General features: G+C 72.5%; 53 protein-coding genes and 1 tRNA gene (1 of these 54 cut by a window edge). 22 read left to right on the forward strand and 32 right to left on the reverse strand.

Translation table 11 applies throughout. The annotated features are described in order from the left end of the window. From CLV63_RS14810 to CLV63_RS14820, 3 genes are all read left to right on the forward strand, one after another. The coding region (locus CLV63_RS14810) for an SDR family NAD(P)-dependent oxidoreductase (RefSeq protein WP_146165567.1) at positions 1-4031 on the forward strand (4031 nt) is incomplete at its 5' end. Between the two features lie 109 nt (positions 4032-4140). Next, positions 4141-5430: an ATP-grasp domain-containing protein gene (locus CLV63_RS14815; RefSeq protein ID WP_106583611.1), complete on the forward strand. Its 1290-nt coding sequence runs from the start codon at positions 4141-4143 to the stop codon at positions 5428-5430. A 64-nt stretch (positions 5431-5494) separates the two neighbouring features. Then, the gene (locus CLV63_RS14820; protein WP_106583612.1) at positions 5495-7522 is read left to right on the forward strand and encodes a CocE/NonD family hydrolase; all 2028 of its coding nucleotides are present in this window, start codon (positions 5495-5497) and stop codon (positions 7520-7522) included. A gap of 21 nt (positions 7523-7543) precedes the next feature. Here the strand turns inward: CLV63_RS14820 and CLV63_RS14825 are convergent, their stop codons facing one another. The 5 genes from CLV63_RS14825 to CLV63_RS14845 all read right to left on the reverse strand — a co-directional run bounded on the left by CLV63_RS14825 (position 7544) and on the right by CLV63_RS14845 (position 10419). Beyond that, the gene (locus CLV63_RS14825) at positions 7544-8545 is read right to left on the reverse strand and encodes a hypothetical protein (protein ID WP_146165568.1); all 1002 of its coding nucleotides are present in this window, start codon (positions 8543-8545) and stop codon (positions 7544-7546) included. 73 nt (positions 8546-8618) lie between these two features. Then, positions 8619-8692 (reverse strand) — tRNA-Val (locus CLV63_RS14830). Between the two features lie 26 nt (positions 8693-8718). Further along, on the reverse strand, positions 8719-9060 hold the full coding sequence (locus CLV63_RS14835; RefSeq protein WP_106583614.1) for a hypothetical protein: 342 nt from the start codon (positions 9058-9060) through the stop codon (positions 8719-8721). Positions 9061-9403: 343 nt separating this feature from the next. Continuing rightward, entirely contained in the window at positions 9404-9835 is a 432-nt protein-coding gene (locus CLV63_RS14840) for a DUF3052 domain-containing protein (protein WP_106583615.1), read from the reverse strand. Positions 9836-9999: 164 nt separating this feature from the next. Beyond that, positions 10000-10419, reverse strand: a complete 420-nt coding sequence (locus tag CLV63_RS14845; RefSeq protein ID WP_106583616.1) for a secondary thiamine-phosphate synthase enzyme YjbQ — start codon at positions 10417-10419, stop codon at positions 10000-10002. A gap of 195 nt (positions 10420-10614) precedes the next feature. Between CLV63_RS14845 and CLV63_RS14850 the strand changes: the two genes are divergently transcribed. Next, positions 10615-12384, forward strand: a complete 1770-nt coding sequence (locus CLV63_RS14850) for an alkaline phosphatase D family protein (protein WP_106583617.1) — start codon at positions 10615-10617, stop codon at positions 12382-12384. Between the two features lie 2 nt (positions 12385-12386). Here CLV63_RS14850 and CLV63_RS14855 read toward each other — a convergent pair whose 3' ends face one another. The 5 genes from CLV63_RS14855 to CLV63_RS14875 all read right to left on the reverse strand — a co-directional run bounded on the left by CLV63_RS14855 (position 12387) and on the right by CLV63_RS14875 (position 17007). Next, on the reverse strand, positions 12387-13187 hold the full coding sequence (locus CLV63_RS14855; RefSeq protein ID WP_106583618.1) for a putative hydro-lyase: 801 nt from the start codon (positions 13185-13187) through the stop codon (positions 12387-12389). Beyond that, positions 13184-14137, reverse strand: coding sequence for a 5-oxoprolinase subunit C family protein (locus CLV63_RS14860; RefSeq protein WP_106583786.1), 954 nt, complete (start codon positions 14135-14137; stop codon positions 13184-13186). Before CLV63_RS14860 ends, CLV63_RS14855 begins: the two co-directional genes overlap by 4 nt. A gap of 32 nt (positions 14138-14169) precedes the next feature. Then, a complete protein-coding gene (locus CLV63_RS14865; protein WP_106583619.1) occupies positions 14170-14781 on the reverse strand; it encodes a 5-oxoprolinase subunit B family protein in 612 nt (203 codons plus the stop codon). Between the two features lie 173 nt (positions 14782-14954). Then, on the reverse strand, positions 14955-15728 hold the full coding sequence (locus CLV63_RS14870; protein ID WP_245928831.1) for a LamB/YcsF family protein: 774 nt from the start codon (positions 15726-15728) through the stop codon (positions 14955-14957). 52 nt (positions 15729-15780) lie between these two features. Beyond that, complete coding sequence (locus tag CLV63_RS14875; protein ID WP_106583620.1) at positions 15781-17007, reverse strand: NRAMP family divalent metal transporter; 1227 nt, start codon at positions 17005-17007, stop codon at positions 15781-15783. Between the two features lie 266 nt (positions 17008-17273). Between CLV63_RS14875 and CLV63_RS14880 the strand changes: the two genes are divergently transcribed. Then, complete coding sequence (locus tag CLV63_RS14880; RefSeq protein WP_106583788.1) at positions 17274-17927, forward strand: GntR family transcriptional regulator; 654 nt, start codon at positions 17274-17276, stop codon at positions 17925-17927. Between the two features lie 106 nt (positions 17928-18033). Here the strand turns inward: CLV63_RS14880 and CLV63_RS14885 are convergent, their stop codons facing one another. Both CLV63_RS14885 and CLV63_RS14890 read right to left on the reverse strand, forming a co-directional pair. After that, positions 18034-18765, reverse strand: a complete 732-nt coding sequence (locus CLV63_RS14885) for a hypothetical protein (protein ID WP_146165569.1) — start codon at positions 18763-18765, stop codon at positions 18034-18036. 547 nt (positions 18766-19312) lie between these two features. Then, entirely contained in the window at positions 19313-20524 is a 1212-nt protein-coding gene (locus CLV63_RS14890) for a PucR family transcriptional regulator (RefSeq protein ID WP_106583622.1), read from the reverse strand. 326 nt (positions 20525-20850) lie between these two features. On the opposite strand from CLV63_RS14890, the gene CLV63_RS14895 reads away from it, so the two are divergent. The 5 genes from CLV63_RS14895 to CLV63_RS14915 all read left to right on the forward strand — a co-directional run bounded on the left by CLV63_RS14895 (position 20851) and on the right by CLV63_RS14915 (position 25836). Further along, complete coding sequence (locus CLV63_RS14895; protein WP_106583789.1) at positions 20851-21744, forward strand: ACP S-malonyltransferase; 894 nt, start codon at positions 20851-20853, stop codon at positions 21742-21744. Beyond that, positions 21741-22694 (forward strand): beta-ketoacyl-ACP synthase III, encoded by a 954-nt coding sequence (locus CLV63_RS14900; RefSeq protein ID WP_106583623.1) that lies wholly within the window; start codon positions 21741-21743, stop codon positions 22692-22694. Before CLV63_RS14895 ends, CLV63_RS14900 begins: the two co-directional genes overlap by 4 nt. Positions 22695-22808: 114 nt before the next feature. Continuing rightward, positions 22809-23048: an acyl carrier protein gene (locus tag CLV63_RS14905; RefSeq protein ID WP_106583624.1), complete on the forward strand. Its 240-nt coding sequence runs from the start codon at positions 22809-22811 to the stop codon at positions 23046-23048. 139 nt (positions 23049-23187) lie between these two features. Then, positions 23188-24426, forward strand: coding sequence for a beta-ketoacyl-ACP synthase II (fabF, locus tag CLV63_RS14910; protein ID WP_106583625.1), 1239 nt, complete (start codon positions 23188-23190; stop codon positions 24424-24426). Between the two features lie 234 nt (positions 24427-24660). Next, the gene (locus CLV63_RS14915) at positions 24661-25836 is read left to right on the forward strand and encodes an EAL domain-containing protein (RefSeq protein WP_245928832.1); all 1176 of its coding nucleotides are present in this window, start codon (positions 24661-24663) and stop codon (positions 25834-25836) included. Positions 25837-25869: 33 nt separating this feature from the next. On the opposite strand, the gene CLV63_RS14920 is transcribed toward CLV63_RS14915, so the two are convergent. Then, the gene (locus CLV63_RS14920; protein WP_106583626.1) at positions 25870-26712 is read right to left on the reverse strand and encodes an SGNH/GDSL hydrolase family protein; all 843 of its coding nucleotides are present in this window, start codon (positions 26710-26712) and stop codon (positions 25870-25872) included. Positions 26713-26964: 252 nt separating this feature from the next. Here CLV63_RS14920 and CLV63_RS14925 point away from each other — a divergent pair, with 252 nt between their 5' ends. Together CLV63_RS14925 and CLV63_RS14930 are read left to right on the forward strand one after the other, a co-directional pair. Beyond that, positions 26965-27441 carry an SseB family protein gene (locus tag CLV63_RS14925; protein WP_106583627.1) on the forward strand — a complete coding sequence of 159 codons (477 nt, stop codon included), beginning with the start codon at positions 26965-26967 and terminating at the stop codon, positions 27439-27441. A gap of 382 nt (positions 27442-27823) precedes the next feature. Beyond that, complete coding sequence (locus tag CLV63_RS14930) at positions 27824-29986, forward strand: hypothetical protein (RefSeq protein ID WP_106583628.1); 2163 nt, start codon at positions 27824-27826, stop codon at positions 29984-29986. A gap of 105 nt (positions 29987-30091) precedes the next feature. Here the strand turns inward: CLV63_RS14930 and CLV63_RS14935 are convergent, their stop codons facing one another. The 8 genes from CLV63_RS14935 to CLV63_RS14970 all read right to left on the reverse strand — a co-directional run bounded on the left by CLV63_RS14935 (position 30092) and on the right by CLV63_RS14970 (position 36763). After that, positions 30092-30439 carry a metal-sulfur cluster assembly factor gene (locus tag CLV63_RS14935; RefSeq protein WP_106583629.1) on the reverse strand — a complete coding sequence of 116 codons (348 nt, stop codon included), beginning with the start codon at positions 30437-30439 and terminating at the stop codon, positions 30092-30094. Next, complete coding sequence (sufU, locus tag CLV63_RS14940; RefSeq protein ID WP_106583630.1) at positions 30436-30915, reverse strand: Fe-S cluster assembly sulfur transfer protein SufU; 480 nt, start codon at positions 30913-30915, stop codon at positions 30436-30438. Before sufU ends, CLV63_RS14935 begins: the two co-directional genes overlap by 4 nt. Continuing rightward, a complete protein-coding gene (locus CLV63_RS14945) occupies positions 30912-32216 on the reverse strand; it encodes a cysteine desulfurase (protein ID WP_106583631.1) in 1305 nt (434 codons plus the stop codon). The genes sufU and CLV63_RS14945 overlap by 4 nt, the downstream gene beginning before the upstream one ends. After that, entirely contained in the window at positions 32213-32980 is a 768-nt protein-coding gene (sufC, locus tag CLV63_RS14950; RefSeq protein WP_106583632.1) for a Fe-S cluster assembly ATPase SufC, read from the reverse strand. Before sufC ends, CLV63_RS14945 begins: the two co-directional genes overlap by 4 nt. Before the next feature lie 14 nt (positions 32981-32994). Then, complete coding sequence (locus CLV63_RS14955) at positions 32995-33324, reverse strand: non-heme iron oxygenase ferredoxin subunit (RefSeq protein ID WP_211301319.1); 330 nt, start codon at positions 33322-33324, stop codon at positions 32995-32997. Next, the gene (gene sufD, locus CLV63_RS14960; RefSeq protein ID WP_106583633.1) at positions 33324-34508 is read right to left on the reverse strand and encodes a Fe-S cluster assembly protein SufD; all 1185 of its coding nucleotides are present in this window, start codon (positions 34506-34508) and stop codon (positions 33324-33326) included. The genes CLV63_RS14955 and sufD overlap by 1 nt, the downstream gene beginning before the upstream one ends. Positions 34509-34510: 2 nt before the next feature. Beyond that, positions 34511-35923: a Fe-S cluster assembly protein SufB gene (gene sufB / locus CLV63_RS14965; protein WP_106583634.1), complete on the reverse strand. Its 1413-nt coding sequence runs from the start codon at positions 35921-35923 to the stop codon at positions 34511-34513. An 81-nt stretch (positions 35924-36004) separates the two neighbouring features. Next, positions 36005-36763, reverse strand: coding sequence for a helix-turn-helix transcriptional regulator (locus CLV63_RS14970; protein WP_106583635.1), 759 nt, complete (start codon positions 36761-36763; stop codon positions 36005-36007). 339 nt (positions 36764-37102) lie between these two features. Here CLV63_RS14970 and CLV63_RS14975 point away from each other — a divergent pair, with 339 nt between their 5' ends. The 6 genes from CLV63_RS14975 to CLV63_RS15000 are packed head-to-tail and all read left to right on the forward strand — an operon-like array spanning position 37103 to position 40310. After that, entirely contained in the window at positions 37103-38050 is a 948-nt protein-coding gene (locus CLV63_RS14975) for an ABC transporter ATP-binding protein (RefSeq protein ID WP_106583636.1), read from the forward strand. Further along, positions 38047-38838: an ABC transporter permease gene (locus tag CLV63_RS14980; RefSeq protein WP_106583637.1), complete on the forward strand. Its 792-nt coding sequence runs from the start codon at positions 38047-38049 to the stop codon at positions 38836-38838. The genes CLV63_RS14975 and CLV63_RS14980 overlap by 4 nt, the downstream gene beginning before the upstream one ends. A 55-nt stretch (positions 38839-38893) precedes the next feature. Beyond that, entirely contained in the window at positions 38894-39082 is a 189-nt protein-coding gene (locus CLV63_RS14985) for a type II toxin-antitoxin system HicA family toxin (protein ID WP_106583638.1), read from the forward strand. A 14-nt stretch (positions 39083-39096) separates the two neighbouring features. Further along, positions 39097-39312, forward strand: a complete 216-nt coding sequence (locus CLV63_RS14990) for a type II toxin-antitoxin system HicB family antitoxin (RefSeq protein WP_106583792.1) — start codon at positions 39097-39099, stop codon at positions 39310-39312. A 24-nt stretch (positions 39313-39336) separates the two neighbouring features. Next, complete coding sequence (locus CLV63_RS14995) at positions 39337-39693, forward strand: hypothetical protein (protein ID WP_106583639.1); 357 nt, start codon at positions 39337-39339, stop codon at positions 39691-39693. Next, positions 39690-40310, forward strand: coding sequence for a hypothetical protein (locus CLV63_RS15000; RefSeq protein ID WP_106583640.1), 621 nt, complete (start codon positions 39690-39692; stop codon positions 40308-40310). The genes CLV63_RS14995 and CLV63_RS15000 overlap by 4 nt, the downstream gene beginning before the upstream one ends. A gap of 25 nt (positions 40311-40335) precedes the next feature. On the opposite strand, the gene CLV63_RS15005 is transcribed toward CLV63_RS15000, so the two are convergent. The 6 genes from CLV63_RS15005 to CLV63_RS15030 form a co-directional block, all read right to left on the reverse strand. Next, the gene (locus tag CLV63_RS15005) at positions 40336-41301 is read right to left on the reverse strand and encodes a universal stress protein (protein ID WP_106583641.1); all 966 of its coding nucleotides are present in this window, start codon (positions 41299-41301) and stop codon (positions 40336-40338) included. Continuing rightward, positions 41301-42773, reverse strand: coding sequence for an amino acid permease (locus tag CLV63_RS15010; protein ID WP_106583642.1), 1473 nt, complete (start codon positions 42771-42773; stop codon positions 41301-41303). The genes CLV63_RS15005 and CLV63_RS15010 overlap by 1 nt, the downstream gene beginning before the upstream one ends. Positions 42774-42879: 106 nt before the next feature. Then, positions 42880-43869 (reverse strand): carbamate kinase, encoded by a 990-nt coding sequence (gene arcC / locus CLV63_RS15015; protein ID WP_106583643.1) that lies wholly within the window; start codon positions 43867-43869, stop codon positions 42880-42882. A 5-nt stretch (positions 43870-43874) separates the two neighbouring features. After that, the gene (gene argF / locus CLV63_RS15020) at positions 43875-44879 is read right to left on the reverse strand and encodes an ornithine carbamoyltransferase (RefSeq protein WP_106583644.1); all 1005 of its coding nucleotides are present in this window, start codon (positions 44877-44879) and stop codon (positions 43875-43877) included. Between the two features lie 94 nt (positions 44880-44973). Continuing rightward, positions 44974-46194 (reverse strand): arginine deiminase, encoded by a 1221-nt coding sequence (locus CLV63_RS15025; RefSeq protein WP_106583645.1) that lies wholly within the window; start codon positions 46192-46194, stop codon positions 44974-44976. 73 nt (positions 46195-46267) lie between these two features. After that, positions 46268-47689 carry an amino acid permease gene (locus CLV63_RS15030; protein ID WP_245928833.1) on the reverse strand — a complete coding sequence of 474 codons (1422 nt, stop codon included), beginning with the start codon at positions 47687-47689 and terminating at the stop codon, positions 46268-46270. A 269-nt stretch (positions 47690-47958) separates the two neighbouring features. Here CLV63_RS15030 and CLV63_RS15035 point away from each other — a divergent pair, with 269 nt between their 5' ends. After that, positions 47959-48936 carry an EamA family transporter gene (locus CLV63_RS15035; protein WP_394339778.1) on the forward strand — a complete coding sequence of 326 codons (978 nt, stop codon included), beginning with the start codon at positions 47959-47961 and terminating at the stop codon, positions 48934-48936. Positions 48937-49134: 198 nt separating this feature from the next. Further along, positions 49135-50205 (forward strand): COX15/CtaA family protein, encoded by a 1071-nt coding sequence (locus CLV63_RS15040; RefSeq protein WP_106583648.1) that lies wholly within the window; start codon positions 49135-49137, stop codon positions 50203-50205. On the opposite strand, the gene CLV63_RS15045 is transcribed toward CLV63_RS15040, so the two are convergent. Continuing rightward, positions 50192-51694 (reverse strand): PrsW family intramembrane metalloprotease, encoded by a 1503-nt coding sequence (locus CLV63_RS15045; protein ID WP_106583649.1) that lies wholly within the window; start codon positions 51692-51694, stop codon positions 50192-50194. The two genes, CLV63_RS15040 and CLV63_RS15045, sit on opposite strands and share 14 nt — an antisense overlap. 327 nt (positions 51695-52021) lie before the next feature. Between CLV63_RS15045 and CLV63_RS15050 the strand changes: the two genes are divergently transcribed. Beyond that, the gene (locus CLV63_RS15050) at positions 52022-52411 is read left to right on the forward strand and encodes a hypothetical protein (RefSeq protein ID WP_106583650.1); all 390 of its coding nucleotides are present in this window, start codon (positions 52022-52024) and stop codon (positions 52409-52411) included. Positions 52412-52863: 452 nt separating this feature from the next. On the opposite strand, the gene CLV63_RS15055 is transcribed toward CLV63_RS15050, so the two are convergent. Further along, positions 52864-53484: a TetR/AcrR family transcriptional regulator gene (locus CLV63_RS15055; RefSeq protein ID WP_106583651.1), complete on the reverse strand. Its 621-nt coding sequence runs from the start codon at positions 53482-53484 to the stop codon at positions 52864-52866. A 246-nt stretch (positions 53485-53730) separates the two neighbouring features. Here CLV63_RS15055 and CLV63_RS15060 point away from each other — a divergent pair, with 246 nt between their 5' ends. Continuing rightward, positions 53731-54444 carry an SDR family oxidoreductase gene (locus CLV63_RS15060; RefSeq protein WP_106583652.1) on the forward strand — a complete coding sequence of 238 codons (714 nt, stop codon included), beginning with the start codon at positions 53731-53733 and terminating at the stop codon, positions 54442-54444. 90 nt (positions 54445-54534) lie between these two features. On the opposite strand, the gene CLV63_RS15065 is transcribed toward CLV63_RS15060, so the two are convergent. From CLV63_RS15065 to CLV63_RS15075, 3 genes are all read right to left on the reverse strand, one after another. Then, positions 54535-54969: an alpha/beta fold hydrolase gene (locus CLV63_RS15065; RefSeq protein WP_211301320.1), complete on the reverse strand. Its 435-nt coding sequence runs from the start codon at positions 54967-54969 to the stop codon at positions 54535-54537. 76 nt (positions 54970-55045) lie between these two features. Continuing rightward, positions 55046-56041, reverse strand: coding sequence for an NADP-dependent oxidoreductase (locus CLV63_RS15070; RefSeq protein ID WP_106583653.1), 996 nt, complete (start codon positions 56039-56041; stop codon positions 55046-55048). Positions 56042-56400: 359 nt separating this feature from the next. Further along, positions 56401-56578, reverse strand: the end of a protein-coding gene (locus CLV63_RS15075; protein ID WP_146165570.1) for a hypothetical protein. It continues 1943 nt past the right edge of the window; only the last 178 of its 2121 coding nucleotides appear in the window; the start codon falls outside the window, past its right edge; it ends in the stop codon at positions 56401-56403.

Raw genomic sequence — 56578 nt, forward strand, 5'->3', positions numbered from 1 at the left:
CCCGCACCGTCCCCGTCGACTACGCCTCCCACTCCCCCCACGTCGAGCCGCTCGGCGCGGAGCTGCGCTCCGCCCTCGCCGGCATCGCCCCCCGCACCGCCGACATCCCGTTCTACTCCACCGTGCACGGCCGCACCCTCGACGGCAGCGCCCTCACACCCGAGTACTGGTACGCAAACCTGCGGCAGCCCGTCCTCTTCGCCGAGGCGACCCGCGCGCTCATCGACAGCGGCTGCACCACGTTCATCGAGGTCAGCCCGCACCCGGTCCTGACCTATGCCATCGAGCAGACCGCTGAGGCCGCCTCCGCCACTGCCGTGGCCCTGCCCACTCTGCGCCGCGACGACGCCGGCCCGTCCCGGTTCGCCGCCTCTCTCGCCCAGGCGCACCTCAACGGCGCGCCGCTCGACTGGGACTCCCTTGTCCCCGACGCCCGGCCGGTCGACCTGCCCACGTACGCCTTCGAGCACCACCGCTACTGGCTCGGCACGCCCGAGTCCGGCGATGCCGCCGCCGCAGGGCTCGCCCCGGCCGGCCACCCCCTCCTGGAAGCCGCGATCCCGCCGGTCGAAGGGGAGGGCCACCGGTTCTCCGGCCGGGTCTCGACGCGCGACCTGCCGTGGCTGGCCGACCATGCCATCACCGGCACCCCCCTGCTCCCCGGGACCGCGTTCTTGGAGCTGGCGTTGCACGCGGGCGAACTGGCGGGCTGCCCGCGCGTCGCGGAACTCACCCTGAACGCACCGCTGGCGCTCCCGGACGACGGCAGGGTCCAGGTCCGCGTCACCGTCGAACCCCCCGACGGCGCGGGCGAACGCGCGCTGCACATCCACTCCCGCCCCGAACCCGACGACGACGCGGCCGACCCCCAGTGGACCCGCAACGCCGAGGGCGCCATGGCCCCCGCCATTGCGCAGGAACGGACCGGCCCCGCACCGTGGCCGCCGCCCGGCGCCGAGCCCGTCCCCACCGACGGCGCCTACGCGCACCTGGCAGAGCGCGGCTACGACTACGGGCCCGCGTTCCAAGGGCTGCGGGCCGCGTGGCTGGTGGGCGACGACATCTGCGCCGAAGTGCGCCTGCCCGCCGACCAGCGGGGCGACGCCGACGCGTACGGCATCCATCCGGCCCTTCTCGACGCCGCGCAGCACGCCCTCGTTGCGCAGCCCGGAACCGGGGAGGGCGCCTCCGCCGAGCCGCTCCGCCTGCCCTTCTCCTACAGCGGCGTCACCCTGCACGCCACCGGGGCCACCGACCTGCGGGTCCGCGTGTCCCCCACGGGGGCGGGCACCGTGTCGCTGCACGCCACCGACCCCGCTGGGGCGCCGGTCCTCACGGTGGCGTCGCTGACCCTGCGGGCGGCGGCAGGGGACCACCTGGCGAGCGCGGCGCGGCCCGGCAAGGACGACCTGTTCACCATCGAGTGGGCGGAGCTCCCCGCGCCAGCCGGGGATGCGGTTCAGGCCGACACCTGGGCCGTCCTCGGCCCCGACGCACTCGGGCTGGCGGCGACGCTCGACAAGGCGGGACTTGAGGTCGACGCCTATCCCGAACCCGGCGCACTGGCGGCCGCGCTGGCCGACGGCGCGCCGGTCCCTGCCACCGTGCTGCTGCCCTGCGTCCGCATGTCCCCGGACGAACCGGTGGAAGCGATCCACACGGCCACCCACGGCATCCTCGCCCTCCTCCAGCAGTGGCTGGCCGACGACCGGTTCGCGGCGACCCGGCTGGCCGTCGTCACCCACGGTGCCGTCGCGACCCGCACCGGGGAGGACGTCCCGGACCTCGTCCACTCCCCCCTGTGGGGACTGGTCCGCGCCGCCCAGTCGGAGAACCCCGACCGGCTCGTCCTCGTCGACATCGACGAACCGCACATCGCGCCGTCGCGCCTGACCGGCGCACTGGCGAGCGGGGAACCGCAGGTCGCCGTGCGTTCGGGCGTCCTGCGCGCGCCCAGGATCGCGCGGGCACGCGCACAGCGGCCCACTGCTGCGCAGGAGGGCGGCGCGACGGTCGGCGACGGCACGGTCCTCGTCACCGGTGCCACCGGGACACTGGGCCGGCACGTGGCGCGGCACCTCGCCGCCCGGTACGGGGCGCGGCACCTGCTCCTCGTGAGCCGCCGCGGGGCGGCGGGGGAAGGGACCGCCGAGTTCGAGGCCGAGCTGACCGGCCTCGGCGCCGGGGTGACCTTCGCGGCGTGCGACGCCGCCGACCGCGGCGCGTTGAAACGCGTCATCGACGCGGTCCCGGCAGACCGCCCGGTGACCGCTGTCGCGCACATCGCCGGCGTGCTCGACGACGGCATCCTGTCGGCCCTGACACCCGAGCGGTTCGACCGGGTCATGCGCCCGAAGATCGACGCAGCACTCAACCTGCACGAACTCACGTCCGACCTCTCGGCGTTCCTGCTGTTCTCCTCCGCCGCGGGCACGGTCGGCGGCCCGGGGCAGGCCAACTACGCCGCGGCGAACACCTTCCTCGACGCGCTGGCGCACCACCGGATCGCCTGCGGCGAGCCGGCCGTCTCCTTGGCCTGGGGGCTGTGGGCGCAGTCCAGCGGGATGACCGGGCACCTCGGCGATGCCGACCTCAACCGTATGGCGCGGATGGGCATGGCGCGGCCGCTGACCGCGGAAGAAGGGCTGTCGCTGCTCGACACCGCGATCGGTTCCGGCGCCGCGCACCTCCTGCCGCTGCCGCTTGACCTCTCCGCGGTGCGGGCGGACGCGGCCAAGAGCGGGACCGTACCGTCCCTGCTGCGCGGACTCGTACGCGCCCCCAGGCGGCGGGCTGCCGACACCGCCGACGGCCCCGCCCTCGCGCAGCGCCTCGCCGGGCTGCCCGCCACAGAGGCCGAGCAGGTCCTGGTCGACGTGGTGCGCGAGCACGCGGCCGACGTCCTCGGCCACGCGTCCGGCAGCGGGATCGACCCCGGGCGCGAATTCCTGGAACTCGGATTCGACTCGCTCACCGCTGTGGAGTTCCGCAACCGCCTCAACAGCGTCACCGGGCTGCGGCTGCCCGCCGCCCTCGTCTTCGACCACCCCTCGCCGACCGCGCTCGCCCGGTACCTGCGGACCGTGGTCGTCCCACCGTCCACCGGGACCGAACCCGCGCCAGGGGGCGACGCGCCGCCGGCGCCCGCCGGAGGTGCGCGGCCGGATGCGGGGACAGGCTCCGGTGAGAGCGGCAGCATCGTCGACCTGTTCCGCGAGTCGTGCCGCCAAGGCCGGATCGACGGCGGCATCCGGCTGGTCCAGGCGGCCGCCGACCTGCGGCCCACGTTCGCGACGGCGGCGGAGTTCGGCCCGCCGGCGTCGCCGCTCCAGCTCAGCAGGGGTCCCGCCCGGCCGGCTCTCATCGCCTTCCCGTCGCTGGTGATGGTCTCCGGTGCGCAGGAGTACGCGCGGTTCGCCGCCGGCCTGCGCGAACTGCGCGACCTCACCGTGCTGCTCGAACCGGGCTTCGCCCCGGGCGAGAGCCTGCCCGCCGAGGCCGAGGCGGTGATCGCGCTCCAGGCCGACGCCGTCCGGCGCACCTCGGGCGACGACCCGTTCGTCCTCGTCGGCCGCTCTTCCGGCGGCTGGATCGCGCACGCGGTCGCCGAGCGCCTCGAACGCCTCGGCGCCGGCCCGCGCGCCGTGGCCCTCATCGACACCCCGATGCCCGATGACGCGACCACGCTGCCGATCATCGAAACAGGGGTGGTCGACCGCGAGTCGGAGTTCGCGCTGATGACCCCCTCCCGTGTCACAGCGATGGGCGCCTACTTCCGGCTCTTCGCGCAGTGGCGTCCAGGGCCCCTTGCCGCGCCCACTGTCCTGGTGCGCCCCTCGGAGCGGTTCCGCACGGGCACCGGGACCACGGGTGCCGAGTCCGACGACACCGGCGACTGGCGGTTCGCGTGGGCGGCCCCGCACGTCGCGGTGGAGGTCCCGGGCGACCACCTGACCATGATGGAGGAGCACGCCGAGGCCACGGCCCGCGCACTGCACGAGTGGCTCGCGGTGAACACGCCCGAGGAGTAGGAGGGGGCTCGCGGGGCTCCTCTGCGGGACGGGGCCCTTCGGGATGATTGGCGGGGGTGATCACGGGTTAGCCGGAGGGAGTACCCGACGGACACTTTGGAGCCCCCTTGTGAGCGAGAACGTCTTCATCCTCGGCCTGGACGAGCACAACCGCGAGACCCTTGAGTCGATCCCCCATCTGCGCGACTACCGCTTCCACCCGCTGCTGGACGTGCAGGACATGCAGGACCGGGCCGAGCTCGACATGACGGCGCTGCTCGACCGTGCCCGGGCCCAACTCGACGCCTTCCCCGGCTCCGTCGACGCGATCATCGGCTACTGGGACTTCCCCGTGAGCTCCATGGTGCCGATCCTGTGCGCCGAGCGCGGGCTGCCCGCCGCGCCGCTGGAGTCGGTCGTCGCGTGCGAGCACAAGTACTGGAGCCGGTTGGCGCAGCAGGAGGTCATCGACGAGTACCCCCGCTTCGCCGAGGTCGATTTCGACACCACGGCGAAGCCGCCCGGCCTGTCCTACCCGCTGTGGCTGAAGCCCGTGAAGGCGTTCTCGTCCGAACTGGCGTTCCGGGTCACCGACGACGCCGGGTTCCGCGACGCCCTCGCCCGGATCAAGGACGGCGCGGGCCGCATCGGTGAACCGTTCGAATTCGTCATGGACCGGGTCGCGCTGCCGGACCGGGTCGCGGCGGCGGGCGGCACGGCCTGCCTCGCGGAGGAGGAGGCAAAGGGCGACCAGGTGACCCTGGAAGGCTACGTGCACGCCGGTGAGGTGTACGTCTACGGGGTCATCGACGCGGAGTGCTACCCGGACACGTCCAGTTTCCTGCGCTACCGGTACCCGACCCGTCAGCCCGCCGACGTCGTGGAGCGGTTGACCGGCATCACCCGCCGGGTGATCAAGCGCCTGGGCCTGAACTGGGTGACGTTCAACGTCGAGTTCTTCGTCGACGCCGAGCGCGGCACCGTCGTCCTCTTGGAGATCAACCCCCGGCACTCCCAGTCGCACGCCAAGCTGTTCGAGTACGTCGAGGGGCTCCCCAACCACGAGTGCGTGGTGCGGCTGGCGCTGGGCCGCGAGCCGGAACTCATGCAGAGCAAAGGCGCCTACCAGGTCGCGGCGAAGTGGTTCCTGCGCCGGTTCGAGGACGGCGTGGTCCGCCGTGCGCCCAGCGCTGACGACGTGGCCCGGTTGGAGGAGGCGGTCCCGGGTAGCACGGTCAAGCTCATCGCCGGTCAGGGCGACCGGCTTTCGGACCTGCCCGCGCAGGACAGCTACAGCTACGAACTCGCCCAGATCTTCGTCGGCGCCGACGATGAGGCCGGCCTCACCGAGAAGTACCGCACCTGCGCCGAGTCGCTGGACTTCGAGATCGCCGACACGGAGGAGGCCGTCGGCCCCTGAGCGACCGAAGGCACCGACCACGCCACCGAACGACAGGCCACCGAACGACAGGAGGCGCCATTCCATGCGCACCGTCACGTCCCTACCGAACGCGGTCCGCGAGGACGCCGCCGTACGGATCCCCATGTCGGACGGGACCCGGCTGGCGGCGCACATCTGGCGGCCGACGGCGTCCGACGACCACCCGGTGCCCGCGGTGCTGGAGTTCATCCCCTACCGCCAGCGCGACCTGACCGCGCAGCGCGACTCCATCCACCACCCGTACATGGCCGGCCACGGCTACGCGTGCGCGCGGGTCGACCTGCGCGGCAGCGGGGACTCCGAGGGGGTGCTCACCGACGAGTACCTGGAGCAGGAGCTGGCCGACGCCGAGGAGGTCCTCGCGTGGCTGGCCGAGCAGCCGTGGTGCGACGGCGGGACCGCGATGATGGGGATCTCCTGGGGCGGTTTCAACGCGCTCCAGGTCGCGGCGCGCAAACCGGCGAGCCTGCGCGCGATCGTCACCGCGTCCTCCACCGACGACCGCTACGCCGACGACGTGCACTACATGGGCGGCTGCCTGCTCGGCGACAACCTCTCCTGGGCCGCCACGATGTTCGCGTACACGTCCTGCCCGCCCGACCCCGCCGTCGTCGGGGAGCGCTGGCGGGAGATGTGGCGCGAGCGCCTGGACGGCAGCGGGATGTGGCTCGACACCTGGCTGCGGCACCAGCGCCGCGACGACTACTGGAAGCACGGCTCGGTGTGCGAGGACCTGACCGCGATCCAGGTGCCCGTGATGGCGGTGAGCGGCTGGGCCGACGGCTACTCCAACTCGGTGTTCCGGCTGCTGGAGGGGTTGGACGTGCCGCGGCTCGGGCTGGTCGGCCCGTGGTCGCACAAGTACCCGCACCTGGGGCAGCCCGGCCCCGCCATCGGCTTCCTCCAGGAGATGGTGCGGTGGTGGGACCGCTGGCTCAAGGACGACGACAACGGCGTCATGGACGCCCCGATGCTGCGGAGCTGGATGCAGGAGAGCGTCCCGCCGTCGACCGCCTATGAGGACCGGCCCGGCCGCTGGGTCGGCGAGGCGTCCTGGCCCCCGCCGCACATCCGCCGCGACCGGTTCGGGCTCGCGCCCGGCCGGGTCGCCGCCGCCGGCGAGGAGCCGCCCGAGCGGGAGATCGGCCTCCAGTCGCCGCTGTCGGTCGGCCAGTTCGCCGGCAAGTGGTGCTCGTACAACGCGCCGCCCGACCTGCCCTACGACCAGCGCGAGGAGGACGGCGGGTCCATGGTCTTCGACAGCGACCCGCTCACCGAGCGCTGCGAGATCCTGGGCGCCCCGGTGGTCGACCTGGAGCTGTCGGCGGACCGGCCCGTCGCCATGGTGGCGGTGCGGCTGTCCGACGTCGCCCCCGACGGCATGGCCACCCGGGTGACCTACGGGCTGCTCAACCTCACCCACGCCGAGAGCAACGAGTCGCCGGCGGAGCTGGAGCCGGGGCGCCGCTACCGGGTGTCGGTGCGGCTCAACGGGGTCGCGCAGGCGTTCCCGCCCGGGCACCGGATCCGGGTGTCGGTGTCGACGTCCTACTGGCCGCTGGCGTGGCCGCCGCCGCGCCCCGTACTGCTCACGGTGTACACGGGCGAGTACAGCGGACTGCACCTACCGGTGCGGCCGCAGGAGGCCGACGACGCCGTTCCCGTCGCGCCGTTCGAGGACCCCGAGGGCACCGAGCCCATCGCCACGACCCAGATCGCGCCGGGCGAGCAGCGGTGGGACGTCACGCGCGACCTCGTGGCGTACCGCTCAGCGCTGGAGGTGGTCAAGGACCTGGGGACGGTCCGCTTCGACGCCATCGGGCTCGACGTGACCCGCAGGGCGCGGGAGCGCTACAGCTGGGTCGGCGACGACTTCGACTCCCCGCGGGGCGAGACGGAGTGGACGATGCGGTTCGCGCGCGGCGACTGGGAGGCGACCACCCGCACCCGGACGGTGCTCACCGCCACCCCCGACGCGTTCCACCTGCACGCCACCCTCGACGCCCACGAGGGCGAGGAGCGCCTGGTCTCCCACGAGTTCACCGCCTCGATCCCACGCGACCACGTCTGAGGCTCAGCGTCCCGGTGCCGCTCAGGAGCCTGCGGTCACCGGGAACGTGTCCCAGACCGCCTTCGACAGGGCCTCCTCGCGCAGTGCCGCCCGTTCGCCGCGGGTGGGTGCCCGCAGGTGGGCGGCCGCGTCGAGGAGGTCGGCGGTGCGCGCGTCGGGCAGCCAGGTGGGCGCCGCGACCACGGTGTAGGAGTCCCCACCGCGGGCGGCGATCAGCTGCGGCCCGGAGTCCATCGTCCTGACGGTGTACCGGCCCTTCCGTTCGCACGTGACCTCGGCGTCGTAGCCGCCGCAGGGGTCGTCGAGGCCCTCGGCCGCCGCGCCCTCACCCGTCTCCAGCGCCAGCACCCGGTCGGAGTCGCGGGCGTGCCGGTAGGTGACGGTGAGCTCGTCGCCACCGCCCGTTGCGACGCTCATCCTGCGCCACTCTGGATCGTCGAGGACGGCGACCGCCCCGAGCGCCTCGAAGTCCGCCCGCGCCTCGGCCCGGTTCTCCACCGCCGCCGTCGCGGGCACCCAGACGAGGGAGGCCGCGAGCACCAGACCGCTGACCGCGGCGACTGCCCGCAGCCGCCCGCCCAGCGCGGCGCGGATGACCACGCCGCAGAACGCGGCGGCGCAGGCCAGGGGCAGCAGCACCAGGACCAGCACCGGTTCGAGCACCTGGCGCAGCCCGAAGGGCACGAGGCCCATGAGGACGAAGCCCGCGGTGCCGACCGCCGACCCGGCCAGCGGGAGCCCGGCCGCCGCGACCGCCCACGGGCGGCGCACACCCAGCCGCCGCAGCGGCCACACCGCCGCGAGCATCAAGGGGGCCGCGAGGACGAGCACGCCGGCCACGACCATCGACACGTCGCCGATCTCCCGCACATACGGCCGGTCGAGCAGCCAGACGAGCCCCATATGACCCAGGGAGGGCACCACAACCCAGAGCGCACCGACGACGGCGAGCGCCACCATGGCCCCATAGCGCGGCGCCCGCCCGGACCCCGCCGCACCGCCCACACGCTCATACACCGTCATCGGCCGCTCCCGGAGGAAAAAGCGTATGGGCCCCCTCCCCGGCGGAAGGGGGCCCATACGCGGTGGTCCCGGGTGGGCGCGAGAGGACTCGAACCTCCGACCGCTCGGTTGTAAGCCGAGTGCTCTGACCAACTGAGCTACACGCCCCGGACGAGGAGAATGGTACCGGTTCGTCAGTGCGCGCGGGCGGCGCCGAGGCGGCCGGGGCCGCCGAGGACCCGCTCCAGCGCGCGCTCGACCTCGTCGGTGAGGGCGGGGTCGGCGGCAAGGTGCTCGGTGCGGTGCGCGGTGTGTGTGCGGACCGCGCCGCAGGTGTGGCACTCGACCTCGCCGAGCCGCGACAGCAGGAAGGTGGAGCGGCAGCGGCCGCACCGGTCGAGGTCGGCCTTCCACTCGCGAGTGAGTTGGCACTCGGCGCACACGAGAACCTGGCGCTCGCTGCGCACGCCGCGCTTCCACTGGCCGTCGCCGACGGCGGGGTCGGGCTGGCGCGCCCCGCACAGGTAGCAGGGCATGGGACTCCTTACACCTCGGGCCCGCGCACAGGCGTGCGCGACCGCGCGCTCGACGGGGCGGGTGGACGTCGCGCCCGCGCGCATGCGCGTGCGACCGCACGGGTCGCCGGTGCCGCGGTTGGGCGCACCCCAACAATAGGCGGTACCCGGCGGATCCGCCCGGGTACCGGGCCGCCGCCGGGTGAACGGGATGGCGCGCGACGGCTCCGGGCCGCGGCACTGCGGATGGCGTTCCCGCCCGCGAACGGCGTGGCGCGCGGCGGGGCCGGGCCGACGTGGTGCGGTGGGCGGCGTTCCCGCTCGGGGCTGGGCCGCCCACCCGGTGGGGGTGGGCGGCCGGTGCTCAGCGCTGGCCCTTGGGGATCACCAGGCGTGTGCCGGACCAGTCGGCCCCCACACTCACCGCGCTGGTCTGCGAAAGCCCGGCGGTCGTCGCGGCTTCGGAGACCTCACTCGGAGCGACGTGGCCGTCGCGCCCGGGCTTGGGAGTCAGGACAAGGAGGACGCCGCCGCCCTCGATCGTGGCTGAGACGTCGACAAGGACGTCGGTCAGATCGTCCTCCTCGTCGTCGCGCCACCACAGCAGCGCCGCGTCGACGACGTCGCCGAAGTCCTCGTCGACCAGCTCGTTGCCGGTGCATTCGCCGATCGACGTGCGGAGCTGCTCGTCAACGTCATCGTCGAAGCCGAACTCCTGCACCACCTGACCCGGTTTGAACCCGAGTCGATCGGCCAGGCCACGTTCGCTCTGGGCCTGGCCCGCGGTCGCGCTCACGAAAGTCCTCCTCCATAATCCGGTTTCGCCGGTGCCGTCCGCAGGTCGTGGACGGCTCGGCCTCTCTCAGCCCGGGTGTCCGGGCGATCCCGCTGGCTAAGTTCACACGCTGCGGGGCTGATCCGTCAACGCGTCGCCGTCGGGTGGTGCTGCGGTTACCATCCTTACCCGTATGACGGGTCCGTCAAGAACGACAGCCGCACCTGACGGTCCGGATTGTCAACATTGACGTCCACAATGGCGATAGATTGCCATGTCCCCAGCTCCACGCGCCCGGAAACGACCGGGACGACCATGGACGGCGCGATGAACGCCGGCATGACGTGGGAGCGGCCGTGCCCGGGCGAGCCGTGCCGGTGCCGCCACCGGTCGTCGGCGGGGAGCAGGTCGCCGAGCGCCGCGAGCAGGTCGTCGTCGGAGCCGGCGCCCAGTTCGATGATCGCGACCCCGGCCGTGGCGTGCGGAACGAAGACGTTCAGCAGGCCGTCGCCGCCGGTCTCGGCGACGAAGTCGGCGCACGGGCGGGTGATGTCGGTGATGCTCTCGGACCCGCCGGTGTGCAGGTCGAGAAGTTTTGTCCGCATACGCCAACGGGTACCCAGCCGGGGCCTGCTTTCAACCACCCCGGCCCCGCGGCATCGCAGCGGAGCGCGGCGGCGACGGGGTCCTCTCGCTCCCGGGGCCCGATGGCGCCATACTCGAAGCGCCGTCCGCCGGGCGGGCCCCCTGCCCGGCGCGCGGGCGGGACGGCACGCCCTCCGATCCCAGCAGGAGAGAATGTGAGCGCCAGACTCCGCCTCGGCCCCATGCTTCGACACGTCAGCGACACCACCGCGACCGTGTGGGTCGAGACCGGTGCGCCCGGGCGGGTCGAGGTGATCGCCGGTGAGCAGACCGCGTGGTCCGACACGTTCACCGTGCACGGGCACCACTACGCGCTGTGCGACGTGACGGGCCTCGCCCCCGGTTCGGCGGTGGCGTACGAGGTGCGGCTCGACGGCGAGGTGGTGTGGCCGGAGCCGTCGTCGCCGTACCCGCCGAGCCTCCTGTGCACCGTCGACCACGAGGCCCCGGCGCGGATCGTGTTCGGCTCCTGCCACACGCCCACCGACCACTCCCCCTCCGCTGTTCTGCACTACGGCGTGGACATGCTGCGCGCCTTCGCGCTGCGGCTGGTCGACGACCGCCGCTCCCCCGGCTCCCGCGCGGCCGGCGACGACGGCGCCGGGGTCCAGCGCACCGGCGGCGACCTCGGCGGCGGCGAGCCCGACCTGCTGCTGATGGTCGGCGACCAGGTGTACGCCGACGAACTCCAGCCGGCCATGCGCGCCTTCGTGCAGGCCCGGCGCGAGGAGGCCGGCGACGGCGACGCCGGCCCGCCGCCCGACGAGGTGGTGTTCTACGACGAGTACGCCGAGCTGTACCGGCAGGCGTGGTCCGACCCCGACATCCGCTGGCTGATGTCGACCGTCCCGACCTTGATGATCTTCGACGACCACGACATCCGCGACGACTGGAACACCTCCGGCGCCTGGCAGCGGATGATGGCCGAGCGCCCGTGGTGGGGGCCGCGTGTCACGTCGGGGCTCGGCGCGTACTGGGTGTACCAGCACCTGGGCAACCTGTCGCCGGCCGCGCGCGCCGCCGACCCGGTGCTGGCCGAGATCCGCGCGCACGGCGGCGACGCCGCGGAGCTCGTGGACGCGTTCGCGTGGCGGACGCACACCCGCCCCGCGAGCTACCGGTGGAACTACCGCTACGACATCGGCCGCAACCGCATCGTGGTCATGGACACCCGGTGCAGCCGCGACGTCGCCGACGACTCGATGCGCTCCATCCTCGGCGGCGACGGCTACGCGTGGCTCGACGAGCAGTTGACGGGTGACGTCGACCACCTCGTGATCGCGAGCACGCTGCCGTTCCTGATGCCGATGGGCGTGCACTACATGGAGGCGTGGAACGAGGCGGTGTGCGCGGGTGCGTGGGGCAGGCTGGCCCGCCGGCCGGCGGAGCGGCTGCGCCAGCGCATCGACCTGGAGCACTGGCCGGCGTTCCAGCGGTCGTTCAAGGCCGTGGGCGACTCCGTGCTGTCGGTCGCCTCCGGCGAGCGAGGCGCGGCACCGGCGACCATCCTGTTCCTCGGCGGCGATGTGCACTTCTCCTACCTGACGCGCGCCCTGCCCGTCGACTCCGAGGTGCGCCGCCTCGCGGCCCGCACCCGCATCGTGCAGCTGGTGTGCTCCCCCACGTGCAACTGGATGCAGCCCACGCTGCGCCGGTTGATGTGGGTGTCGGTGCGCAGCGTGACCGGGCTGGTGTTCCGCCTGATCGCGCGCAGCGCCGGTGTGCGGCCGCCGGCGCTGCGCTGGGCGGTCGACGACGGCCCGTGGTACGACAACGCCCTGGCGACGGTGACCCTCGACGGCCGCGACGCCGAGGTGCAGTGGGAGCACTCGCCGATCATGAAGCGCACCCTGGAGGAGCTGGGGCCCGGGCAGGCGGTGCGGCCCAAGATCCGCCGGCTCACCAAGTTCCGGTTGACGGGGTGAGGTCACGGCGCCTGGTAGCGGGTGTCGGCGACGTCGGTGACCGCCATGTGGCCGGGCGCGTGCGCGATGGCGAACGGCGGGGCCGACGCCATGACCGCGGCCTGCGGGGTGACCCCGCAGGCCCAGAACAGCGGGACCTCTCCGGGCCGCACGTCGACCGGGTCGCCGAAGTCGGGTTCGGCGAGGTCGCCGATTCCGAGCGCAGCGGGGTCGCCCACGTGCACGGGCGCGCCGTGGACGGACGGATACCGGGCGGTGACGCGCACGGCGTCGGCCACCTGGTCGGCCGGGACGGGCCGCATGGACACCACCAGCGGGCCGCTGAACCGGCCGGCCGGGCGGCACGGGCGGTTCGTCGTGTACATCGGGACGTTGCGCCCCTGCTCGATGTGGCGCACCGGGACGCCGGCGCGCAGCAGCGGCGCCTCGAAGGTGAAGCTGCACCCGATGAGGAACGCCACCAGGTCGGGCCGCCACACGTCGCTGACGTCGGCGGGCGCGTCGACCTGCGCGCCGTCTCGGTACACCCGGTACTCGGGCAGGTCGGTGCGCAGGTCGCCGGCGAAGATCGAGGCGTCGACCGCGCCGGGGTCGGTGACGTCGAGGACGGGGCACGACCTGGGGTTGCGCTGCGCGAACAGCAGGAAGTCGAAGGCCAAATCGCGCGGTAGCGCGAGGAGGTTCGCCTGGGTGTACCCGGCGCTGTAGCCGGCCGTGGGCGCCCGCAGCCCGGCGCGGAACAGGGCGCGGGCTTCGCCGGGCGTGAGCGCGGCGGGGTCGGCGGGGGATGCGGGCTCGTTCATGGGCGCTCCTGTCCGTTGTCGCGTGCCGCGGCGCGCCGGGCGCCGCTGCCGGGGCCGCGGTGCCGGAACCGCAGCCGGGTGCCCGGCCGCGCCTGGGCGGCCGCGGGGAGGTCGGCCGACGCCACCACGGCGATGACGGGGTAGCCGCCGGTGACCGGGTGGTCGGCGAGGAACAGGACGGGTTCGCCCTCGGGCGGGACCTGCACGGATCCCGGCACCATGCCCTCGCTGGGCAGTTCGCCGCTGCGCCGCCGCCGCAGCGGCGGCCCGGAGAGCCGCGCGCCGACCCGGTCGGTCCGCGGTGTCACCTCGAACGCACTGGTCAGCAGGGTTTCCATTGCTTCGGGGGTGAACCAGTCGTCGCGGGGGCCGGGCAGCACGCGCAGGTGCACCTCCGCCCCGGGCGGCGCCGGGGCCGGGGCGAGGTCGAGCACGGGGAACACGGCGGGCGCCGGGCCCGCGGCGAGCACGTCGCCCGCGCGCAGGACCGGCGGGCCGAGCCCGGAGAGGGTGTCGGTGCTGCGGGACCCGAGGACCGGGTCGGCGGCGATCCCGCCGCGCACGGCGAGGTAGCTGCGCAGGCCGGTGGGCGGGGTGCCGAGTCGCAGTTCGGCGCCGTCTGGCAGGGTCAGGACGCTGTCGCACGCCCCGCCGCGCCCGTCGACCAGCACCGGGCAGGGCGCGCCGGTGACGGCGACGGTGAGGGTGCCGCGCGCGCGGACCCGCAGGCCGCCCAGTGTGACCTCCAGCGCGGCGGCGCCGGGGGCGTTGGCGACCAGCCGGTTGGCGAAGGCGTAGGAGCGCCGGTCCGCGGCCCCTGAGGCGCCGATTCCCAGCGCAGCGTAGCCCCAGCGCCCGGAGTCCTGGACGGTCGCCAGCGGCCCGGTGGCCAGCACGTCGACGCCGTGCCGGGTCTCGGCCGCGCGGTGGTCGGGCACGCGGTTCCCCATCCGTACGTTCGCGATCTGTACGTTCACGCTGCTCACACCTGTTCGAACCGTACTCGCACGCCCGGTCTGAGCAGGCCGGGCGGTTCCCTGTCGAGGTCCCAGACGGCGGCGTCGGTGTGGCCGATGAGCTGCCAGCCGCCCGGGGAGCTGCGCGGGTACACCCCGGTGAACTCCCCGGCGAGCCCGACGGCGCCGGCGGGGACCCGGGTGCGGGACTCCTCGCGGCGCGGCACGCGCAGCCGGGGGTCGCCGCCCGCGAGGTAGCCGAATCCGGGCATGAACCCGCAGAACGCGACGGTCCACGGCGTCGCGGTGTGCGCGGCGACGACCTCGCGTTCGGTGAGCCCGGTGTGCCGGGCGACGGCGCCGAGGTCGGCTCCGTTGTAGGACACCGCCAGCCGCAGCTCTTCGGCCTCGGCGCGCCGCCCGGCGCGCGCGGGCAGGGCCCGGACGGCGGCCGCCGCAGCGGCGGCGGCGCCGGCGCGGCGGGGGTCGAGCCGCAGCAGGACCGTGCGCGCGGCGGGCACCGCGGCGATCACGCCGGGGACGGGGTCGGCGTCGAGGGCCGCCTGGAGGTCGAGTACCTGGTCGAGGCCGTCGACCTCGACCAGGATGGCGGCGTCGCCGCACTCACGGATGCGCATGGCCCTCCCTCTGCCCCGTTGGTCGCCCCGGAGTCGCGCGCCGGGCGGCCCGGTACCGCGGCCCGGTGCGCGCCCCAGGGAAGTCCGGTGGCGGGAGTGCGGGCCGGGCCCCCGGTGAGCCGGCCCGCACGCCCGCGGGGGCCGGGGCGGCGGCGGGGCCCCGGGTGTGCCGCTCAGCCAACGAAGGCCCCCAGCCGGATCCCGGCGCCGCGCAGCCGCTCGGCCACCGCCGCGGCCATGCGCACCGCGCCGGGGCTGTCGCCGTGGACGCAGATGGACTCGGCGCGCACCGCGACCGTGCTGCCGTCGATCGCGGTCACCCCTTCGCCCCGCGCCATGCTCAGGCAGCGCCGGGCCACGTCGTCGGGGTCGTGCAGCACCGCTCCGGGTTCCCGGCGCGACACGAGGGTGCCCTCGGGTGTGTAGGCGCGGTCGGCGAACGCCTCGCCGACCGTGGTGAGCCCCGCGTCGGCGGCCCGCCGCAGCCAGGCCGACCCGGGCAGGCCGAGGACGGGCAGCGCGGGGTCGTAGCGCAGCACCGCCTCGACGACGGCCGCCGCCTGCTCCTCGTGGGTCACGATCGCGTTGTACAGCGCGCCGTGCGGTTTGAGGTAGCGGACCCGGTCGCCGGCGACGCGCGCGAACGCGTCGAGCGCGCCGATCTGGTATATGACGTCGTTGGTCAGGTCCTCGGGCGGGACGTCGATGAAGCGCCGCCCGAAGCCCGCGAGGTCGCGGTAGCCGACCTGGGCGCCGATGGCGACGCCGTGCCGCACCGCGGCCTCGCAGGTGGTGCGCAGCACCGTCGGGTCGCCCGCGTGGAACCCGCAGGCGACGTTGGCGCTGGTGACGATGGACAGCAGCGCGTCGTCGTCGCCGAGCGTCCAGCGCCCGAAGCTCTCCCCCAGGTCGGAGTTGAGGTCGATGCCCGCCGTTTCGCTGTGCACGTGTGCCTCCTGGTGTGCCGTTGTCCCGCGTGGTCGTGGTGCCCCTACCCGGTCAGCCCCACAGGTCCTGGATGCCCGACATGGCCTGCACGGCGATGAAGATGCTGACCAGCCACCCCGCGACGCCGATGGCGAGCAGCCACTTCGGGTACCGGTAGCCGTTCAGCAGGTCGCGCCAGCGCACGGCCGCGACCCACAGCATGATGCCGACGCCGACCGGCAGAATGACGCCGTTGAGCGCCCCCGCGAGCACGAGGAGTGTGGCCGGGGGCTGGTCGATGAGCAGGTAGATCGCCGCCGACAGGGCGATGAACCCCGCGACGAGCCAGTTGCGGTTGCGGTTCAGCCACGGGGAGAACGTCGCGATGAACGAGATGGAGGTGTAGGACGCGCCGATCACGGAGCTGATGGCGGCGGCCCACATGACCACGCCGAAGAGCCGCAGGCCGACCTCTCCCGCCGCGGCCTGGAACGCGGCGGCGGGCGGGTTGTCGGAGGCCATGACGTCGACCCCGCCGGTGACGACGCCCAGGACGGCGAGGAAGAGCAGGACCCGCATGACACCGGTGACGATGACCCCGGTGACGGAGGCGCGGGAGATCTCGCGTACGCGCTCGGGCCCCTTGACCCCGGCGTCGACCAGGCGGTGCGCCCCGGCGTAGGTGATGTAGCCGCCGACGGTGCCGCCGATGATGGTGACGATCGCGACGAACCCGTCGGAGCCGACCCGGTCGGGCACCACCGACTGGCGCAGCGCCTCGCCGACCGGCGGCCCGGACACGATGGCGACGTAGCAGGTGAGGGCGATCATCAGCATGCCGAGGACGACGAGGATGCGGTCCATCGCCACGCCGGCCCGCCGGATCAGGAAGATCGCGACGGCGAGCGCCGCGGACACCGCCCCGCCGATCTTGACGTCGACGCCCGCCATCGCGTCGAGGCCCAGGCCGGTCCCCGCGACGTTGCCGACGTTGAAGACGAGCCCGCCGAAGACGATGAGCGCAGCCAGCACGTACCCGGCGCCGGGCAAGACGTGGTTGGCGAGGGTCTGGGCGCGGACCCCGGCGACGCCGATGACCCGCCACAGGTTCAGCTGCACGGCGACGTCGACGAGGATCGAGATCAGGATCGCGAAGGCGAACGCGGCCCCGAGCTGGGCGGTGAAGGTCGTGGTCTGGGTGATGAAGCCGGGGCCGATGGCGCTGGTCGCCATCAGGAACATGGCGCCGAGGAGGACGCCTCTGGCGCGCGGCCGGGTGGTGGTCGGAGCGTCGGTCATGGTGGTCCTCGCTTCGCGGAGGGGTCAGAGACCAGCATCACAGCTAATTGTTCAACAATCTGACAAGGTGTCAATAGGACATGACCACAATCGGACGCCGATGACGCCGGCCCTTCCGGGATCGGACACAATGAGGTGATGGGGACAGTGCGGTCCAAGAGCCCCCAGAACCGGCGGGAAACGGGGCTGAACCGGGCGTGACGCAAGACACCGAGGAGTGGGTCGACAGGCTCGCGAAGGCCCGCGCGACCGGCGAGCGGTCGAGCATGATCGAGTGGGTCGCCGACGTGCTCCGCGGCCAGATCTTCGAGGGCACGTTCGAGCCGGGGCAGCGCCTGCGCGAGGAGAAGATCGGCGAGATCCTGGAGGTCTCCCGCAACACACTGCGCGAGGCGTTCCGGCTACTCGGCCACGAGCGCCTGGTCGTCCACCAGTTCCACCGCGGCGTGTTCGTCGCCCAGCCCTCCGCCGACGACGTCGCCGACCTCTACCGGGTGCGCAGGGCGCTGGAGCTGTCGGCGGTCCGCGGCGCCTCCGGCGCCCCCCGCTCCGGCATCGACGCCGTCGCCGCCGCGGTGACCGAGGGCGAGCAGGCCCTCGGCGGCGAGGACTGGTGGGGCATCGGCACGGCGAACATGCGCTTCCACGAGGCCATCACGGCGCTCGCGGGCAGCAGGCGCGCCGACGAGATCATGCGCCAGCTCCTCGCGGAGATGCGGCTGGTCTTCCACATCATGAAGGCGCCGCGCGAGTTCCACGCGCCCTACCTGACCTCCAACCGCCGCATCAGCGACCTTCTCAGCGCCGGCCGGACCGAGGACGCCGAGGCGGCGCTGGCCGCGTACTTCGACATCGCCGAGCGCCAGCTCCTCGAGGCCTACGACCGCGGCGGCCCCGCCGGACCGGACGCGCCCGGGTGAGCGCGGCCCCCCGCTGAAACGGCCGTGCTCCCCGCCCTGTCGCAAGGCGCGGGGAGCACGGATCGGTACCGGCCGGTGCTGCCGGTCCTGCCGGTTTTCTTCCCTGCTAGTTCTTCGCCTTCGACCGGCGGTTGGCCGGGCGCGGCTGGCGCGGGCCGGGGCGCGCCGGGCCGCGCTGGCGGACCAACGGGCGGGCCGAGCGCGGCGACGACGGGAATCCGGGGATGAGACCGTCGGGGTGCAGCTTGGCCTCGGTACCGGCGACCGCCCAGCGGTCGGGCAGGTCGTAGGCCGGGCGCGCGGGCGCGGCGTCGTCCTGCTCGCCGCTCTCGGCGGTGGCGGCTGCGGGCGCCTCGGCCGCGGCGGCGGCACGCTGCTTGCGGGCGCGGTAGTAGGCGGCGGCGCGGGTGATGATGGGCCACTCGACCGGGGCGGGCTGCGACAGCCCCGCCCACAGGTAGGCGTTGGTGCCCCACGCCTCCATTGCGCGGCGCGCCTTGGTCACCGAACGGAAGGTCGGCAGCGCGAGCAGGACCTGCGGCCAGGCCAGCACCATGGCGCCGAGCAGCGGGAAGAGGCCGCCGCCGGCGATGGAGGCCCCGAACCCGACGGCGAGCGCGGTGATGGCCAGCCACAGGCGCAGGCTGGTGAACTGCCGGAACCGGTGCAGCGACCGCCGCACCGACGCCTCGGCCGACAGGCCCTCGGGCAGCGGGGTGGGCTGCACGATGAGCGCCAGCAGCAGGGTGCCCACCGCCACGGATCCGGAGACCACGATGAGCCACCCGGGCGCGGCCAGTCCACCCCCGGTGAACAGCGCCGCCGCGCCGAGCAGCACCAGCGGCAAGGGTAGGCAGAACAGGGCCCGGCGTCGCAACTGACCAGCCTCCGTAGGCTGATTCGTCGCGTCAGCCAGTCGCTGGAACAGTGTCTTCTTCGTCTCGCCGGTCACTGTCTCGGCACCCCCTACCCTCTGCGCTGCACGCGCCTCCGCGATGGCCCCGGAGCCGCCCTCCGGGTCCTGTCAATCCGCTCAATCCGCTGCAACCGACCGTTCCCCGTATATCGGAACAGAACCGGACGAACACGTTTCGTGATGGATCGGTCACAAAGATCGTACCGGTAATGCGATACACCGACTTCGCCGGTTTTTTCAACTCCCTACCCGGCTCGACGCTCAGGATTCGCGCCGGGTTCACACAATTCGCGTCCGGTGGGCTATCCCACATGCCCGCCTGGCCGTGGTTTTCGGCAATGCCCTGCTGCGGCCGATTCCACCGAACGCACCACCCACCGGCAGAACGCGCCCGGGCCGCCGCGAGTTCCCGAGTGACCCCTGGATCGGCCGCCACGCTGCGCGGATGCCGGTCCCCTCCCCCTGCCTACTATTCCACCATCCCCGGGTCGCGCTCCCCCAGCCGCCCCAGGGTCACGGCCACCCGGAGGACGAACGCCCCGCGCCCGTCGGACGGGGCGAACCCGGTCAGCTCGGCGACCCGGCTGAGGCGGTACCGGACGGTGTTGGGGTGCACGAACAGCATCCGCGCGGTGGCTTCGAGTGAGGACGCGTGCTCCAGATACACCGTCAGGGTGTCGAGCAGCGGCGAGCCCGAGCCCCGCAGCGGCCGGTAGACGTCCTCGACGAGGCGGGCGCGGGCGTCGGCGTCGCCGTCGAGGGCGCGCTCGGGCAGCAGGTCCTCGGCGAGCACCGGCCGGGGCGCGTCGGGCCAGGCCGTTGCCGCGCGCAGCCCGTTCACCGCCGCGCGCACCGAGTCGCCGGCCCCGCGCAGGTCGGCCACTGCCGGGCCGACGACCACCGGGCCCGGCCCGAGCAGCCCGGCGAGCGGGGCGGCCGCGGCCAGCGGGTCGTCCGACGCGGCCGACGCCCCGCCGACGCCGATCACCACGACGACCCGCTCGCCCTGCACCCCGGCGAGGACGTCGTGGCCGGCGCGGCGCGCCCGCGCCCGCACGTCGTCCAGGACGCCCTGCTCGCCGGGGTCCGGCAGGGTCCCGGCGAGGGCGATGACGGGGGTGCCCGACCAGCTCAGCGCGGACCCCCAGGTGGGCAGGCCCTCCTCGCGGTCGCCGTGCAGCAGCGCGTCGACGATCAGCGCCTCCAGCCGGGCGTCCCACGAACCGCGCGCCTCGGCGGCCCGGGCGTAGACCTTCGCGGAGGAGAACGCGACCTCGCGGGTGTAGCGCAGCACCGCCTCGCGCAGCTGCTGGACGCCGCCGGGCGCGGCGAGCTCCTCGACCTGGTTCTCCACGACGTCGATGACGACCCTGATCATCTCGACGGTCTGCTGGAGGGTGACCGACCGGGTGAGCTCGCGCGGGGCCGTGCCGAAGACCTCGACCGTGATGGCGGGCCGCCCGCGGTCGGGGTTCTTGAACCACTCGACGAACGCCGCGACGCCGGACTGGGCGACCAGCCCGACCCAGGAGCGGTCCTCGGCGGACATGGCGCGGAACCACGACAGGCTGCTCTCCATGCGGGTCACCGCCGCCGTGCCGAGGGTGCCCATGGACCGCTCCAGCCGCAGGGCCGTCTCCGCGCGCACCGCGCCTTCGTCGGGCGCCTGTGGGATGCTCATGGGCGCGCCGCGTGCCGGCGGGCGGCGGTCCGGTTGCTGTTGGTCATGCCTCTGGTCATGCCTCCAAGGGTGGCACCTCCGCGGGCTGCGGACACGCGCCGAACTGCGGAGGAGACGCCGAAAAGTGACGGGCACCACGCCGTACGGTGACGTTTCGGCGCCGGTTTGTGGAGTTCCCACAAAGGGCCCGCCGATAAGTTCGTGACTGTCCCCATGAAGCTGCTGATGTCCTACAAGGCAAGGTGGGTTCTGTGCTTGTAATCGTCGCGCCCGGACAAGGCGCCCAAGTCCCCGGGTTCCTCGCCCCATGGCTCGAACTGCCCGGCCTGCCCGAGCGCTTCGACACCTGGTCGGAGGTCGCCGGGCTGGATCTCGTGCGCTACGGCACCACGGCCGACGCCGATGAGATCCGCGACACGGCGATCGCCCAGCCCCTGCTGGTCGCGGCGGGGTTCGCCGCCGCCACCGCGCTGTTCGACGGCGTCGGCGACGCCCCCGGGTCGATCGACGCCGCCGCCGGCCACAGCGTCGGCGAGTTCACCGCCGCGGGCATCGCCGGGGTCCTCACCCCTGAGGACGCTCTGCGGCTGGTCGCCGAGCGGGGCCGGGGCATGGCCGCTGCCGCCGCCCTCGCCGACACCGGCATGACCGCCGTCCTGGGCGGCGACCGCGAACAGGTGCTCGCCGCGATCGACGCCGCCGGCCTGACCCCCGCCAATGACAACGGCGGCGGCCAGATCGTCGCCGCCGGGACCGCTGCGCAGCTCGCGGCGTTCGCCGAGGCGCCGCCCGAGCGCGCCCGGCTGCGCCCGCTCTCGGTCGCGGGGGCGTTCCACACCGTGCACATGGCGCCGGCGCTGGAGCGCGTCCGCCGCCTCGCCGAGTCCACCCCCGCGGCCGACCCCCGCACGCTGCTGCTGTCGAACCGCGACGGTTCCGCGGTGGCCGGCGGCCGCGACTACCTCGACCGGATGGTCGCCCAGATCACCTCGCCGGTGCGCTGGGACGCCTGCACCGCGACCCTTGCCGACCTCGGTGTCACCGCCCTGATCGAGCTGCCCCCCGCCGGCACCCTCACCGGGCTGGCAAAGCGCGCGCTGCGCGGCGTCGAACTGCTCGCGTTCAAGAGCCCCGAGGACCTCGACCGCGCCCGGCAGCTCGTCAAAGAGCACGCGGGGGCGCCCCCCGCCTCCGCCACCGCAGAAGGGTCCCCGTCATGAACCTGCCCCCGTCGCCCCCCGGCGCCCGCATCGTCGCCTTCGGCGAGCACCAGCCCAGCGGTGTCGTCACCAACGCCGACCTCGCCGAGCGGGTCGACACCAGCGACGAGTGGATCCAGAGCCGCGTCGGCATCAAGGAGCGGCGCATCGCGGGGCCCGACGAGTCGGTCCTCGACATGGCCGTCGCTGCGGGCGGCAAGGCGCTCGCTGCGAGCGGCCTGGCCGCCGACGACATCAGCCTGGTGATCGTCGCCACCTGCACCGGCCTCGACCAGATCCCGAACGTGTCGGCGAGCGCCGCGGCCCGGCTCGGCATCACCGCCCCCGGCGCGTTCGACGTCAACGCCGCGTGCGCCGGGTTCTGCTACGCGCTCGGCATCGCCAACGACGCCGTGCGCGGCGGCTCCGCCGGCCACGTGCTCGTCATCGGCGCCGAGAAGCTGTCCGACTGGATCGACTGGACCGACCGCTCCACCTGCGTGATCTTCGCCGACGGAGCCGGTGCCGCGGTGGTCGGGCCGAGCGAGGCCCCGCAGATCGGGCCGGTCGTCTGGGGCAGCTCCGGCGAGCGCGCCGACAAGATCTACCTGCGCGAGCACAAGTACCTCCACCAGGAGGGCCAGGCGGTGTTCCGGTGGACCACCACGGAGCTGTCGGCCGTGGCGCTGACGGCGCTGGAGCGCGCCGGTGTGGCGCCAGAGGAGCTCACCGCGTTCGTCCCCCACCAGGCGAACCTGCGCATCGTCGAGGCGATCGCCCGCAAGGTCGGTGCGCCGCAGGCGCTCATCGCCCGCGATATCGTCACGGCGGGCAACACCTCCTCCGCGTCGATCCCGCTCGCGCTGTCGCGCATGGTGGGACGCGGGGAGCTGCCCTCTGGGAGCACCGTTCTCACTCTGGGCTACGGCGCCGGGCTCACCTACGCGGCCCAGGTGCTGCGCGTCCCATGAGACATCGCCGGGAGGCGCGCCTCCCGGTGAGAACCCCAAAACGCCGGGGCGGGTCCGCACGGACCGGCACCGCCCCGGCAAGACCGTCCACGTTTCACGAAGGAGTAACCCCACATGGCTCACTCGGAGCAGGAGATCCTGGCCGGTCTCGGCGAGATCGTCGACGAGATCGCGGGAGTCCCCGCCGACCAGGTCACCCCTGAGAAGAGCTTTGTCGACGACCTCGACATCGACTCCCTGTCCATGGTCGAGATCGCCGTCGCCGCGCAGGACAAGTTCGGCGTCGAGATCCCCGACGACCAGCTCAAGGACCTGAAGACGGTCCAGGACGTCATCACCTTCATCCAGAAGTAGGGCGCGGGCGGCCCGCCGGTGCGGCGGGCCGCCTCGCACCCGGTTCGACAGCTACCACTCACCCCGTCCTTGGACCGCGCGATCCCACCGGATCAGGTCGGCGAGGACCGATTCACGAGACGTGAAGGGCGATCGGCCAATGAGTACTACCGAAGTCGTCGTCACCGGCCTCGGCGCCACCACTCCGCTGGGAGGTGACGTCCCGACCACTTGGTCAGCGATGCTCGACGGCCGGTCCGGAATCACGACCATCACCGAGGACTGGGTCGACACCGTCCCGGCGCGCATCGCCGGTATCGCCGCGGAGGACCCCTCGGCCAGCCTGCCCCGGCACCGGCTGCGCCGCCTCGACCGCACCCAGCAGTTCTCGCTGATCGCGGCGCAGGAGGCGTGGAACGACGCCGGTGCGCCCGATGTCGACCCGATCCGCCTGGGCGCCGTGGTCTCCAGCGGCATCGGCGGCATCCTCACCATCCTCGAGCAGTACGACACCTTCCGCGAGAAGGGCTGGAAGCGCGTCTCGCCGTTCACGGTGCCGATGCTCATGCCCAACGCCCCGGCCGCTGCCGTCGCGCTGGAGTTCTCCGCCCGCGCCGGGGCGCACGCCCCGGTGAGCGCGTGCGCGTCCAGCGCCGAGGCCATCGCCGACGCCATCGACATGATCCGCAGCGGCCGCGCCGACATCGTGATCGCGGGCGGCACCGAGGCCGCCATCCACCCGCTGAACATCGCGTCGTTCGCGGCCATGCGCGCGCTGTCGACGCGCAACGACGACCCGCAGCGGGCGTCGCGGCCCTTCGACACCGGCCGCGACGGCTTCGTCATGAGCGAGGGCGCCGGGATCGTGGTGCTGGAGTCGGCCGAGCACGCCGCACAGCGCGGCGCGCGGGTGTACGCGGTCGCCGCCGGCGCCGGGTACTCCTGCGACGCCACCGACATCGTCCTGCCCGACCCCGAGGGCGGGGGCCAGTCCCGCGCCATCGTCGACGCGCTGGCGGACGCCGGCCTGCGGCCCGAAGAGGTCACGCACGTCAACGCGCACGCCACGTCGACCCCCGCCGGCGACGTCGGCGAGACCCTCGCCATCCGCAAGGCCCTCGGCGACTCCGCGGCCGACCGGGTCAGCGTCACCTCCACCAAGTCCATGACCGGCCACCTGCTGGGCGGCGCCGGGGCGGTGGAGTCGATCGCGTCGATCCTGGCCCTGCACAACCGCCAGATCCCGCCGACCATCAACATCGAGGAGCTCGACCCCGGGGTCGTGGTCGACATCGTGCGCGACAAGCCCCGCGACCTGCCCGCTGGGCCCACCGCGGCGCTGAACCAGTCCTTCGGGTTCGGCGGCCACAACATCGCGCTGGCGTTCCGCACGCCGTGAGTCCGCGCCGCCCGCCGGGGCGGCGACCCGGGCGCGGCCGCCCTTGCCGGGCGGCCGCGCCCGACGCGTTCGCGGGGTCCGGCCCGCCCGGTGCGGACGCTGCGTGGCGCCGGGCCAACGGTGCGGAACCGGATGCCGCACGGCCGTGAACACGGTACGGCGCAGCGGGGAAGCCTGCGCGAACGTCGCGCCAAAGCCCGGCCGATGCGGGCCCCGCGGGGCCACGATGGTGGGGTGCGCCTTTCATCCGACCCCGCTGACACGCCCGCCGGTGCCGCGCCCCCGAGACCCGGCGGCGAGCCGAGCGCACCCCCGCCCGCGGACGCCGCCGAGGGCGTGGCGTTCCACCCCGTGGTCGACCTGGAATCCGGCGCCGTCCTCGCCGTCGAGGCCGTGCCCGAAGCGGGGGCCGACCCGGACCGGCTCGACGGCGCGGCCCGCGCCGAGGCGCTGCGCCGCAGCGTCCGCGGCGCCGCCGCCCTGGAGTCGCTGCTCCCGCTGGTCATCACGGTGCCCGCCGCGGTGCTGTCGCCGTCCGACGACGCGCTGCCGCTGCTGGAGCGGGAGCTGCGCCGCTCCGGCCGGCGGCCGCGCGACGTCACCCTCATGCTCGGCCCCGGACTCGCCGGGGTCGCCGGACGGACCGTCCTCGACGGCGTGCACCGGCTGCGCGGTCTCGGGTTCCGCTGCGGGTTCGGCACGGCGGCCGTGCCGCCGCCGACACTGAGCGAGGCGGCGCCGTTCCTGGTCCGCCTCGACTCCGAGCACGTCGCGGGCGTCCCGCACGACGAGGCGCGCACCGCACTGATCGAGGGCGTTGCGCGCATCGCCCTCGGGGCCGGGACGTTCCCGCTGGCGGCGGGCGTCCACTCGCTGCACCAGGTGGTGCCGCTGCGGCGGCTCGGGGTGCGGCTCGCGCAGGGGCCGCTGTTCAGCCCGGACGGCTGGCAGCCCGGCGACCGGGTGCGGCCGCTGCCCGACTCGGTGATGCTGCCGACGGAGCCCGCGACCGGCCAGGGGCCGCGCGTCGCCGAGTTCATGGGCCCCGCGGCGACCATGGGCGAGGACGCCACCGCTGAGGAGGTGCTGGGGGTGTTCACCGGCGACACCGCCCGCAACAGCGTGATCCTGCTGGACAAGTGGGAGCGCCCGGTGGCGTCGCTGGACCGGGTCCGGTTCCTGCTCGCGATCTCGGGGCCGTACGGGCACGCGCTGCACGCCCGGCGCCCGGCGGTGCGGCTCGCCGACGCCCCCCGGACGGTGGGGCGGGGCCTGCCTGCGCTCACGGCGCTGCGCGCGGCCGGCGCCGACCGCGACCGGGTCTACGACGACATGATCGTCGTCAACGAGTTCGGCCAGTGCATGGGGACCGTGCACGTCAAGGACCTGATCAGCAGCATGTCGCAGTGATGCCGGCGGGGCGGGCCCGGCGCCGGCGCGCCGCTACTGCTCCGGGATCTCGTCGGAGCGCTCCAGTTCGGTGAGGTCGGGGCGCTTGGGCAGCCGGCCGTCGCCGGAGGAGCGGCCCAGCGCGCGCCGGCTCAACCACGGCACCAGGTGCTCCCTGGCCCACCGGCGGGTCTGTCGGCGGCGCAGGATGCGGGGCAGGTCGGCCAGCGGGGTGGCGAACGGGCGGGCCCACAGTTCGCGCGGGCCCATGGGGCGGCCGAGGACGTCGGCGATGCGGGCGGCGACGGCGCGGTGCCCGGCCGCGTTGAGGTGCAGCCGGTCGGCGCTCCAGGCGCGGGGGTCGTTCAGGGCGTTCATCGACCACAGGTCGACGATGTCGCAGTCGTTGCGTTCGGCGATCGAGCGCAGGTGCATGCTGAACACGGCGATGCGGCCCCGGTAGACCCGCAGGACCGGGATCCAGCCGGTGTCGTGCCCCGACAGGATGACCACGCGGATGCCGGCCCCGCGCAGCCGCCGGATGCCGCGGTCGAACTCGAGCGCGAGGTGATCGAGGTTGGTGCCGGGGCGCAGGACGTCGTTGCCGCCCGCGTGGACCGTGACGAGGTCGGGCGTGAACTTCAGGGTCATCTCCAGCTGCTCGCCGAAGATGTGCCGCATGCGGCGGCCGCGCACCGCCAGGTTGGCGTAGCGGAACCCGGTGACGTCGGCGCCGAGGTGCGCCGCGAGGCGGTCGGCGAACCCGAGGTAGCGGCCGTCGGCGGCGCGGTCCTCCATGCCCTCGGTCAGGCTGTCGCCGATGGCGACGAAGGAGCGGATGCGCGCAGCGCTCTCCGCCTGCTTGCCTCCGGGGGGATTCGTCTCCAGGTCAGTCACGTCAACCAATCATGCTTCTCGATCACGTGGATGGATCACGCCCGGTGCGGCAGCGGGCTCGTGCGAGGCCGGCGCAACGGCCTCGCCAGGGACGTTGATCTCGGGCGGCCGAGTGTCAACGCGGTTTGGCGGGGTACGGGCGGGCTGAACAAGCATACCGCCGACCTTCACCCGGACACCGCTCTTGGGCAACGCCGCGGGCCCTGCTCGACACGCAATGGGCGGTGCCGGGATCGAGGAGAGTTACCGATCATGAGCAGCAACGACGGCCCGGCCGCAGACGGCGGCGAATTCCCAGCCAACACCGTCGAGGAGGCGCTGGCACGGGCCCTGGAGCAGACACGCGGCGAAGAGGCGGCGGACGACGCGCCGGGCGGCGCGCCGGGCGGCGCGTCGGAATCCCCGGAGGAGGCGGCGGGCGCCGTCGCCGGGTTCATCACGGCGCTGCGCGACGGCGACCTGTGGGTCCCCCTCCCCGAGGGGTCCGGTGTCCAGGACGACGGTTCGATCGCGCTGCCGACACTGGACCTGGAGGGGTCGCCGTTCATCCCGGTGTTCACCTCAGAGGGCCAGCTGGGCGAGCGCAGCGCGGAGCTGCCCTACACGGTCATCCCGGCGCGGGAACTCGCGGGGGTGCTCCCCGAGGGTGTCGGGCTGGCGCTGAACCCGGGCAACGAGCCGAGCGTCCCGCTGTACCCGGAGACGGTCGAGGCGCTGTCCGGGGGCTGAGGCCGCGCCGGCGCGTTCGGAGATCGTTTTTTACTGTGGCGTAGGCCACTCCGGACACGGTTCGGGAACGCCGCTGTGCGGCGGCGTTCCCGCCGCCGGCGCCGATGCGGGAGCCGGCGGCCCGTCTCACCAATTGGGCGCGGGGGCTACCCAGGAGGCCTGGGCAGACGTACGATTCCCCAGAAGTCGGCAAACGCAGCACCAACACCACCACATTGGCGACGGCCCCCACCCGTCGCCGCAGCGCGGCCGAGTCCCACCTTCCCGGTGCGGCCTCGATCCCCCCTGCGGGCCGCGTACTGTGGTGCCACACCACCGAGCGCGCCCGCGCGAACATGTTCGCGACCGCGTGCCGAACTCAGGAGGTCGAGGTCCCCAGCAGATGAATGCCGTCTCCCCGATCTGCCTCACCGACCTCGCCCCCGCACTGCGCTGGAGCAACCCGGCCGACGTCGCGCCCGTCCTCTCCCACGCCCGGCTCATCGAGGGCTGGTGGCAGTCGCTGCCGCTGCCGCGCGTCCTCGACATCGCCGGCCCCGCCTGGCTCTCCAACTGCCTCGCCCGCCTCGCCGCCGAGCAGTGGGACCACCTCGCCCTCGGCGAGTTCCTCCCCGGCCTGCGCGCCCTGTCGGTGCTGCCCGACGAGATCGCCGAGCCCGTGCGCGGCGCGCTCATGGCCACCGCCGGCGACTGGGAGCACCTCGTCGCCGCGGCGCCCTGCACCATGCGCGACTGGCCGTTCCCCCGCGACTGCGGCCTCATCGACCTCGTGGGCACCGCCATGTGGCGGGCGGTCGACCCGTTCGCCCGGACCCCGGTGAACACGCCCACGCCCTCGCCCGGCCTGATGATCGAGGCCGTGCACACCCTCGCCAACTGGATGCCCGAGACCGCGCCCGAGCACGTCCGCAGCGCACTCGCCTACCTCCACAGCAGTACCGGCGCCGAATCGGGCGCCCCCGCCGCCACCGAGCCCCCGCAGAGCCCGGCCACCCGCGCCATCAGGACCCTGCGCGCGCTGCGCGCCCACCGCGACCAGGAGGAGGCCGCCGAGCGCGTACCCGCGCAGGCCGAGGCCGCCCCCGCCGCCGCGGGCGCGGCGGCGGCCGAGTCCGCCGCGCAGAGCGGGCTCACCCGCAGGTTCCGCAGCCCCCTCCTCGGCCCCGGCCGCACACTGCGGCGGCCCGCGTTCGGCCCGCCCAAGGAGATGCGCCCCGAGGACGACGACGGCAGCGGCGCGCCCGCAGCCCCGCAGCTCGGCACGCACCCCCTGATCGACCTGCTCGACCAGCTGTTCACCTCGTGGGAGCGGCTCGACCGCACCGTCGCCGCCGAGCGCCTGTTCGCCGCCGACCCGCTGAGCATCCGCGACCTCGCCGAGCAGTCCGGTGTCGACGCCGGGCAGATCCGGCACGCCCAGCGCGGTGTCGAGGAGCGGCTGCTCCAGTGGCTCGGCTCGCCCGACGGCGCCCCGGTCACCAAGCACATCCGCGACCTCTCCGAGCAGCTCGGCGCGGCGACCACCATCGAGCATCTGATCAACGCCCACCCCGACCACTCCGTGGAGATCCCCGCCCTCGGCACACCGCTGTGGCGGGTCATCATCGCGCTGTTCACCGACCGCCGCATGCACAACGGGTGGCTGCTCACCGCCGATCCGCAGCAGCTCCGCTGGCAGACCCGCGAACTCGTGTCCGACGGCCCCAGCGTCACCGAGGCCGGCATCCGGCTCGACCGCCTCGGCCTGCGCCGCCAGTCGATGCGCGCGTGGCTGCTCAGCATCCCCGGTGTCACGCTGCACGACGGCTACGTCGTCCTCGACCCCTCCGTCACCATCGACGCCCCGGCCACGGCGCCCAACTACGCGGGGCACGCGGGGCTGCCCGCCGAGTCCGCTGCGGCGCCCACCACGGCGAACGGCCTGCCCATCCGCAGGCGCCCCGCCGACGCCGCCGACGGCGGGCCGCAGGCCGCGCCCGCCGGGCCGCCGCAGCCCAAGCCCGCCGAGGTCACCACCTCCGCCCGGTGCTTCCGGGCGCCCGACGGCCGCTGGTGGCACCGGGTCGACGTCAGCGCCGAACTGCTCAGCGGCGCCCCGGTCACCGTCCCGCCCGGCTACGCCGCCTTCCTGGGCTTGCAGCCCGGCCGCCTGCTGTGCCTCACCGCGCCAGGGGCCGACCTGCTGGTCCTCGTCTGGCGCGACCAGCCGGCGTTCGACTCCCTGCGCCCGCTGCTGCGGCGGCTCTCCGCCCAGCCCGGCGACCGCGTGTTCATCACCGTCAACGGCGACCGCCTCGACGCCCGGCGGCTGCCGGCCGCCGACCTCCCGGGGCACGGCGCCACCGGCAAGGCGCTGCACCTCATCGGGTACACCGCCCCGGCGTCCACGGAGGAGGCGCTGGAGATCATCGCCCGCCGCATCACGGAGTCACCGGCGGAGTTCGGTTCGCCGGTCGACCCCCACCGCCTCCTCGACCAGCTCACCCAGCGCGGCGACACCGACATCGTCTCCGAACTCCGCCCAAGCCTCTACGCCGCGCACTGACACCGCACCCGTCCGCCGGTCTGTCTGCGGGAGACCGCGGAGACGGCTGTGGGCTGCCGCCGCCTGCGAAGGCGGCGGCAGCCCACAGACCGGTGCGGTTTACGGTCAGACGTTGAAGCCCAGCATCCGGAGCTGGTCGCGGCCGTCGTCGGTGATCTTGTCGGGGCCCCACGGGGGCATCCACACCCAGTTGAGCTTGACCTCGCGCTCGAACTCCGCGAGCGCGGTGTTGACCTGGTCCTCGATGACCTCGGTCAGCGGGCAGGCCGCACTGGTGAGGGTCATGTCGATGGTGATGAACTCGCCGTCGACGTTGACCCCGTACAGCAGCCCGAGGTCGACGATGTTGACGCCGAGTTCGGGGTCGATGACGTCCTTGAGCCCTTCGGTGATGTCGTCGACCAGCGCCTCCTGGCTCTGGCCGCCCACCGGGGCGGTGTCGCTCTCGGTCATGAGGCGCTCTCCTCCTTGGCTTCCAGGGACTGCGCGGTCGCGTCCTTCCACGCCATCCAGGCGAGCAGGGCGCACTTGATGCGGGCAGGGTATTGCGACACGCCGGCGAACGCCACCGCGTCCTCCAGGACGTCCTCGTCGGGCTCGCCCTGGCCCTTGGAGTGCATGAGCGCGGTGAACTCGCCGAGGACCGCCATGGCGTCGTCGACGGTCTTGCCGATGATCAGGTCGGTCAGCACCGAGGCGCTGGCCTGGCTGATGGAGCAGCCCATGCTGTCGTAGGAGACGTCGCGGACGACCGCCGAGCCGTCGAGCCCGTTCGGGCCCCCGGCGAGGCTGACCCGCAGGGTCACCTCGTCGCCGCACGTGGGGTTGATGTGGTGGGTCTCGGCGTCGAACGGCTCGCGCAGCCCCTTGTTGTGCGGGCTGCGGTAGTGGTCCAGGATGATCTCCTGGTACATGGAGTCGAGCTTCATCCGGGTACCCCCTCCCGCGGCAGCACCCCGAAGAACCGCTGCGCCGCGACGATCCCCTCGACCAGCGCGTCGACGTCGGCGGTGGTGTTGTACACGTAGAACGACGCCCGGGTGGTCGCGACGGCGGCCATGCGCCGGTGCAGCGGCCACGCGCAGTGGTGCCCCACCCGCACGGCCAGGCCGAGGTCGTCGAGCACCTGACCCACATCGTGGGGGTGGATGTCGTCGACGGTGAAGGACACCGCGCCCCCGCGGTCCTCGGCCGTGGCGGGCCCGACGATCCGCACGCCGTCGAGCGCGGCGAGCCGCTCCAGTGCGTAGGCGGTGAGCTCGTGCTCGTGCGCCGCGACCCGGTCCATGCCGATGGCCGACAGGTAGTCGCACGCCGCCGCCAGCCCCACCGCCTGCGGCGCCATGGGCACGCCGGCCTCGAAGCGCTGCGGCGGGTCGGCCCAGGTGGAGTGCTCCATGTGGACCACGCCGATCATGGAGCCGCCGGTGATGAACGGCGGCATGGCGGCGAGCAGCTCGGCGCGGCCCCACAGCACCCCGATGCCGTTGGGGCCGAGCATCTTGTGCCCGGAGAACACCAGGAAGTCGACGCCGAGTTCGTGCACGTCGACCGGCATGTGCGGGACGGACTGGGCGGCGTCGGCGAGCACCAGCGCGCCGACCTCGTGGGCGCGGTCGGCGATGCGGCGGACCGGGTTGACGGTGCCGAGCACGTTGGACTGGTGGGCGAGCGCGACGATCCTGGTGCGCTCGTTCACCAGCGTGTCGAGGTCGGACAGGTCGAGCCGGCCGTCGTCGGTGACCGCGAACCAGCGCAGGGTGGCGCCCGTGCGCTGGCAGAGCTGCTGCCACGGGACCAGGTTGGCGTGGTGCTCCATCTCGGTGACGACGATCTCGTCGCCGGGGCCGACCAGGAACCGCTCGGCTTCGGGGCCCGCCGTGGCGGCGTTGCTCAGGGCGTAGGCGACGAGGTTGATGGCCTCGGTGGCGTTCTTGGTGAACACCACCTCCTCGGCCGCGGCGCCGATGAACGACGCGATCGTGGACCGCGCGCCCTCGTAGGCGTCGGTGGCCTCCTCCGCGAGCTGGTGCGCGCCCCTGTGCACGGCGGCGTTGTGCCGCTCGTAGAACGCGCGCTCGGCGTCGAGGACCTGGCGGGGCTTCTGCGAGGTGGCCCCGGAATCGAGATACACCAGCGGGCGGCCGTCGCGCACGGTCCGGGCGAGGATCGCGAAATCCGCCCGGACCTGCTCGGCGTCCAGCGGCGCAGGGTGCGCACCATCGGTCACTGGGAAGCGCCCGCCTTCGCGAAGCGCTCGTAGCCGTCGGCCTCGAGGACGTCGGCCAGCTCGGGGCCGCCGGACTCGGCGACCCTGCCCCCCGCGAACACGTGCACGAAGTCGGGCGTCACGTAGTTCAGGATGCGGGTGTAGTGGGTGATGAGCATGATGCCGACGTCGCTGTTGGCCTTGGCGCGGTTGATGCCCTCGGAGACGACCTTGAGGGCGTCGACGTCGAGGCCGGAGTCGGTCTCGTCGAGGATCGCGAGCTTCGGCTTGAGCAGCTCCAACTGGAGGATCTCGTGGCGCTTCTTCTCGCCGCCGGAGAAGCCCTCGTTGACGCCGCGCGCGGCGAACTCGGAGCCGATGTTCAGCCCCGACATGCTGCCCTGCAACTCCTTGGAGAAGGTGCGCAGCTTCGGCGCCTCGCCGCGCACGGCGGTGACCGCGCTGCGCAGGAAGTTGGACATGGACACGCCGGGGACCTCGACCGGGTACTGCATGGCGAGGAACAGGCCGGCGCGGGCGCGCTCGTCGACGGTCATCTCCAGCACGCTCTCGCCGTCGATGAGGACGTCGCCGCCGGTGATCTCGTACTTGGGGTGCCCGGCGACCGCGTAGGCGAGCGTGGACTTGCCCGAGCCGTTGGGGCCCATGATGGCGTGGGTCTCACCGGAGTTGATGGTGAGGTCGACGCCCTTGAGGATCTCCTGGCGCTCGTCGGCTCCGATGAGGACGTCGGCGCGGAGGTCGCGGATTTCGAACTTGGTCATGGTGATCTTTCGCCTCAGGAATTCTTCTCGTCAAGTGAGACGAGCACGTCGTCGCCGCTGATCTGCACGGCGTAGGTCGGAACGGGCTTGGTGGCCGGCGGGTTGATGGGCTTGCCCGAGCGGAGGTCGAAGCACGATCCGTGCAGCCAGCACTCGACGGTGCCGTCCTCGACCTCGCCCTCGGACAGGTTGACCTCGGCGTGGGAGCAGATGTCGCTGATGGCGTACACCTCGCCCTCGCTGCGGACCACCGCCACCGGGGTCTCGCCGATCCGCACGCCCACCGCCCCCTCGTCGGGGAGGTCGGCGAGCGTGCAGACCTTCGTGAATCCGTCCCCGCTCATCAGCTCGTGCCCGCGTAGGACGGACTGTGCTCCTGCAACTTCTCCTCGACCTCGTCCATGATCCGGTCGCGGAGCTCCGGGATCGCGATGCGGTCGATCAGCTCGGCGAAGTAGCCGCGGATGACCAGCCGCCGCGCCTCGTCCTCGGGGATGCCGCGGGACTGGAGGTAGAACAGGTGGATCTCGTCGAGGCGGCCGCTGGCGGCGGCGTGGCCGGCGCCCTCGACCTCCCCGGTGAAGATCTCCAGGTTCGGGACGGAGTCGACGCGGGTGCCGTCGGTGAGCGCGAGGTTGCGGTTGTGCTCGTAGGAGTCGGTGCCTTCGGTGCCCTCGCCGATGATGACGTCGCCGATCCACACGCCGTGCGCGTCCTCGCCGGTGAGCGCGCCCTTGTACTCGACCCGGCTGCGGGTCCGGGACACGTTGTGGTCGATGAGGGACCGGTGCTCGTGGTGCTGGCCGGGGCCGGTGAAGTACAGGCCGTGCAGCTCGGCGTTGCCGCCGGTGCCGGTGTAGCCGACCTTCGGCGACATGCGGACGAGGTCGCCGCCCAGGGTGATCACGAAGCTCTTGAACCGGGCGTCGCGCCCCACCTTGGTGTAGTGGTGCGAGACGTGCACGGCGTCGCGCTCCCAGTCCTGGAGGCTGATGACGTCGAGCCGGGCGCCGTCGTCGAGGACGAACTCGATGTTGTCGGCGTAGACGGCGCTGCCGGCGTACTCGACCACGACGGTGGCGCTGGAGTGCCGCTCGGCCTTGACGAGCAGGTGGCCGTAGGCGTCGCCCTGCTCGGCGCCGGTGATCGTGACGAACACGGGGTCGCCGAGCTCGGTGTCCTTGGGCACGGTGACGACCGTCGCGGTCGGGAACGAGGCGTAGGCGAGCGCGCTCACCCGGTCGGTGGGCAGGAACGAGGTGCCCAGTCGGGAGTCGTCGCGCTGGACGGTCTCGACGGCGACCTGCTCGGGCGCCTCGACCTCGACCGTGATGACGCCGTCGGCGATGTTGCGGCCGTCGTGCAGGCCGCGGAGGCGGCGCAGCGGGGTGAACCGCCACTCCTCCTCACGGCCGGCCGGGACCGGGAAGTCGTCGACCTCGAACGAGCCGTGCACGTCGAGTTTTGAGACCGGGAGCTCGCCGCCACCGTGCGAGTGCTCCGGTACTCCGACATTGGGGCTGGCCATGCTCAACCAACCGCTCCTTCCATCTGAAGCTCGATGAGCCGGTTCAGTTCAAGTGCGTACTCCATGGGGAGTTCGCGGGCGATGGGCTCGACGAAGCCGCGCACGATCATCGCCATGGCCTCGTCCTCGTTCATGCCGCGGCTCATCAGGTAGAAGAGCTGGTCCTCGCTGACCTTGGAGACCGTGGCCTCGTGGCCGAGCTCGGTGTCGTCCTCGCGGATGTCGTTGTACGGGTAGGTGTCGGAGCGGCTCACGGTGTCGATGAGCAGCGCGTCGCACTTGACCGTGGACTTGGCGCGCGAGGCGCCCTCCTGGACCTGCACGAGGCCGCGGTAGGAGGCGCGGCCGCCGCCGCGGGCCACCGACTTGGAGATGATGGTCGAGGACGTGTTGGGCGCGCAGTGCACCATCTTGGACCCGGTGTCCTGGTGCTGGCCCTCGCCGGCGAACGCGATCGACAGGGTCTCGCCCTTGGCGTACTCGCCCATGAGGTAGACCGCCGGGTACTTCATGGTCACCTGCGAACCGATGTTGCCGTCGATCCACTCCATGGTGGCGCCCTCTTCGGCGATGGCGCGCTTGGTGACCAGGTTGAAGACGTTGTTCGACCAGTTCTGGATGGTCGTGTAGCGGCAGCGCGCGTTCTTCTTGACGATGATCTCGACGACCGCGGAGTGCAGCGAGTCGGACTTGTAGATGGGTGCGGTGCACCCTTCGACGTAGTGCACGTAGGCGCCTTCGTCGACGATGATCAGGGTCCGCTCGAACTGGCCCATGTTCTCGGTGTTGATGCGGAAGTACGCCTGGAGCGGGATCTCCACGTGCACGTTCGGCGGCACGTAGATGAAGGAGCCGCCCGACCACACGGCGGTGTTCAGCGCCGAGAACTTGTTGTCGCCCGCGGGGATGACGGTGCCGAAGTACTCCCGGAACATCTCCGGGTGCTCCTTCAGCGCGGTGTCGGTGTCGAGGAACAGGACGCCCTGCGCTTCGAGGTCTTCGCGGATCTGGTGGTAGACGACCTCGGACTCGTACTGCGCGGCCACGCCGGCGACGAGGCGCTGCTTCTCGGCCTCGGGGATGCCCAGCCGGTCGTAGGTGTTCTTGATGTCCTCGGGCAGTTCCTCCCAGGAGGTGGCCTGCTTCTCCGTGGACCGCACGAAGTACTTGATGTTGTCGAAGTCGATCTTGGAGAGGTCGGCGCCCCATGCGGGCATGGGCTTCTTGTCGAAGAGCCGCAGCGACTTCAGCCGCAGCTTCTCCATCCACTCCGGCTCGGACTTCTTCCCGGAGATGTCGCGAACGACCTCTTCGTTCAGGCCTCGGCGAGCGGAAGCACCGGCGGTGTCGGAGTCGGCCCAGCCGTACTCGTAGGTGCCGATCCCCTCAAGCTCGGGATGCGCGATAGACGTCATTGCGCGGATTCCTCCTGATTGTGAAGACGTCCTGGTTCTGGCCGCCCGCGGTCCTGCGGGGGTCGGGGCGGGTCGTGCCGGTTATCCCCGCTGGTCGGGGGATGATCGGGTGTCGCCGGGCGGCGCGATGCCGCGCGGTGTCACGTGCGTGGTGCACACGCCGTCGCCGTGGGCGATGGTCGCCAGCCGGCGCACGGGTGTGCCGAGGAGCCGCGAGAACGCCTCGACCTCGGCCTCGCAGAGTTCCGGGAACTCCGCTGCCACGTGCGCCACCGGGCAGTGGTGCTGGCAGAGCTGCTCGCCCCCGCCGGGTGCCGGGGCGCTGCCCGCCGACGCCGCGTACCCGTCGCTCGACAGGGCCTCGGCGAGCAGCCGGACCCGCTGGTGCTGCGGGACGGAGTCGAGCAGCGGGCGGTACCGGCGTTCGAGGTCGGCGACCTGGCGGCGGGCGAACGCCGACACCGCTTCGGGCCCGGCGGTCTCGGCGAGGAAGCGCAGCGCGCTGGACGCGAGGTCGTCGTAGCCGTGCACGAAGGCGTCGCGGCCGGCCTCGGTGACGACGAAGACCTTGGCGGGTCGGCCGCGGCCCCTGCGGATGTGCGAGCGGGCGTCGCGGGCGTCGATCATGCCCTCTGCGGTCAGGTTGTCGAGGTGGCGGCGGATGGCCGCCGAGGTGAGCCCGACCCGCTGCCCCAGCGCCGTGGCGGTGATGGGGCCGTGTTCGAGGATGAGCCGCGCGACGCGGGCCCGGGTGCCGGTCTCGGCACCGAGGTCGGGACCGGCAGCACCGCGGGCGGCGCCTGGCGCTGCGCTCCCCTGCGGCTGCTGGATCGGTTCCACCTTTTTCACAACATCAGTGTGGCGTAATTAGGTCCCTGCTGGCAAACGCCTGCCGATGCGCTATATCACCCAGGCAAGGCTAGCCTTACAGGACATGCGTTCGCATGGAGGCGATCGGAAAGGCCGCGTCCATCCCCCGAAAATCCCATGATTCGGTACTATCGTCTCACATATAGAGACGTCGGATTGGGCGAGGCCACCGGCCGCCCGGCGTCCCATCCGCCCCTTCCACCACGTCAACCCGCCGACCGGGGTGCGATATTCCGCACACTCCGGTCCCGGCCGCCGCACACGCCACCCGGTGGGGCACCCCGCGCGGCCGGACCTAGACTCGGGCGCATGAGTCCACCAGCGGTCGAGGTCGTCGACCTGGTCAAGCGCTACGGTCCGACCACAGCCGTCGACCGGCTGTCGTTCACCGCGCCGGCCGGCACCGTGACGGCCCTGCTCGGGCCGAACGGGGCGGGCAAGACCAGCACCATCGAGATCTGCGAGGGGTTCCGCGGCGCCGACTCCGGCTCCGTGCGGGTGCTCGGGCTCGACCCGCGGCGCGCCGGGAACGCGCTGAAGCCGCGCGTCGGCGCCATGACCCAGGCGGCGGGCATCCCCACCGGCGCCCGCACCGGCGAGTGGCTGCGGCTCATGGCCTCCTTCCACGCCCGCCCCGTCTCCCCCGACCTGCTCCTCGACCGGCTCGGCCTGGCAGCGGCGCAGCGCACCCCGTTCCGGCGGCTGTCCGGCGGGCAGCAGCAGCGCCTGTCGCTCGCCTGCGCGGTCGTCGGCCGGCCCGAACTCCTCTTCCTCGACGAACCCACCGCAGGGCTCGACCCGCAGGCCCGCATGGCCACCTGGGACCTCGTCGGCGAGCTGCGCTCCGCCGGCGTCTCCATCGTCCTCACCACGCACTACATGGAGGAGGCCGAGCGCCTCGCCGACCGCGTGGTCATCATCGACCACGGCCGGACCGTCGCCGACGGCAGCACCGCCGACCTCACCGCCGACCGCCAGGAACTCCGCTTCGGCGCCGACGCCGGGCTCGACACCGAGGGCCTGCTCACCGCCCTCCCGGCGGCCAGCAGCATCGACGTCCTGCACACCGGGGCCGACGGCCGGTGCCTCTACGCGATCGCGACCGGCGCGCCCGGCGGACTCGGCCCCGAGTTCGTCGCGACGGTCACCACCTGGTTCGCCGCCAACGGCGTCCTACCCGCCGACCTGCGGGTCCAGCGGCGCACACTCGAAGACGTCTTCCTCGAACTCACCGGCCGGGACCTCCGCGAATCATGACCGACTCCGCCACGACCGCCCAATCCCCCTTCACCCCCGCCCCGGGCGCCGCTCCCTTGCACCGCATGGTGCGCGCGCAGGCCGGCATGGAACTGCGCGTGCTGCTGCGCAACGGCGAGCAGCTCCTGCTCACCATGGTCATCCCGGTACTGCTGCTGGCAGGCTTCAGCCTGGTACCGCTGATCGACCTCGGCCCGGGGCCCCGGGTGGACTTCCTCGCGCCCAGCGTCATCGCCCTGGCCGTGATGTCCACGGCGTTCACCGGGCAGGCCATCGGCACCGGCTTCGAGCGCAGCTACGGCGTCCTCAAGCGCCTCGGCGCCACACCGCTGTCCCGGCCGGGGCTGCTCGCCGCCAAGACCCTCGCGGTCCTCGGCGTGCAGGCCATCCAGATCGTCGTCCTCTGCGCGGTCGCGTTCGCCCTCGGCTGGTCGCCCAACGCGGGCGCGGCGGGCACCGCCTACGCCGCGGCGCTCATCCTGCTGGCGACGGCGGCGTTCAGCTCGCTCGCCCTGCTGATGGCGGGCACCCTGCGCGCCGAGGCGACCCTGGCGGCGGCGAACCTGGTGTACGTGGTCCTCCTGGGCCTGGGCGGCGTGCTGTTCCCGCTGTCGCGCTACCCCGACGCCGCCCGCCCCGTCATCGACGCGCTGCCCATCACCGCGCTCGCCGAGGGACTGCGCACCGCGCTGTCCGGCGGCCCGCTGGCCCTCGCCCCTGTCGCCGTCCTCGCCGTCTGGGCCCTCATCGCCGCCACCCTCACCACCCGCCTCTTCCGCTGGGAATAGACCGATCGTCCCGATTCGCTGACGCGTGTACACGGCAGCCGCTGGTTTGCCGGGCATGCCACGCACCGTCAGGGACATTCTGAAACTCATCGAGCACGATGGCTGGTACCTCCATCGGACTCGCGGCAGCCACCGCCAATACAAGCATCCTGAGAAGAAAGGGCTTGTCACCGTCCCTGGGAAGCCGAGCAAGTCCTTGCCTATCGGCTTGGAACGCAGCATCCTCAAACAGGCGGGCCTATGAAAGAGGTGCAGGGCATGACCAATTACGTGATCCTCGTTGAGCGAAGCGACGACGGGTTCGGTGCGTGGTGCCCCGATCTTCCTGGTTGCGTCGCTCTCGGCGACTCCGTCGCCGAGACCGTTTCCGAGATGGGCGAGGCAATACGGTTCCACCTCGAAGGAATGCGCGCGGAAGGGCTCCCCGTCCCCGAGCCGTCAACGGTCACCAGTGCGCTCGTTGAGGCGGCCTGATCGCGGCGCCATAGGATCCGGTGGGTGGAGTACATCGGAGTTCCGTTGGTGTCGCTGGTCCGCTCGCTGGGGCCGCCGGTGGTGCTGCTCGTGGTCGGGGCGGTGCTCATCGTGCGGCAGCGGCCCGTCGGGGCGCGGCTGCTGTGGGCCGCGCTCGCGGTGAACCTCGTCGCGGCGGCCCTGCCGTTCGTGTGGCGCTTCGTCCAAGTGGGCACCGGGTTCGCCACGGAATCGGTCGCCGGGCTGGTCATGATGCTGCTGCAACCGCTGGTGGAGTTCTGCGCCTGGCTGCTGGTGCTGGGTGTCGTCGTGTCCCGGGGTCCCGCAGGCCAAGCTATGCTGCCGGAGCCCGCCCGCAGCCGATCAAGGGACCCGGCGTGATCGAATCGATGGCCTCGCAGTTCATCGTCGTACTGACCAGTTACACGGCGTCCTTCCTGATCGCCGTTGTCGGGCTGATCCTCTGCATGGCCAAGCGGCCCCGTTCGCGCGGTCTCATCGCCACCGCCATGGTCATCTTCCTCGTCAAGGTCATCATCGGCGCCGTATGGCAGCTCGCCTTCGTTCCGTACATGATGGCGAACAGCGGCGGCGGTCCCGCCATGACCATGGGCTTCAGCCTGTACGCGATCGTCGACCAGATCATGCTCGTCGCGGTCTGGGTGCTCGTCCTCATCGCGCTGTTCAAGCGCGACGACAGTGCGCCCGCCTCTCCCGCGCCGTACTACGCCTCCGGCGGCCCGGCACCCGGCCAGCCGTGGGGCCGGCCCCAACCGGGCGCGCAGCCGGGCGCCCCAGCACCCGGGCAGGACTACGGGCCGCCTCCCGGCGCCGCCCCCGGGTTCGGCGCGTCGCCCGGCCCGCAGTACGGCCCCGGTCAGGGGCCGCCCGCCGGCCAGGACCACGGCACGGGGCCGCGCCCCGCACCCGGGCAGGACTACGGCCAGCCCTCCGGCAGGCACGGGTACGGGCCCGGCCCCGAGTCCGGCCGCTCGTAGGGCGCACGGTCCGCGGCGCCGCCGCTCACTGCGCCGGGGCGCCGCGCCGCGGCCGCCGCGGGTCCGGGGCGGCGACCCCGCGGGGCAGCACCGCGACCGGCACGATGGCGGCGCGCAGGATGTCGATGTTGGTGTCGCCGAGGAACACCCGGCGCAGCGGGCCCGAACGGCCCGAGGCGCACACCAGCAGGTCGCCCTGGTACCACTCGATCCGCCCCAGCGCCGCGGCGACACTGGTCCCGGTCGCCGTCTCCGTGCTGACGTAGGCCGGGTCGAGGTGCGGCGCCGCGGCCGCGCTCGCGACGGCGGCCCGGAGGTCCTCGTCCGCCTCGATGCTCAGCTTGCGCAGCATCTCGGTGCGCAGCTCGGTCGCCCGCGTACCGGACACCGACCCGCCGATCAGCAGGGTGACCAGGCGCAGCGGCAGCTCCATGCTCTCGGCCATCGAGGCGGCTAGGGCCAGCGCGCGGTCGGCGCCCTCCTGGCGCAGGTAGGAGAAGGTCAGCCGCTCCAGGCGCCGCACCTCCTGCGCCGCGAATCCGCTGGGCGCCATGACGACCGGCACCGGTGCTCCGTGCAGCAGCTGGTCGGCGGTGGAGCCCATGCGCAGCCGGCCCTTGCGGCCGCCGGGTGCCGAGCCGATCACCACGGCGTCGGCTCCCCTGCCGCTCGCGAAGTCGGCGAGGCCGTGCCCGCTGCCGCGGTGGAAGTGCACCTCGTAGTCGACGCGCCCCGGTTCGTGGGGCCGCACCGGAAGCAGCGACTCGATGATCGCGCGGGCGTTGTCGAGCGCCGCGCCGGACTGCTCGCGCAGGTAGGCGACCCACTCGGCGTCCACTGCGCCCTTGGTGTGCGTGGGCCAGCCCGTCGGCGGCACGTTCACCACGGTCAGCCGCGCGCCGGAGCGCCCGGCAAGCAGCAGGGCCAGTGCGAGCGCGTCGGCTCCGCGCGCGTTGGGCTCGTAGCCGGCGACGACGTGTCCGGGTCTCATCACCCTTCACCTCCCGCTGCGTTGCGCATGCCGGTATCGCCCTTGGCGAGCCGGGAGTGCCGCCGCCCGTACCCGAAGTAGACAACGAGGCCCAGCGCGCTCCACAGCAGGAAGGCGATCCAGGTGCTGTGGCCGAGCTGGGTCATCAGGAAGACGCAGAACGCGGCGCCCAGCACGGGCGTCAGTGGGAACAGCGGCGTCTTGAAGCTGCGGGGCAGGTCGGGGCTTGTCCGGCGGAGGATCATCACGCCGATGTTCACCAGTGCGAACGCGAACAGGGTGCCGATGCTGGTGGCGTCGGCGAGTTCGCCCAGCGGGATGAACCCCGCGAGGACCGCGACGAAGGCCGACACGATCCAGATGTTCGCCGCCGGCACCTGGCGGCGCGGGCTGACCTTGGAGAAGACGCGGGGGATGAGGCCGTCCCGCGACATCGCGAACAGGATGCGGGTCTGGCCGTACAGCACGACCAGGACCACGCTGGCGATGGCGATGACCGCGCCGAGCGAGAGGACCACGGCCGGCCACGCTGAGTCGGTGGTGCTGGTGAGGACCATCGCCAGCGACGCCTCGCTCTCGCCGAGTTCGGTGTAGTGCACGGCCCCGACCGCGGCCAGGCCCACCAGCACGTAGCTGACGGTGACGATGAGCAGGGAGAGCATGATCGCGCGGGGCAGGTCGCGCGTGGGGTTCTTCGCCTCCTCCCCCGCCGTCGACGCGGCGTCGAAGCCGATGTAGGAGAAGAACACCTTCGCCCCGGCCGCGCTGATCCCCGCGACGCCCATCGGGGCGAACGGGGCGAGGTTGGCGGAGTTGAACGCCGTGAACGCCACCACGCAGAAGAACGCGAGGACGGCGACCTTGAGGACCACCATGACGCCGTTGGCGGTGGCGCTCTCCGAGGCGCCGCGCAGCAGCAGCCACGTCGCCAGGAGCACCACGGCGATGGCAGGGATGTTGACGACGCCGCCGTCGGGTCCTGGCGGCGCGCTCAGCGCGGTCGGGATGGTGATGCCGACGGTGCCGCCGAGGAACTCGTTGAGGTACTGGCCCCAGCCGACCGCGACGGCGGACACCGACACGGCGTACTCCAGCAGCAGGCACCAGCCGCACACCCAGGCGACGAGCTCGCCCATCGTCGCGTAGGCGTAGGAGTAGGAGGACCCGGACACCGGGATGGTCCCGGCGAGCTCGGCGTAGGACAGCGCGGAGAACAGCGCCGTCACGGCGGCGAGGACGAACGCGAGGACGACGGCGGGGCCCGCCAGTGGGGCGGCCTCGCCCAGGACCACGAAGATCCCGGTGCCCAGTGTTGCGCCCACGCTGAACATGGTGAGCTGGGCCAGGCCCATGGTGCGCTTGAGCCGGCCGCCCTCGCCCTGCCCGCCCTCGCCGACGATCGCCGCCGCGGGCTTGGTCCGGACCAGGCTCCGCAGGAAGGACGCCCCGCCGGTCGGATAGGCGTTCGCCATCGGACTCCCCCCCTACTCCCCGGCGCGCCGGGGCCCCGGGTCCATCGTGGGACTGCTCGGACGGGTCGCCGCCGCCTCCGCGCCGGGCGCGGAGGCGGCGGCGCGGCTACTGGCTCATCTCCTGGCCCGCTTCGGGGCCCAGCCCGCTGGGCAGGCCCGGCCCCGATGTGCCGACCTCGGGGTAGGTGCCGCTCGGCGTGACGATCGTGCCCGCCTTGCCGGCGAGGATGTCGACGGCGTCGGTCAGTTGCCCGATGGCGGCCATGTCGCCGGTCAGTTCGGAGAACCGGCAGATCGCCTCGACCTTGGGGCCCATGGAGCCCGCGGGGAAGTCCATTGCCCGCAGCTGCCCGGGCGTGGCGTTGGCGATCTCGCGCTCGCCGGGCCCGCCGAAGTCCTCCATCACCCGGGGGACGTCGGTGAGCAGCAGCAGGGCGTCGGCCTCCAGCGCCTCGGCGAGCAGGGCGGCGGTGAGGTCCTTGTCCACGACCGCCTCGACCCCGGCGAGCTGCCCCTCCTCGTTGCGGATCGCGGGCACGCCGCCACCGCCACCGCAGACGACCAGCGCGCCGGAGTCGAGCAGCAGCCGGATCAGCCGGGTCTCCACGACCCGCTGCGGGCGCGGCGAGGGCACCACCCGGCGCCAGTACGCCCCGTCGGGTTTGACCACCCAGCCGCGCTCCGCCGCCAGGCGGTGCGCCTCGGCCTCGTCGTAGACGGGCCCGACGAACTTGGTGGGGTCGGAGAACGCGGGGTCGCCCATCGACACCAGGGTCTGGTTGATGAGCGACGCCACCTGGCGGCCCGGCAGGGCGTTCTGCAACGCCTGGAGCAGCCAGTACCCGATCATGCCCTGGGTCTGGGCGCCCAGCACGTCGAACGGGTAGGGCTGCGACAGGGACTTGTCGGCGGCGCTCTGCAACGCCAGCACCCCGACCTGCGGTCCGTTGCCGTGGGTGAGCACGAGCTGGTGCTCGGCGGCCAGCGGGGCGAGCGCCCGCACCGCCTTCGCCACGTTGGCGCGCTGGATCTCGGCGTCGGGCTTCTCGCCGCGTTGCAGCAGCGCGTTCCCGCCGAGTGCTACGACCACCCGCATCGCGATCAGCCCCCCAGCGTGGCGACCATGACGGCCTTGATGGTGTGCATGCGGTTCTCGGCCTGGTCGAAGACGATCGACGCCGGCGACTCGAACACCTCGTCGGTGACCTCCAGCGCGTCCAGCCCGAACTTCTCGTAGATCTGCTCGCCGACCTTGGTCTCGCGGTTGTGGAACGCGGGCAGGCAGTGCAGGAACTTCACGTCGGGGTTGCCCGACGCCTTCAGCGCAGCGGCGTTGACCTGGTACGGCTTGAGCATGTCGATGCGCTCGGCCCACACCTCGGCCGGTTCGCCCATGGACACCCACACGTCGGCGTAGACGAAGTCGACGCCCTTGAGGCCCGCGCCGACGTCGTCGGTGAAGGTGATCTTCGCGCCGGTCCGCTCGGCGATGGCGCGCGCCGGGCCGCCCACCAGGTCCTCGTGCGGCCACAGGTCCCTGGGCGCCACCATCCGCACGTCCAGGCCCAGCAGCGCGCCGGCGACGGTCAGCGAGTTGCCGAGGTTGTTGCGGGCGTCGCCCATGTAGGCGAACTTCAGTTCGCGCAGCGGCTTGTCGGTGTGCTCGCTCATGGTGAGGAAGTCGGCGAGCATCTGGGTCGGGTGCCACTCGTCGGTGAGCCCGTTCCACACCGGCACACCGGCGTGCGCGGCGAGCTCCTCGACCAGCGCCTGCTTGGACCCGCGGTACTCGATCCCGTCGAACATGCGGCCCAGTACCCGCGCGGTGTCCTTCATCGACTCCTTGTGGCCGATCTGGGAGCCCGACGGGTCGAGGTAGGTGACGTGGGCGCCCTGGTCGTGCGCAGCGACCTCGAACGCGCAGCGGGTGCGCGTGGAGGTCTTCTCGAAGATCAGCGCGATGTTCTTGCCGACCATCCGCTGCTGCTCGGCGCCGGCGTACTTGGCGGCCTTCAGGTCGGCGGAGAGCTTCAGCAGGAACGCGAACTCCGCCGGGGTGAAGTCGAGCTCCTTGACGAAGTTGCGGTTGCGCAGGTTGAACGCCATTGCGGCAGGGTCCCCTCAGTGGTGGCGTGCGGTCTCGGGCCTGCGGACGCGCCGGTCCCCCCGGCGCGCCCGTCCTCGCTCAGCATTGTGCTCGTCATGCGTCCCGCTGGATCGGGCAGGTCATGCAGTGCGGCCCGCCCCTGCCGCGGCCCAGCTCACTGCCGCGGATCGTGATGACCTCGACGCCGTTCTTGCGCAGGTAGGTGTTGGAGGTGACGTTGCGCTCATACGACAGGACCACCCCCGGTTCGACCGCGAACACGTTGCAGCCGTCGTCCCACTGCTCGCGCTCCGAGGAGAACACGTCCTGGGTGGGGGTGAGGACCTTGATGGAGTCCAGCCCGGCGGCGTCGGCGATGGCGCGGTGCATCTCCTCCGGGCGGTGGTCGGTGACCTTGAGCTCCTTGTCGTTGTCGCCGGGCTCGATCGTGTAGGACGGCAGCATGCCGAGGCCCGCGTACTTGGTGAACACCCCGTAGTCGACGTTGGTCATGACCGTGTCGAGGTGCATCACGGCGCGCGCCTTGGGCATCCAGATGCCGAGGATGCGCTCGGCCCCGCCCTTCTTGAACAGCTCCTGGGCGAGCATCTCCACCGACTGGGGCTGGGTGCGCTCGCTCAGGCCGATCAGGACCGACCCGTTGCCGATCGGCATCACGTCGCCGCCCTCGATGGTGGCGGGGGCGTTGGTCTGGCCCTGGTTCCAGACCTGGAAGTCGGCGTCGGCGAACATCGGGTGCCACCGGTACACCGCCTCGTAGTGGGTGGTCTCGCGCATGCGCGCCTTCTTGCGCATGGGGTTGATCGAGACGCCGTTGTACAGCCAGCACGAGGTGTCGCGGGTGAAGATGTGGTTCGGCAGCGGGGTGAGGATGAAGTCGTCCATGTCGAGCGTGTGGAACCACACCGACTTGGGCTCCTCCATGCGCTCCAGCATCTCGCGCTTGGTGACGCCGCCGATGAGGTACCGGCGCAGCGTCTCGGTGTCCATGGCGTCGAAGGCGTTGCGGACGGCGTCGATGGCCAGCGGGCCGAAGAAGCGCTCGTCCATGGCGCGGTCCAGGATGTAGGTCCTGGCCTCGGGCATCTCCAGGACCGTCTGGAGCAGCTCGTGGAACAGGTGGACGCGGGCGCCGCGGTCGCGCAGGAAGTCCGAGAACGCGTCGTGCTCCTCGCGCGCCCGCTTGACCCAGAGCACGTCGTCGAAGAGAAGGGCGTCCTTGTTGGTCGGGGTGAGGCGTTTCAACTCCAGGTCCGGGCGGTGCACGATGACCTGGCGGAGTCGTCCGACCTCGGATTCGACGGAAAACGTCATGGCTCCTCGCTCTTTTGCTATCCGCACCGGCCCGGCTGCGCCGGACCGGTGCCTGTCGACGTCGGCGTGCCGGTCACGACCGCTCGCCGGACACCGGCGGGCGCCCGCTCCGGCCCTCGCCCGGCCCGTACTCGCCGCGCCCGGCCTTGGCCCAGATGTACACGGGCACGCCCAGCAGCATGATCAGCATGCCCTGAAGTACCGCCTCCGGACCGGATCCGAACACCAGCCACAGCGAGAAGAGGAGCGCGACGACGGCGACCGTCACGTCGCGCGCCAGGTGCGCCGCGACGACGTCGCGCCCCCTGGTGACCAGCCAGTACAGCTGGGCGGCAGCGGAGAAGAAGTAGGGCAGCACCGAGGTGAAGGTCGCCAGCAGCAGGATCGTCTCGAAGGCGTCCTCGGAGTAGAAGTAGTTGAGTGCGGCGACGGCCGAGGTGAGCAGGGTGCCGATGACGATGGCGACCGAGGGCGCGCCGCGCCGGTTGGTCGTCGCGAAGGCCGTCGGGAACAGCCCGTCGCGGGCCGCCGCCATCGGCATCTCGGCGACGAGCATGGTCCACCCGTTGAGCGCGCCGATGCCGGAGATGATGGCCATCACCGCGAACAGGTAGCCCCACACCTCGCCGCCGAACATGTTGTCGACCGCCAGGGCGAACGGCGCCTCGGAGTTCACGAGTTCGTCGTGCGGGACGTTGCCCATGACGGCGACCGTGCCCAGCAGGTAGACCAGCGTCACGGCGAGCGTCCCGTAGACGCTCGCCCGCCCGATGTTGCGCGCGGGGTCCTCGACCCGCTCGCCGACGACCGCGACGCTCTCCACACCGGAGTAGGCGAACAGCAGCACGGCGCCCGCGAGGGAGAACGCGGAGACGAAGGAGCCGCCCGTGACATCGGCGGCGCCGATGAACGGCCCGAAGTTCCCCGGGTCGATGAAGAGCAGCCCGACCAGGCCGACGAACACCAGCGGGACGAACTTCAGGACGGTGGTGACGAGCTGGAAGCGGCCGATGTTGCGGACACCGGACAGGTTCACCACCGCGGGGATCCACAGGCCGACCAGTGCGAGGACGGTCTTGCCGAACGGGTTGTCCCACGGGACGAAGACGTTGACGTAACCCACCCAGGCGACGGCGATCCCGGCGTTGCCGGCCCACGCGGTGATCCAGAACGACCACGCGTTCCAGAACCCGGCGAACTCGCCGAACGCCTCCCGCGCGTAGGCGTAGGGCCCGCCGGAGGCGGGCACGCGGGCGCCGAGCCGACCGAAGACCATCGCGATGGCGAGCGCGCCGATGGACACCGCGCCCAACGCGAGGATGCTGACGGTGCCGTACCTGGCCATGTTCGCCGGCAGCAGGAAGATCCCGGTGCCGACCACGTTGCCGATGACCAGGGTCGTCGCGGTGACCAGGCCGAGCCGCGGCCCCTTTCCGGCGTCGGCGCCGTCGCCCTCCGCGGACCGCGGCGCCGTCGGGCTGCTGCCGGCGGTCACCGCGGACCGCCCGAAATCGCGTGCATCGTCCCCCCTGGATGCGCGGGTCCCGTGCCGACCGTGCCCCGTGCGCCGCCCCGGGTCCGCGCGCCCGGCGGTGGCCGCGCGGGATCCCCTGGTCCGGGCCCTCCGTTGACCAGGTCCATCAGAACAGCAGGACCCGTCGGCTACGAGGGGTACGCACCCCATTTCACCCAAAAATTACCGAGAGTGAGCACTCGTCCCCCCGGCGCGTCGCGGCAGGCCACCGGCTCGTAGAATGGCCGTTCGTGAGTGCCCACGCTGCCGCAGGCGAACCCCGCCGCGCCCTGAACCCGATTCCCGGTGCGGCAGCGATGCTGCACGCCATGAGCACGTCGATCCCGCCCACCTGGATGGTGCTCATCGGCATCGTCTCGGTGCAGGCCGGGGCCGGGATCGCCAAGAACCTGTTCGGGGTCCTCCCGCCGAGCGCCGTGGTGTGGATCCGGCTGCTGACCTCGGCGATCGTGCTGGTGGCGATCGCGCGCCCCGTCCTGCGGGGCCGCAGCCGCGCCGACTGGCTGACCGCTGCCGGGTTCGGCCTGACCCTGGCCACCATGAACTGGGCCATCTACGAGTCGTTCGCCCGGATCCCGCTCGGCATCGCGGTGACCATCGAGTTCCTCGGTCCGCTGTCGGTCGCGATCGCCGGGTCCCGGCGCAAGGTCGACCTGCTGTGGGTGGCGCTCGCCGCCGGAGGCGTCGTCCTGCTGGGCCGGGGCGGCGGCGACGTGACGTTCGCCGGGGTGGCCTTCGCCCTGCTCGCGGGGGTGGCGTGGGCGGGCTACATCCTGCTCAGCGCCGCGACGGGGCAGCGCTTCTCGGGGACGTCCGGGCTCGCCATCGCCAGCGTCGTCGGGGTGCTGCTGATGACCCCCGCGGGGGTCTACCAGGGCGGCGAGGCGCTGCTCGACCCGCGGCTGCTGCTCATCGGGCTGGCGGTGGGGGTGCTGTCGTCGGTGGTGCCCTACACCCTGGAGATGCAGGCGCTGCGGCGCATGCCGCCGCGCGTCTTCGGCATCCTCATGAGCCTCGAACCGGCCGCGGCGGCGATGGTCGGCATGCTGCTGCTGTCGGAGTTCCTGTCCGTCCCGCAGTGGATCGCGATCGGCTGCGTCGTCGCGGCGAGCGTTGGCGCCACGCGCTCCGCGCGTCCGGGCCCGGACGCCCCCGCCGAGGGCCGCGCACCGGACCCCGGCCCCGGCGGCCCCCGCGACGGCACCTGAAAAGCTGTTGGTGTGCCGGACCGGCCCGTCCCGGTCAGGATGTGTTTCGGCGGTCGCGGGGGCCCGCGACCGCCGAAACACGTCCTCTCCGTCTAAAATCCGGACCGGTGCCCCGGCAGTCACTGACCCACCGCTGGAGGGCGGCGCACATCAGGGACCCGATGAACACCGCAGCCAAGTCCTACTACGCTGTGTCGTATGACTGGTTCCCCTCCCGTGCTCGCAGCCGACGACCTCGTCCTCCTCGGTCAGCCGTTCTGGCTATGGCAGGTCGGCGTCGCGATCGTCGGCGTGGCGGCGCTCCTCATCCTGGGCAGCCGGCTCTGGCACCCGCGCATCGCGACCCTGCGGTGGTGGGCGCTCGGCAACATCGTCGTCAACGCGGGGATCTCGGTCACCGGGGCGACCGTCCGGGTCACCGAGTCGGGGCTGGGCTGCTCGGAGTGGCCCCGGTGCACACCCGAGAGCTTCGTCCCGGTCGGCGGGGACCACTCCGCGTTCAACGCCGCCATCGAGTTCGGCAACCGGACGGTGACCTTCCTGGTCCTCGCCGTGGGCGTGCTCATCTTCATGGCGGCACTGCGCCTGCGACCGCGGCGCCGCGACCTCATCACGATGGCGACGATCATCCCCATCGGCGTCCTCGGCCAAGGGGTCGTCGGCGGCATCACCGTGTGGTCGGACCTGCACCCCGCCGCCGTGGGCGGGCACTTCCTGCTCTCGACCCTCGTGGTGGTGCTCACCGTCGCGTTCTACGTCCGCTGCCGCCAACCCGAGGGTCCGCTGCGCCGCACCGTCACGCCGCTCACCCGCCGGGTGGCGGGCGTCCTGACCGTGGTCGGGTTCGCGCTGATCGTCCTCGGCACCGTGGTCACCGGCACCGGCCCGCACGGCGGCGACCTCGAAGCGCCCCGCTACGGCTTCGACATCGTGACCGTCACCCGCCTGCACTCCGGGCTGGCGTGGCTGACGGTGGCGCTGTCGGTGGCGCTGATGGTGCTTCTCATGCGCACGGGCGCGCCGCGCGCCCTGAGAGTCCAGGGGTGGCTGCTGCTCGCCGCGCTCACCGCCCAGGGCGCCATCGGCTACACCCAGTACGCACTGGGCCTGCCCGAAGCGCTGGTGGTGCTGCACGTGCTCGGCTCGGCCCTGGTGTGGGTCGCGATCCTGCGCGTGTGGTTCGGCACCGCCGAACGGGTCGCCGCCGACGCGCCCGACGTCCCCACTGGCACCGGTGGGACCACCGGCGAGCGGGTCACCACCCCCTAGACGGGGGTGGCGGACCCTGCTGCTGCCCGGGAGTCGGACCACCCTGACCGGGGCCGCCAGGGGCGCCGGGGATCCGGTAGTCGGGAGCGGACGCGGGCGGGCCCTGGGGTGCGGGCGGGGCCTGATTCCCCCCGGGCGGCGGGCCGCCGGGACCCGGGGCGGGCGGACCCTGCTGCTGCCCGGGAGGCGGCCCACCCTGGCCGGGACCCGCGCCGGGAGCGCCCTGCGGCTGCTGGGCGCGTGCGGCCTGCGCCTGGGCGATGACGTGGGAGAACTGCTCGCGCTTGAGGAAGCCGGAGTCGGTGGGCGCCGACGCCCACGACGGGGCGACCGGCTGCGTGACCCGCCCGATGAACGCCTCGCGGGCGACGTGCATGAGCGCCAGGATGGAATCGCGGCGCTCGCTCCAGTCGGGGCGCGCCACACCGCGGTCGAGCCGCTGGTGCATCAGCGCCAGCTCGGTCGCGGCGAGCTGGTAGTCGCCCATGGCGCGCTTGCCGCGGGGGCCGGCGGTCTGCTGGGCCCACCGCCGCGCGCCGCGCCGCCCCGGGATGGTGCTCAGCATCGTGATGTCGGCCGGCGTGACCAGGCCCGTGGGGATGTAGGGCGGCAGGTAGTAGCCGATGGCGCCGACCTGGCGGCGGCGGTCCTGCACCGCGATGACGATGATCGTCACGAGCACGAAGAACAGCAGCACGTAGACGACGCCGAGGCCGAGGTAACCGAAGATCGTCGCGCCGTTCCACAGGCCGTGCAGCACGACCGCCGCCACCCAGCCGAAGAACGGCGCGAACATCCGCCCGCCGCCCTTGGTGATCGCGGCGTGCGCCACCCCGATCCCGATCATGGCGGTGTACAGCGGGTGGCCGAACGGGGCGATGATGCCGCGCAGGATGAACACGAACGCGAGCCCGGCGAATCCCTCGGAGAACAGCGAGTTCAGGAAGTACAGGATGTTCTCGGTGAACGCGAACCCGGTGGCGACCATCGCGGCGTAGACCACGCCGTCGGTGTAGGAGTCGATCTCGTGCCTGCGCCGCCACAGCAGCAGGAGCAGCACCAGGCCCTTCGCGCTCTCCTCGACCAGCGGCGCGCCGACGGCGGCGCTGAGGTAGTTGCCGAGGTCGGCGCCGAAGGTGGGAACGGCGTAGAACTGCATCCCGGCGGTGTTGAGGATGAACGACACGACGACGGCGACGCCCGCACCCCACAGGAACGCGAACAGCAGCATCGACCCGGGTTCGGGCTCCAACCGGTCGAGCAGCAGGATCAGCGGGATCAGGATGGTGACCGGGATGATGGCGGCGATCGCGCTGATGAAGAACGCGAGGAGGCCCACGGCCCCGCCGCCCGCCAGGCCCATGAGGAGCAGATAGCCCAGCATCAGCACCAGGCACAGTGCACTGACGATGATTCCCGCGACCAGCCCGAAGGAGTGCCGACCGGGTTTGCGTCCTTGGAGGATGGCCTTGGTGTCGAGAGGGGGCATAGCCCCAGAGCGTAACGCCTTGGGCGGGAGGTCAGGGCCTATGGCAGCGGCACGATCCGGTCACCTCCGGCACACACGGCGATCACGCCGTATCACAATCCGGCACACCCCTCCGAGCCCTCGCCCGGTCGGCCGATAGCCGCGTCGACCACCGGCGGCCACGCCACCCGCCTGATGGCCACCTCACCCGCCCGGAAGCCGGCCGCTCCCCGTCTCCGGATATCCGAACCGCGTCCCCGTCTCCGGAAATCCGACTGCCGCGCGGGCCCCGCCGCGCACCGGCGCGGCGGTACGATCACCCGGCACCCGAGACGGGAGAATCCATCCATGCAGGAGACCCGAAGCACCGTCGCCGCCCGATACCTGTGGGCGCTGCGGATCGCCGCAGTCCTTCAGACCGCCGCGCTGGCGTGGGAGTTCTTCACCGCAGGCCGCTTGGTGTCCGCCGATATGACGGTGCTGCCCCTGCACTCGTGGGGCGCGATCGGCCTGCACATCGCCTCCGGGATCCAGGTGCTGGCAGCGGTCGCCCTGTGGCGTCCCGGCGGCGGCCCGCTCTGGCCGGCGGTGGTCAGCGCCGTGGCGTTCGCCCTCAGCTTCCTCCAGGCATCCTTCGGCAGCAGCGGCAACCTCGCCGCCCACGTCCCGCTCGCGCTGACCCTGGTAGTGCTGGTCGTATGGGTCCTCTCCTGGTCCTGGACCCGCCGCACCACCTAAACCGCCGCGCCGGCCGAACAAACCCCCATCCCCGCATCCGCGGAGACCCCCACTCGCGCCTGGGGCAACGATGTGCGCACCCGCATCCTCAACGCCCGCACCGCCGCCGACCCGCCCCAGACACCGGCCCCCCGCACCGGATAGACGACCCTCCGGCCAAACCCCGCCCCAAGCAAGACCACGCCCGACAAACCACCCCCGCATGCGCGGGGAGCACTCCAGGGCCGCGGCCAGGGCTTGCAGCATCGCCGCGTTCTGGGCGGGTCCATCCCCGCGTGCGTGGGAGCGCTCTTGCTGGCCTCGAACGCTACCGCGACGCGTCCCCGATTCCGACCACTTCTCGAAAAACGGGAACACGCACCCGAACCACGCAAATAAGTCGAACGAACCCAACCTCCACGATCCCCAATCCCCCGCAGCGCGCCGACTCGAAGCGCCTGAGGAGCGGGGGTTCAGGTGTGGCCGCTGTCCGCGCCGGGGAGCATGACCGCGATCTGGCCGCGGATGTCCATGGCGATATCCTCCACGCTCGCCGCCAGGTTCACCGACGCCGCCATGCTGACGAACATGATGGCCGACACGATGTGCGCCAGTGTCGCGGCCTCGTGTTCATCGATCCTGGCGTCGCGGCCGATCACGGCAGCGATCGCCGACTCGGTTCGGGCCGTGATCATGAGGGCGTCATTGTGGCGGGGCTCCTCGGGGTCGCCGAACACCATCTCGCGCAGGTAGGTGCGTCCGTTCTCGATCTGTGTGCGGTTGCACTCCACGATGGGGCGGACGATGGCCATCACGGCGTCCAGCGTGTCGGTGATGCCCTCGGCGTCCCTGGTCCCCCGCTCCAGTGACTCGCTGTAGTGGGTGTTCTGCACCAGCAGGAGTAGTTCGCCCTTGCTCTTGGCATAGAGGAACAGGGTGCCGGTGCCGATATCGGCGCGCTCGGCGATCTGCTGGGTGGTGACCTCGTCGACCCCGTACTCGGCGAAGAGCTCACTGGCCGCTGCCGTGATGCGTTCGAGCTTCTGCTGCTTGTTGCGCTCGCGTCGCCCCTGCGGCCGGGAGGCGGATGGCATCGTGCTCTCCTTGCGGAATAAGGCATGACCATGATCAGTTATGAGCATAGTCATTATTGCGTGGGCTCGGAAATATCCGGGTTCATTCTTTCACGCAGGTGTGCAGCGCCCGCTTCTCAAGGCGGCGCCCACGACCGATCGACGCCAAGGACCGCCCAGTCCATGACGACTTCCTCGCACTGGCAGTCCTTCGCCCTCGGCCGGGACGAGCGCCCGCACACCCAGCGAACAGCAAGGAGAGCGACCATGCCCACACTCGACGGATCCGTCGTCCTGGTCACCGGAGCCAACGGCGGTATCGGCACGCAGTTCGTCAACGAAGCCCTGGCGCGCGGCGCGAGCAAGGTCTACGCCACCGCGCGCAGGCCCCGGAACTGGGACGACGAGCGCATCGTCCCCCTCCGTCTCGACATCACCGACCGCGCTTCCGTCCATGAGGTCGTCGAGGCCGCCGGCGACGTGACCGTGTTGGTCAACAACGCCGGGGCGTCGGTGTCCAGCCCGGGCATCCTCACGCACACCGACGAGGAGATCCGCACCAACGTCGAGACCAACTTCCTTGGCCCGCTCTTTCTCACGCGTGCCTTCGCCCCGATCCTGTCGGCGAAGAGGGGGTCGGTCGTCATCGACATCCACTCATTGCTGAGCTGGTACGCCGTCGCGGGCATCTACAGCGCCACCAAGGCCGCCCTGTGGTCGGCGACCAACTCCCTGCGCCTGGAACTCGCCCCGGAGGGAGTGCACGTCGTCGGGGTGCACGTGGGCTATGTCGACACCCCGATGGCCGCTCACTCCACCGGCCCCAAGACCGACCCCGCCGACCTGGTGCGCGCCGTGTTCGACGCCACCGAAGCCGGGCAGTACGAGGTCCTCGCAGATGAGGGCTCCGCCCAGGTCAAGGCAGGGCTCAGCGCCCCGGTCGAGGCGCTCTACCCGCAGCTCAACGCGACGAACACCTGAGTCCCCGGTCCCGGGCGCCGCCGAAAGGGCGCCCGGCTCGTCCCTTTCCCGGCCCCTGGACCCCGGCCATGGGCCGTCGGGTTCAGGGATTCACGGGCGCCCCGTGGCATCAGCGGGTGAGTTGGGCCCGGAAGGCCCTGATCCTGATCGGTGCATCACGGTCCGCGGTGCGTTCCTTGAGCCGCCGAGAGAGAAGGAGAAGACGTCGATCTCCTGGAACCCGAGGGCCCTGATGAAGTCGACCGCGTCAGCGGCCATCGCCTCCACGGTGTCGGGGACCTCGCCGGTCGAGGCATCGACACCGCGGTTGTCGAACGCGATGACGTGCCGTTCCCTGGCGACGGGATCGATGATGCGCGGGTCCCAGTTGTCCAGGGTCGCGGCCAGGTGCACGAAGAACACGACGGGGACACCGCCCCTGGGCCCGAGTTCCCGGTAGGCGCAGGTCGCCCCGCCCGCGCTGATCGTGCGGGTCGGCGCGTTCGCGTACGAGGTGTTGACCGGTTCGTTGCTGGTGTCGCGCATGACGGCTCCCTGGTGGTGTGCCGGCACGTGATCTCGACGGTGACGGACGATGCCGTGAAGGCGGGGGTGGCGGGGGTCAGGTGTGGCTGATGACGGCCTTGCCGCGGATACCCCCCTGCGCCAGTGCCTGGAGGGCCTGGGGTGTCTGGTCGAAGGGGAACACCCTCCCCACCTCGGGGCGCAGTTCGCCGTCGTCGACAAGCGCGCTGATCCGGCGTAGCTGGTCACCGTCGGCGCGCATGAACAAGAACTCGTACGTCACGCCGAGCTTCCGTGCCCGGCGGCGGATCCCCGCGCTCAACGCGGTGATCGCCAGGCGCAGCAACGGGTTCAGTCCGGCCGTCCGGGCGAATTCCGGATCCGGCGGACCGGAGATCCCGATGGCCTTACCGCCGGGCCTGAGCACACGCAACGACCTCTCCAGGTTCTTGCCGCCCAGGCTGTCGACTACAAGGTCGTAGTCGCTCAGCACCTGCTCGAAGTCCTGGCTGCTGTAGTCGATGACAGTGTCCGCGCCAAGTTCGCGGACGAAGTCGGCGTTGGCTGCGCTGGCGGTGGTGGCCACGGTCGCGCCGAGGTGTCTGGCGAGCTGGATCGCGATCGACCCGACACCGCCCGCGCCCGCGTGGACGAGGACCTTCTGCCCCGGCCCCACGTTGCCGCGTTCGACCAGCGCCTGCCAGGCGGTGAGCGCGACCAGTGGTAGTGACCCCGCCTCCACGACGGAGATCGACGAGGGCTTGAGCGCCAGGTCGGCCTCGGAGACAGCGATACGTTCGGCGAAGGTACCGATCCGGTCCTTGTCGGGCCGGGCGTACACCTGGTCCCCGGTCGTGAAGCCCTGGACCTCGGCACCGACGTCCATGACCGTTCCCGCGACGTCGTTTCCCAGGATCAGCGGGAGCTTGTAGGGCAGGATCTGCTTGAACTCACCGACGCGGATCTTCTCGTCCAGCTGGTTCAGCCCGGCGGCCTCCACCCGCACGAGCACATCACGGTCCCCAACGACCGGTTCGGGGACCTCGGCCTCGCGCGGCTCCTCGTTGTACCTCGTGATGACGAACGCTCTCATCCGTTGTCGCCCCTTCTCCGTGATGCCGGGTGTGGTGGTGCGAACCGCTCCACGCTGTGCGGGAGGACCGTCTCGCCGCGATGAACGCGCCGCGGTTCGGGAGGACGCCACCGTCCCGGAGGCGCGGCGGGCAACGGTGCGGCCGGGGCCACGGGCGTGGAAGCCCCTGGCCGGTGCGCCGCTGTCCGGTCTCTCCCCGGATTCCCGCACCTGAATTTAATGATCATGATCAATAATGAGTGTACTCATATATTGCGCAAAGGGCGAGCGCGACCCGTGAGCGCACGCCGAAGGGGCACCGGACCATCGTTTCCGCACCATGGGGGACGAGAACCGCCTGAGGCGGCCCGGGTACAGCCTCAGTGGGGTGTTCGCGGCAGTGTCCAGGCGTCGAGGTCGAGGCTGCCTTCGGCGGCCCGGGTGTACGCCATCGCCGTGGTCCACACCAGGGCCAGGCGGTCGGGCGCGGGCAGGGTGGACTCGCCCGTGAACACGCGAACGCGTTCGCGTGCCGCGGTGTCGAGCTCGCCCAGTAGC

The organism is Murinocardiopsis flavida, from assembly GCF_003014485.1.
GTDB lineage: Bacteria > Actinomycetota > Actinomycetes > Streptosporangiales > Streptosporangiaceae > Murinocardiopsis > Murinocardiopsis flavida.

What these genes read in the sequence shown, in the direction of transcription:
- CLV63_RS14985 (WP_106583638.1), top strand. Translation starts at nt 38,894, where the DNA reads ATGCCACGCACCGTCAGGGACATTCTGAAACTCATCGAGCACGATGGC.
- CLV63_RS14835 (WP_106583614.1), bottom strand. Translation starts at nt 9,060, where the DNA reads ATGCCCTGCTACCTGTGCGGGGCGCGCCAGCCCGACCCCGCCGTCGGC.
- CLV63_RS14930 (WP_106583628.1), top strand. Translation starts at nt 27,824, where the DNA reads ATGAATGCCGTCTCCCCGATCTGCCTCACCGACCTCGCCCCCGCACTG.
- sufU (WP_106583630.1), bottom strand. Translation starts at nt 30,915, where the DNA reads ATGAAGCTCGACTCCATGTACCAGGAGATCATCCTGGACCACTACCGC.
- CLV63_RS14860 (WP_106583786.1), bottom strand. Translation starts at nt 14,137, where the DNA reads ATGGGGAACCGCGTGCCCGACCACCGCGCGGCCGAGACCCGGCACGGC.
- CLV63_RS14825 (WP_146165568.1), bottom strand. Translation starts at nt 8,545, where the DNA reads ATGACGGTGTATGAGCGTGTGGGCGGTGCGGCGGGGTCCGGGCGGGCG.
- argF (WP_106583644.1), bottom strand. Translation starts at nt 44,879, where the DNA reads ATGGCGTTCAACCTGCGCAACCGCAACTTCGTCAAGGAGCTCGACTTC.
- CLV63_RS14845 (WP_106583616.1), bottom strand. Translation starts at nt 10,419, where the DNA reads ATGCGGACAAAACTTCTCGACCTGCACACCGGCGGGTCCGAGAGCATC.
- CLV63_RS14890 (WP_106583622.1), bottom strand. Translation starts at nt 20,524, where the DNA reads ATGAGCATCCCACAGGCGCCCGACGAAGGCGCGGTGCGCGCGGAGACG.
- sufB (WP_106583634.1), bottom strand. Translation starts at nt 35,923, where the DNA reads ATGACGTCTATCGCGCATCCCGAGCTTGAGGGGATCGGCACCTACGAG.
- CLV63_RS15010 (WP_106583642.1), bottom strand. Translation starts at nt 42,773, where the DNA reads ATGGCGAACGCCTATCCGACCGGCGGGGCGTCCTTCCTGCGGAGCCTG.
- CLV63_RS14905 (WP_106583624.1), top strand. Translation starts at nt 22,809, where the DNA reads ATGGCTCACTCGGAGCAGGAGATCCTGGCCGGTCTCGGCGAGATCGTC.
- CLV63_RS15055 (WP_106583651.1), bottom strand. Translation starts at nt 53,484, where the DNA reads ATGCCATCCGCCTCCCGGCCGCAGGGGCGACGCGAGCGCAACAAGCAG.
- sufC (WP_106583632.1), bottom strand. Translation starts at nt 32,980, where the DNA reads ATGACCAAGTTCGAAATCCGCGACCTCCGCGCCGACGTCCTCATCGGA.
- CLV63_RS15060 (WP_106583652.1), top strand. Translation starts at nt 53,731, where the DNA reads ATGCCCACACTCGACGGATCCGTCGTCCTGGTCACCGGAGCCAACGGC.
- CLV63_RS14975 (WP_106583636.1), top strand. Translation starts at nt 37,103, where the DNA reads ATGAGTCCACCAGCGGTCGAGGTCGTCGACCTGGTCAAGCGCTACGGT.
- CLV63_RS15045 (WP_106583649.1), bottom strand. Translation starts at nt 51,694, where the DNA reads ATGCCCCCTCTCGACACCAAGGCCATCCTCCAAGGACGCAAACCCGGT.
- CLV63_RS15050 (WP_106583650.1), top strand. Translation starts at nt 52,022, where the DNA reads ATGCAGGAGACCCGAAGCACCGTCGCCGCCCGATACCTGTGGGCGCTG.
- CLV63_RS14980 (WP_106583637.1), top strand. Translation starts at nt 38,047, where the DNA reads ATGACCGACTCCGCCACGACCGCCCAATCCCCCTTCACCCCCGCCCCG.
- CLV63_RS14865 (WP_106583619.1), bottom strand. Translation starts at nt 14,781, where the DNA reads ATGCGCATCCGTGAGTGCGGCGACGCCGCCATCCTGGTCGAGGTCGAC.
- CLV63_RS14880 (WP_106583788.1), top strand. Translation starts at nt 17,274, where the DNA reads ATGATCGAGTGGGTCGCCGACGTGCTCCGCGGCCAGATCTTCGAGGGC.
- CLV63_RS15070 (WP_106583653.1), bottom strand. Translation starts at nt 56,041, where the DNA reads ATGAGAGCGTTCGTCATCACGAGGTACAACGAGGAGCCGCGCGAGGCC.
- fabF (WP_106583625.1), top strand. Translation starts at nt 23,188, where the DNA reads ATGAGTACTACCGAAGTCGTCGTCACCGGCCTCGGCGCCACCACTCCG.
- CLV63_RS14875 (WP_106583620.1), bottom strand. Translation starts at nt 17,007, where the DNA reads ATGACCGACGCTCCGACCACCACCCGGCCGCGCGCCAGAGGCGTCCTC.
- CLV63_RS14855 (WP_106583618.1), bottom strand. Translation starts at nt 13,187, where the DNA reads ATGAACGAGCCCGCATCCCCCGCCGACCCCGCCGCGCTCACGCCCGGC.
- CLV63_RS14990 (WP_106583792.1), top strand. Translation starts at nt 39,097, where the DNA reads ATGACCAATTACGTGATCCTCGTTGAGCGAAGCGACGACGGGTTCGGT.
- CLV63_RS15025 (WP_106583645.1), bottom strand. Translation starts at nt 46,194, where the DNA reads ATGACGTTTTCCGTCGAATCCGAGGTCGGACGACTCCGCCAGGTCATC.
- arcC (WP_106583643.1), bottom strand. Translation starts at nt 43,869, where the DNA reads ATGCGGGTGGTCGTAGCACTCGGCGGGAACGCGCTGCTGCAACGCGGC.
- CLV63_RS14925 (WP_106583627.1), top strand. Translation starts at nt 26,965, where the DNA reads ATGAGCAGCAACGACGGCCCGGCCGCAGACGGCGGCGAATTCCCAGCC.
- CLV63_RS14955 (WP_211301319.1), bottom strand. Translation starts at nt 33,324, where the DNA reads ATGAGCGGGGACGGATTCACGAAGGTCTGCACGCTCGCCGACCTCCCC.
- CLV63_RS14935 (WP_106583629.1), bottom strand. Translation starts at nt 30,439, where the DNA reads ATGACCGAGAGCGACACCGCCCCGGTGGGCGGCCAGAGCCAGGAGGCG.
- CLV63_RS15005 (WP_106583641.1), bottom strand. Translation starts at nt 41,301, where the DNA reads ATGAGACCCGGACACGTCGTCGCCGGCTACGAGCCCAACGCGCGCGGA.
- CLV63_RS15040 (WP_106583648.1), top strand. Translation starts at nt 49,135, where the DNA reads ATGACTGGTTCCCCTCCCGTGCTCGCAGCCGACGACCTCGTCCTCCTC.
- CLV63_RS15065 (WP_211301320.1), bottom strand. Translation starts at nt 54,969, where the DNA reads ATGCGCGACACCAGCAACGAACCGGTCAACACCTCGTACGCGAACGCG.
- CLV63_RS14820 (WP_106583612.1), top strand. Translation starts at nt 5,495, where the DNA reads ATGCGCACCGTCACGTCCCTACCGAACGCGGTCCGCGAGGACGCCGCC.
- sufD (WP_106583633.1), bottom strand. Translation starts at nt 34,508, where the DNA reads ATGGCCAGCCCCAATGTCGGAGTACCGGAGCACTCGCACGGTGGCGGC.
- CLV63_RS14900 (WP_106583623.1), top strand. Translation starts at nt 21,741, where the DNA reads ATGAACCTGCCCCCGTCGCCCCCCGGCGCCCGCATCGTCGCCTTCGGC.